This is a genomic window from Pedobacter terrae (assembly GCF_036946585.1).
GTDB lineage: Bacteria > Bacteroidota > Bacteroidia > Sphingobacteriales > Sphingobacteriaceae > Pedobacter > Pedobacter terrae_C.
Genome location: NZ_JAQIIV010000011.1, coordinates 57,672 through 115,342, shown reverse-complemented (window position 1 = coordinate 115,342; position 57,671 = coordinate 57,672). Strand labels below are relative to the sequence as shown.

Genomic DNA, 57,671 nt, shown 5'->3' with positions numbered 1-57,671 from the left:
AAAATCCAAATGATCATTTTGCTTTTATTGGGTTGATCCAGCCTTTTTCGATACCAACAATTAATAGAAGCAAGCTAAAGCCTGATACCCCACCCAGTGCTTTAAACAAAGATGATCAGAAATTTTTTAAAGAGAATGTAACCGCTATGACCGGTTTATTGGATAAAATCAAAGAAACATACAAATCTTTAGATGAATATATCAAAGCTGAAGATTGGAAAGATGATAAGGGTACTAAAGGAAAAGCTTTGGTCGATTCTATTTATGGCATGGGTAAAAAATACTATACGCACGATGACCTGGTTTTAGCTAAACTAAACCTGATTGGCGATGATGCAGAGCGGGTAATTTTGAAGACGCATCCCTTAAAGGAATACATATTTGCGCTAAAGGATGACCGCAGTGCGACTGCCGCATTTATCAAATTAATGGCAAGCAATAAAAATTATAAATCGATAGAGGGTAAAGCGAAAGCTGCTTATCAGGCGCTTGAGGAGCAGCATCAAAAACATGCTGCTATGGCTGCACCAGATGCAACCAAATATCCTGGTAAGGACGGCTATTTTAGAAATTTTAATGAAAGGTTAAATGACTATTTAATTGCAGCACGAAAAATGATGCGCGATGCTTCAGCTTCTGGTCAGTTAACTGATTATAATATTGAAGACTTGGTCCGCCACCAGGATAGTATGCGTTCTGCCTACAACAATTTTGTAGATTAGTATTAAAAACAAAAAAAAGCCGATGCTAAAAACATCGGCTTTTCAGTTATATTGAATTACTTACTCAAAATATTCTTTCATTCTTTCGAAAAAGCTTTTATCATTTTTACCTGGCTGGGGCCTAAAGTTTGGCGATTCGCGTAATTTCTCTAAAACATTTCGCTCTTCGCTACTTAAGGCTTTTGGTGTCCAGATATTGATGTGGATAATCTCATCGCCTCTATGGTAAGAATTTACCTCTGGTAAACCTTTGCCCTTTAAGCGCAATAATTTTCCGCTTTGTGTACCTGGGTCAATTTTAATTTTGGCTTTACCATCAATGGTTGGAACTTCAATGCTCATACCTAAAGCGGCATCCACAAAACTTAAATGCAAATCATAAACTACGTTATTGCCTTCGCGTTTTAAGGTTTCGTGTGGAATCTCTTCAATTAAAATAATTAAATCGCCTGGAACACCACCATTCGGCGCTGCATTTCCTTTACCGCTCATGCTTAATTGCATGCCTTCACTTACCCCTGCAGGGATATTGATGGTGATGGTTTCTTCTCCGCGCACAACACCATCGCCATGGCATACATTACATTTTGCGGTAATTTGCTGACCGCTTCCGTTACAGGTAGGGCAGGTAGATGCGGTTTGCATCTGGCCTAAAATGGTATTGGTTACCCGGCGTACCTGGCCGCTACCACCGCAGGTGCCACAGGTACTTACTGATGATTTATCTTTTGCTCCAGAACCATCACAGGTTTTACAAACAATTAGTTTATTAACCTTGATTTTCTTTTCAGCACCATGTGCAATTTCTTCAAGTGTTAATTTAACTTTTATACGAAGGTTAGTACCTTTAGCTACACGACGGCCACCACGTTGCTGGCCACCACCACCGCCGCCGAAAAAGCTTTCGAATGGGTTGTGTCCGCCAAAAATATCTCCAAAATTACTGAAGATATCGTCCATGTTCATATTGCCGCCACCATAGCCACCGGAAGCACTGCTGCCTACACCGGCATGGCCAAACTGATCGTAACGCTGTTTCTTTTCGGGGCTGCTTAAAACTTCATATGCTTCTGCAGCTTCTTTAAATTTATCCTCAGCAGCTTTATCTCCCGGGTTTTTATCCGGGTGATATTTGATCGCCATCTTACGATAAGCTTTCTTAATTTCGTCAGCACCTGCGCTTTTGGTTACGCCCAATACGTCGTAATAATCTCTTTTACTCATCTTTTTTTATAAAATGATTGAATGATTGCGTGATGGAATGAAGGAATATCAACTCAATCATTCAAAATTCAATCATTCAATAATTATTTTTACGCTCCAACAACCACTTTAGCGAAGCGGATTACATTCTCATTTAAGGTATAACCTTTTTCAACCTCGTCTATAACCTTACCCTTTAAATCTTCAGTAGGGGCCGGAATATTGGTAATAGCCTCATGGAAATCCGTATTGAAAGGCTGATTGATGCTTTCTACATCTTTTAAGCCTTTTTGTGCTAAAGTACTTTTCAGTTTATTGCTTACCAATAAAATACCTTCTTTAACCGGGGCCACTTCAGTAGCGCTTTCCATTGCTTTTAACGCACGGTCAAAATCATCTAAAACAGGTAAAAGCGAAACAATCACATCTTTACCGGCAGTTTGTAATAACTCTACTCGCTCTTTTTGTGTACGGCGTTTGTAGTTGTCAAATTCTGCATATAAACGCAGGTATTTATCGTTAAGCTGTTGAACCTCTGCCTGCAATTTCTCTTCGGCAGTTAATTCCGGTGCTTGCTCAGTCTCATTTGCAGTGGCATCAGTATTTTCTACATTTTCCGTAGCATTTTCTGACGCGTTTTCAGGATTCATTATATTTTCTTCTTTATCGTGATTTTTCTTCTTATTAAACATAATATAAGGCTGAATTTTTTTGTCTTAATCTCAACTATTTTGCCATAAACGGAAATCAGCCAAGCTGTCAGATTTATTTACGATTATCTGAACAGATTGGCTGATTAGCTGACGGATGTCAGAAATTTTATGCTATTTGTGCATCTTCGTGAACGATGCCATTTTCACATTTGATAATGCGTGATGGGAAGGTACGGATGATGTGGTAATCATGTGTGGCCATCAAAACTGCCGTTCCTGCCTGACTGATCTGCTTCAGGAGGGTTACAATTTCTTCTGAAGTTTCTGGATCTAAGTTGCCCGTTGGTTCATCTGCCAGAATAATTTCCGGATCGTTAAGTAAAGCCCTTGCAATTACAATACGCTGCTGTTCGCCCCCCGAAATTTCATGCGGCATTTTTTTGATCTTCGAGCGCAGACCTACTTTATCCAAGACATCTTTAATACGCTCGCTTATCAGCTTTTCGTCTTTCCAGCCTGTAGCCTTAAGCACAAACTCCAGGTTCTTTTCTATTGTCCGGTCAGTAAGCAATTGAAAATCCTGAAAAACAACTCCTAATTTACGGCGCAAAAACGGCACCTGACTTTCTTTAAGGTTTTTAAGGTCGAACCCCGCAATATTGCCATCGCCATTTCCAATATGCAAATCGCCGTACAAAATTTTAAGCAAGCTGCTCTTCCCAGAACCTGTTTGGCCGATCAAGAATATAAATTCATCTTTTTCGATATGTAAATTTACATTGGAGAGGACTAAATGTTTTTGTTGAAAAACATCAACATTGCTTAAATGAATTACTGAGTTGCCTGCCATATTATATTTCTAATTTTGCAATCTGCCCAAAAGGCAAATCTTTAACCATTTCCATAATGTATTCCTGCTTGTCGCCAAGTCCCAGTTTTTCCAGCGATTTATCAGGTCTGTCTACCCTAAAATAAGCTAAAAGTGTAAACTTGTCATCTCTTAACTGTACGTAATCCGGAATTTTGGCTATGCCTTTAACTTTTACGATATACATTGTGTCCAAAAATAGCATTTCCAAATGATAAGAGGAAGTTTGAACCCTTTTTTATCTGACTAACATAAGCCACCCCGTGTAGGTTTGCAATTTTTCATTTAAATAAACCGAGTAATAATATACCGCTGAAGGGAGTTCTTTTCCGTTCATTTTGCCATCCCAGGGTTTAAACGGACCGGTACTTTGATATACCACATTACCATAGCGATTGATAATTTTAACTTTAGGGTTTGGAAATAATCCTGCTGCTGGGATATTCCAGGTATCATTTACGTTGTCGCCGTTTGGAGAAAAAGTATTGGGTATAACTACTTTTGGATAAACGGTTATATTTATCTGATCGCTACTGTTGCTACAGCCTAGTTTGGAAGTGGCTTGTAAGGTGTAAGTAATATCGTGTGGTGGTGTGGCAATAGGATTCAATTTCGTCGGGTCATCCAGATAATTGGCAGGTGTCCATAAATAAGTAACATCTCCTGATACTTTCCCATTTAAAGTTATTTTTTGTCCGTTAACGATCTCTTGGTCAGCACCAGCATCTGCCGACACATTTTTATCGACATTTACGGTGATTTGTGCGGTTTTGGAGCATGCACCTTGGGTAACCTTTACCGTATAGGTAGTGGTTTCGGTAGGGGCAGCAATGGGATTAGCACTCCTATGATCTGAAAGTCCACTTGCCGGCGACCAAAAATACTCCGTTCCGCCTGATGCTGTTAATTGTACTGATTTACCCTCACAAATGCTAATTGTCTGGACATTTGTACTAATTGATATCGGGTCATCAATCTTTACATTGGTCGGTGCACTTGACGAGCAGCCATTTGAATTAACGGTTACCATATATTCACCCTCCATAGCTTTAGTTGCATTAATGATTGTTGGGTTTTGGGCTGTAGAACTATATCCGTTTGGACCGCTCCAGCTGTAACTTGTTCCTCCCGATGCATATAATTGAATGGTGTTTCCTACGCAGAAAGGGCCAGGATTATGGGCTTCTGCAACCGGTAAGGAGTTTACGTTTACCGTTATGGGATCTGACACTGCTCTGCAGTTAACTTTATCCATATTACCGTCAATGGCTGTAATTAAACGGTACTGATAAACACCTGTCGGCCGGTTTAAAAAGTTAATCGTTGCTTGTTTTGTTGTTGCCCCGGCGATATCAACCCAGCTGGTGCCTTTGTTTTCCTGCCATTGGTAAACCGGATTGATATATTCTGGCAAAATAGCAGCGTCTACCGTAAAGCTGTTGGTGTTACCCTCACACATATTTAATGAGGCATTATTGCGGTTGAAAAAAGGTTTAATACCAGGACCATACGCCTGTACCGTAATGTCATCCAAAGCAAAATCATTACCGTTGTCGGTAGATGTATCATTAACTAGTTGCAGGGTTACAGTAGAGTTGTTCCCGTTGTTAAAATCAAGTGTGTATTGGTGCCACATCCCATCTGCTGTCACATTTCCAGTTGAGGTATCGCTCAGAAAATTGCCATTGGGATCAATTACCTTTAAAATCATCTTTGGAGGAGGGGCATTTGCAGCTGGCGAATTGGTATTCAGCACCCAGATAGATAAACGTAAAATCGTATTTGGGCAAAGATTGTCCATTTTTTGTTCGAAAAAAACAGTAGGGGTAGAAATACCGTCTATTAAAAGCATTAAGCCATTGCTATCGCCAGTATGATCCGTATGATGCTGCCAGTAAATGGGATAGGGATTGTCAGGTGTAGCAGGCGTTTTAACTAACCCCGATTGATTTGGTGCTAAAGCTCTTGGATTTTGCCCTGGAGGCCCCATAAAAGTTGTAAAGGTAGTTGCACCCGGAGCATATAATGCTAAAGGGCCATACCAGTTATCCGTATTGTTGCCCTGTCCAAAAGTTTGGTTAATTAAAGGCTGTCCGAAAGTACCGGTGCTTACCTGTGCCCTAACCAAATTTGCAAAGAGCATGATATAAAGAAAGGATAGCGCTTTTATTAAATGATACATTTGATGCCTCAAGTCAACACGCTAATATCTGAATAAAATGTAATCCAATTGCTTATGGCCATCAATTTAGCGAATTTAAAAAACTTATGGTATTTACGTTATCAGCATAATCCCAAAGTTTTGGGTGCTGGCTTTGCCCAAAATCAAAACTGGCAATATTTATTGGCGATTTGGTAACCGCACACTGAATATCTGCTGCTTTATCATTCAGTTTATCTTCAACCTCTTTTAGGTTTTCGTATTCTTCGTAATAAAGTACAGCCAGTGGTGAGGCTAAACTTTTATCTTCTTTTAACAACAAAAAGCCGTTATCAAAGTGCTTGGCCGCATTCACCAAATAAATAGATTTATTATAATCGTAATTGTTCTGGTATTTGAAATGGTTAATAACGGGTTGAAAACTTTCTATACCTTCGTAGAAATTAGCCATGTCATATCCTTTTGGAAGATACAGTTTGGAAACATTTCTACAGCCCAAACCAAAGTAATCAAAAATATCGTTGCCCAGGTTTTGGATATCTTCTTTGGTTTCTGTACCATCCAGAACCGCAATACTATTTCTGTTTTTTCGGATGATGTTGGGTACTTTACTAAAATAATAATCGAAATATCTGGATGAATTATTACTTCCGGTAGCGATTACAGCATCGAAGTCTTTTAATCGCTCTACATATTCGATTTGATTTGCAAAAGCAGGTTCAATATTAATCAATTCAGTAAGGACAGTTTTAATCAATCTGTCATCTGACGAAGAAAGTTTGATTAAGGCTATGTTTCCTGTAGCTAAAACGCATAAAACATCATGTAAGCCTACCAGCGGAATGTTTCCTGCCAGGATTAAACCAACTTTTTTAGGTGCAATACTGAACTGCACGGATTGGAACCAAAATTCCAAATCGGTCTGATTCAACATTTCAGCAAATGATAGGATAGACTTTTTAATATTTTCTTCGGTAAACCATGCATTAGCGCTTCCTGCGCTGTAAAGTGTATTTCCTAGTATGTCAGTAGGGTTTGTGAGCTTTTTGCCTAGTTCATTGAATGCACTTATTGCTTTTTCTTGAGTTAATGCTGACATATTTAGAATTATTATTAATGGATTATATCTTATATTTGCAAGCGCAAAGGTAAACTAAGCAAAAGAATTAGACGAAAACATGGCAATTAAAATAACAGATGAGTGTATAAATTGTGGGGCATGTGAACCAGAATGTCCAAATAACGCAATTTACGATGCCGGAACTGCCTGGCGTTTTTCTGATGGTACCAATTTAGAAGGTATCATTGATTTTGGTAATCAACAGATAGAAGCTGATGCCGCTCAGGAAGCAGTTTCAGATGAAGTATATTATATCGTATCCGATAAATGTACGGAGTGTAAAGGTTTTCATGATGAGCCTCAATGTGCGGCAGTTTGCCCGGTTGATTGTTGTGTAGATGATGAGGATATCCGAGAAACAGAAGAAGAATTATTAGCTAAGAAAGCTTGGTTACACCAGGAAGGATAGACTTAATCAGATATAAAAAAATGAAGGTCTCACGTTAAGTGAGACTTTTTTTATTTAGGAGGTTTCGGTTTGTTGCGACAGACTCCAATGGTGTGGTCGTCCTTTCGACTGTAGCGCAGCGAAATGGAGAAATCGAATAATATAGAAATAGATCCTTCGGATAGGCTATCATTGACAGAATCTACGAGTCAGGTCGTCATCCGATAGCAATCGGATCTCACGCATGCGGTAATCTTAAAGCCCTTGCATTAAGATTAACACATGATGTTTTGCTTTTATCTGGCTGCATTCATGAGCACTTCGCGGTTTCCAGTTAAGTTGGGAATGACGATCTCTCGAGAGTTATTACCAACCTAAAATTCGCCTGTTAATCATATTGATTTTATGTAATAAATTATCCTTCAGAATAACAACTGAGTGGTAATTACTTAATGAGCTTATGCTTCTAAACTGTATTCGTAGCAAAGGTCCAAGGGTCACGAATTTTCTTTGCACCATGCTAACTAATGAACATGAACTATTGAACCAGCTAATCTAGCTCCGACTTGTTAGGGACAATCAAAACAGGACAAGCGGATTTTCTGGCAACGTGCTCCGCTACGCTTCCCATTAAAAAATGGTATAATCCAGTTCTGCCGTATGTGCCAATTACAATTAAATCAGATCCCCATTCATCTGATTGTTGGATGATGCCATGTGCCGCCGTATCAATAACGCTTAAGTAAGTGGTGGATATGCCTTTTCCATATTTAGTCTCCATTTCTTTTAGCAAAATATGGCTGTTTTCTTCACTGTTATCATAAGTTTCCAAGAAAACGGGGGCCAGCGTTAAGTCGGGATTTACATTAGCTGGTACAGGCTCAATAATGTTAACCAGCGCTACCTCTGCTCCAAATTTTTCAGCCATATCATAACCGGCTTTCGCCGCTTTTTCTGAGCAGGTACTGTTATCAACGGCAATTAATATTTTTTTAAAATTCATGTTGGGCTTATTTAAAAATGAACATCATAAAAATAACAAATTTGGAAGCAAAATGTTAGGCAATGGATGTATTTTATTAGTTTTACAATGATTTAACGAGCAAGTTTAATGGAAAATCAATACGGTATTTGTAGAGTCGCAATAGCCCCTTTAAGAGCAGATGCATCAGATAAAGCAGAAATTGTTTCGCAGCTATTATTTGGTGATCATGTTGAAATTATCCAGAAAGAAGAACGGTGGTGGCTGGTTCAGAATGGTTATGATGGTTATGAAGGCTGGATGGATTTCAGGCAACTGGCCTCCATTACCCAGGATCAGTTTGCTGCAATGCATGATTGTCATTTACTGGCGCCTTTAAGTTTCAATAATGCTTTAACCGCTAATGACGGTACTTTATATCATTTAAGTCCGGCAAGTAATCTGCCATTTTTAAAAGATGGTTATTGTTATGCGGGAGAAGAAAAGTTTAAATTGAATTTCGAAGCATACGATAATCGTGCTGTAAACTTTGTTGATAAAGTAACGGAAACCGCGAAATTTTTTCAGAACATTCCATATTTATGGGGAGGAAGGCATTTATTTGGTTTGGATTGCTCAGGTTTTACCCAAACCGTATTTAAAATGTTGGGCGTTAAATTAAACCGCGATGCTGCCCAGCAGGCTGAACAAGGTGAATTGGTTGGTTTTCTTGCTGAATGCAAGGCTGGTGATGTAGCTTTTTTTGATAATGATGAAGGCAGAATAACCCATGTTGGCATTATGTTGAGTCCAAATGAAATCATCCATTCCTCTGCAAAGGTAAAAATTGATCCGATTGATGATCAGGGGATTTTTAATAAAGAGTTAGGGAAGTATTCACATAAGCTGAGGATTATTAAACGTTTTGTAAATTGATACTTCAACTATGAAAGAACGTTTTCAGGATCTAAATTTTAGATAAGTCATTTTCAAAGTGAAGTTTGGGTCAATTGCCCTAGTTGTTTGAAAAGAGCATCAACTAAAGTAGATTATGAGGCAAAGCGCGCAAAGTTAAGTTGTCTGCATTGTGGCTGTAATAAGGAAACGTTCATAAATGATTTCCAAATGTCTGCTAATGGCTATTTTGGAGCAGAATTATGGCTGCGGGCGCCGTTTAAAAATGAAGTATTCTGGGCCTTTAATTTCGAACATTTACTTTACTTGGAAAGTTATATTTCTGCTAATCTTCGTGAGCATAAAGACCGATCACATTATACACTACTAGAAAAACTTCCGAAATTTTATCATTTAGCAAAAAATAGGGAAGCACTTTTAAAGCTAATCGAAAAGCTGAAAAACAAAATTTAGCTTTCCATCGCCCAAATCATTACCTGCCGGTCATCACCCGTAGAGATTAAATATTTACCATCACGGCTCCAGATGATTTTATTAATGGAATGGGTATGGCCGATTCCGACTTTCTCCAGACTTAGTATTTTATAGAGCTTAAAACTTTCTGCGTCCCAAAGTTTAATGCTTTTATCCTGACTGCTTGTGGCGAAATAGGGCAGGTTAGGGTGGAAAGCAATATCATAAATGGTAAACATATGGGCCGGAACAGTTCGTAGCAATTCGTAATCTGGCAACCTCCAGATTTTCAATTGTGCATCACGACTTCCTGAAATTAAATACCTATTCTTTGGATTGTATGCTAAAGCCGTAACCGGAAGCTTATGCCCTTCAAGATTTTGCTTCAGACTATAATCATGCAGGTTATAAATCTTAATCAAATGATCTTTACAACCAAATGCAATTTCCGTTTCATCAGGAGATAGGGCAATAGTACGAACGGTATCATAAGCTGCCTGAAAGCGGTAAATTTCTTCAAATTCGGTTAGCGACCAAACCGCAACAGTTCCATCTTCACCTGTGGTGATCAGCTCGTGTTTTGATTGGACTGTTTTAATGTCGAAAATTGGCTTAAGGTGTGCGTTAAAGCGTGCTATTACTTCCTGTTTCCTTAAATCGTACACACTAAAAGCGCCACTTCTTTCGCCCACAAACAGCTGATGATTATAATAATGCAGGCAATAAACAGAACTTTGCACCGGCATTTTAACCTTAACAAAAGCCATTTCAGTTAACGACCATTCTACAATACCTTTGTCATTACCCGCACTAAAAAATAATTCATTCTGATCCGAGTGGGCCAGGGCATAAACTGGGTTTTGGTGGCCAGGAAGTGTTTTGATGTGTTTGAGCATTGCCGAGGCGAGGTTTAGGGTTTAGGGTTTAGGGTATAGGCTTTAGGCCTTTAGTACGTTACACCCTCTACCTTTTCACCTTCTACCTTTATTTATGTCTTTTCTCTAAATTTTTAGCGATATCTTGAATCGACAGTCCTTTTTCTTTCAATAAAAATAAAAGGTGGAAGATCAGATCTGAAGCTTCTCCAATAAGTTCTTCTTCTGACTCCGCCAGTGCAGCGATAACGGTTTCTACACCTTCTTCACCAACTTTTTGCGCAATTTTGTTAAGTCCCTTGTTACGCATTTTGTTAATGTAAGAACCTTCTACCGGATTTTCATAACGGTCATTAATGATGTTTTCTAGTTCAAAAATAAAGTTCTGATTGAAATCTGTCTTAAAACAGCTCCGGCTACCTGTATGACAGGTTGGGCCAACAGCATCTGCTTTGATCAGAATGGTATCTTGATCGCAATCAACAAAAAGTTCTTTTACATAAAGAAAGTTATTGCTGGTTTCCCCTTTGGTCCAAAGGCGGTTTTTGGAGCGCGAGAAGAAAGTTACTTTACCCTCAGCCTGGGTTTTTTCCAAAGCGACTGCATTCATATAACCCAGCATTAAAACTTCCAAGGTTTTGTAATCCTGGATAATTACAGGTAGTAAGCCGGCAGTTTTATCCCAATCAAGGGAATTAATATCGATTGTCATTTTATTTCTTTATTTCGGAAGAGTAGACTCATTGGCGAGGACTGCTGATTCCGGACTTAATTATATTCTTACCGTAATATTGTTCCTTTTCAATTCTTGTTTTAAATCCGGAATCAGGATTTCGCCATAATGAAATACTGAAGCGGCCAGTGCGGCATCAACATTGGCTTTTTGGAAAACCTCGGTAAAATGCTCCATGCGGCCAGCGCCACCAGATGCAATTATTGGGATATTGATCATTTGGTTTATTTTGCCCAATAACCCGCAATCAAATCCCGCTTTAGTACCGTCATGATCCATAGAGGTTAGCAAAATCTCACCAGCGCCTAAATCTTCTGCCTGTTTAATCCATTTTTCGGTTTCCAGTTCGGTAATTAGCCTTCCGCCATTTAAATGAACCATGTTTTTGCCGTTTACATGTTTAGTATCAACAGCTAAAACCACAAACTGTACACCAAAAGCTTTTGCCAGTTCTTCAATCAGTTTAGGATTGCGGACTGCCGCAGAATTAATACTGATTTTATCGGCACCTGCATTTAAAAGTGCCTCGGCATCGGCAATTTCTGTTATTCCTCCGCCTATGGTAAATGGAATGTTTAACTGCCGGGCAACCGATTTTACCATTTCAATCATCGTCTTACGACGCTCGTGCGTGGCCGTAATATCCAGAAATACCAATTCGTCTGCACCTTGCTGTGCATATTGCGCAGCAAGTTCCACAGGATCACCCGCATCGCGTAAATCAACAAAGTTTACACCTTTTACCGTACGGCCGTCTTTAACGTCTAAACAAGGAATTATTCTTTTTGAAAGCATGTTTTTGTTTGATTTCATCATTGCGAGACATGAAGCAATTTTAATACTTTCGCATCGCTCGATTCGTCACCCTGAATTTATTTCAGGGTCTATTGCATGTAGATGCTGAAATAAATTCAGCATGACGATCACGTATTACAACGAGTGGAATATTAAATCTATTTTTTAAATAGAGGTCAGCGCCTTTAAATTCCACTCCTTAATCTCTTCAATAGTGATCCGGTTTTCGTAAATCGCTTTGCCCACTACTACACTTCTAATGGGATATTTAGCCAGTTCGTAAATATCTTCCATCGAACTTACACCACCAGAAGCAATTAGCTTGATCATTGGTGAGTGTTCCAGTAGTTTCTGATACAATTCAATCGCTGCGCCACCTAATTTTCCATCCTTGCTGATATCGGTGCATAAGAAACGGAAAAATCCCAATGAAAGGCACTTATCCACGTAATCCATCAGTTTAATCGGCGAACTCTCCATCCAGCCCGAATATTTGATTACTTCGTCTAAAACATCAATCGCAATAACGATACGATTAGCATAATCATCTTTTTTTGCAAAAGTCTCACTTAGTTGAGATAAAAAATCAGGATTGGTAATGGCTTGCGTACCTACAATTACGCGGTGGATGCCGGCATCAAGCAGATTGTTAACCTGCTCAATGGTTCTGATGCCGCCACCATACTGCACTTTCATATCGGTTTTTTTGATAATCTCGAAGAGTGTTTTTTGATTACTAAAATCACCTTTGGCTCCATTCAAGTCGATAATATGGATAAAATCTGTACCATTTGAACGGTATTTTTCTATCATTTCGGGAATGGAGACATCATATTCCGTTTTTTGGTTGTAATCGCCTTCACGAAGACGGACAACTTTTCCATCCAAAATATCAATAGCAGGTATTATGTACATTTTATAAGCTTAAGTTTGAAAAATTTTTTAATACTAGTTCGCCGGCTTTTCCCGATTTTTCAGGATGAAATTGAACGCCGTAAAAATTATCCTTTTGTACCGCTGCCGAGAACTTTAAACCATAATCAGCAGATGCAATATCAAAAGTAGGGTTATATTCAATAAAGTACGAATGCACGAAGTAAAATTGTGTATTATCTTCAATCCCTTTAAACAATAAATTGTTTTTTGGTTTCACTGCGTTCCAGCCCATATGTGGAATTTTGATATTCAGTGATTTGTCGAATTTTTTGGTTTTCACCGGAACGATATTCAATAATGCAGCATTTCCCTCTTCCGAATGCTCAGTAATGAGTTGCATGCCCACACAGATACCGAGCACTGGTTTAGTTAATTTTTTTATAGCTTCAACAAGGCCTGTTCCCTTTAGTTTTTCCATGGCCGCACCGGCATGACCGACACCCGGAATGATGATGTGACTGTATTTTTCGAGGTCATTTTCTGTATTTACCATGCCGTAGATTACGTTTAAGCTGTCTAATGCTGCGGTAAGAGAGAAAATATTGCCTGCTCCGTAATTTATAATTCCAATCATAGTATTGAGTATTTAGTATCGAGTATCAAGACTTGACGTTTGTTTCTTTAAAATTTGAGAACGAATGACGGTTTTTCATTAGCAATGTTCCTGCTATAAGGCGCTTTCCATCATCCATTTTACCTCTTACAATAAACCTTTCGTGCTCGGCAATACCATTTTCTCTGCATCACGTTTTATAGCCATTTTAATGGCTTTGGCAAATGCTTTAAATATAGCTTCAATTTTATGATGCTCGTTGTCGCCCTCTGCTTTTATATTTAGATTGCATTTTGCGGCATCACTAAATGACTTAAAGAAATGATAAAACATCTCTGTTGGCATATCGCCAACCTTCTCACGTTTAAATGCTGCATCCCAAACTATCCAGTTTCTTCCTCCAAAATCAATGGCTACCTGTGCTAAACAATCGTCCATTGGTAAGCAAAAACCATACCTTTCAATACCTAATTTATTGCCTAATCCTTTGGCAAAGGCCTCTCCCAGTGCAATCCCAGTATCTTCTATGGTATGGTGTTCATCAATGTGTAAATCACCTTTTGCAATTACTTCCAGATCAACACTGCCGTGTCTGGCAATCTGATCAAGCATATGATCAAAAAAGTTTAAACCGGTCTCGATTTTCGCCTTGCCTGTTCCATCCAGGTCAAGGTTAATGATTATGTCAGTTTCATTGGTTTTGCGTTCATGACGAATTTTCCTGCTTCCTGCTTTAAGCAAGTTGTAGATATCTTCCCATTTTTGAGTTTCCAGGATAATCACCTCCAGCAATGATTCACGCTTATCTAGCGCTTCTGTTGAACCTAGCGCATCATTCTGGCGAAGAAAGATTGCTTTTGCACCTAAATTTTTGGCCAATACCACATCATTTAAACGATCGCCGATGACGAAAGAGTTTTTGAGGTCATAATCTTCGCTAAAATATTTCGTCAATAAAGCTGTGCCGGGTTTGCGTGTTGGTGCATTGTCTTTGGCAAACGTTCTGTCTATCACGATCTCGCTAAAATTTACACCTTCGCCAGCAAAAGTATCCAACATGAAATTGTGGATGGGCCAGAAATTTTCTTCCGGATTTGAAAGTGTACCTAATCCATCCTGGTTGGTAACCATTACGAGTTCGTAATCCAGTTCGGCTGCAATTTTCGATAAATAATATAACGAACGCGGATAAAATTTAAGCTTTGCAAAACTGTCTACCTGTTCATCATCAGGTTCAATATTTAAAGTGCCGTCCCTATCTATAAATAATACCTTTTTCATTTTAAAATTTTTCTAAAACATTTAACAGCTTGTCGTTTTCTTCTTTTGTGCCCACGGTAATGCGTAAACAACCTTCGCATAAAGTTACTTTGGAACGGTCTCGTACAATGATACCTTGCTCTACTAAAGTATCATAAATTTTTACCGCATCTGTAACTTCTGTGAGAATAAAATTCGCGTCAGAAGGATATACTTTTTTTACGATATTTATTGCATTTAATGCGTTACTTAAACGGTCTCTTTCTGCAACAGATTCTTTAATCCATTCGTTCACTTTTGCAATATTTTTTAGCGCCTCAAAGGCTAAGTCCTGAGTGGCCTGATTGATGTTGTAAGGTGGCTTAATTTTGTTCAAAACATCGATCACTTTTGTCGAGGAAAAAGCCATGCCTAAACGTAAAGCGGCGAGTCCCCAGGCCTTCGAAAAAGTTTGCAAAACCACGAGGTTTGCGTACTCGGTAAGCTCTTGGATAAAGGTCTTCTGACGGGCGTAATTAATGTAAGCTTCATCTACTATAACGATGCCATTAAAGTTGGCTAAAATGGTTTCGATATCTTCACGATTTATCGAATTTCCAGTCGGATTATTTGGCGAACAAATGAAAATTAATTTGGTGTTTTTATCAATCGTTTCTGCGATCTTTTCCATGTCTAACTGAAAGTTCGGAAGCAGGCTCACTTTGCGTATTTCTACATCATTTATATTAGCCGAAACTTCATACATTCCGTAAGTTGGTGGCAGCACAATTACGTTGTCTTTTCCAGGATTACAAAAAGCGCGAAATAACAAATCTATTGCTTCGTCGCTACCGTTTCCTAAAAAAGTATTCTCAATCGGCACGCCTTTTATTTTACTGATCGCATCTTTCAAGTCCAGCTGTAAAGGATCTGGGTAGCGGTTATAATTGGCGGGTAAAGGTGAGCCATAACTGTTCTCATTAGCATCTAAAAAAACAGATGCCTGACCTTTAAATTCGTCCCTTGCGGTAGAGTAGGGGCGAAGGTTTTTTATATTTTCTCTTACTAAATCGTTAATGTCCATTGCTGTATTTTTATTCGTCACCCTGAATTTATTTCAGGGTCTTTTACTGTTATAGATGCTGAAATAAATTCAGCATGACGTATCATGAAGATGTTTGTCTATTTATTTTTTAATCTAATACTCACTGCATTTTTATGCGCTTCTAAACCTTCAGCGGCTGCAAGTGTTTCAACTGTAGAGCCAATATTGTTCAAACCTTGTTGAGATAAATGCTGAAAAGTTATTTTTTTCAAAAAAGCATCGGTTGATACGCCTGAATAAGCCTTTGCAAAGCCACTGGTTGGTAAGGTATGGTTGGTTCCAGAGGCATAATCGCCGACGCTTTCTGGAGTAAAGTTACCTAGGAAGACCGATCCTGCATTAATAATCGATGGAATAAGGCTTTCGAAGTTTTCAGTGGCCAATATCAAGTGTTCGGGCGCATATTCATTCGAAAACTGCATAGCCTCATTCAGGTTTTTAGCTAATACTACGTAAGAATTGGCTATAACTTTAGCTGCAATCTCTTTTCGTGGAAGAGTATTAAGCTGATAATCAATTTCTTCTAATGTTTCAGCTATGATCTGACTGGATGTGCAAACTAAAATAGCCTGACTATCAGTTCCATGCTCCGCCTGTGCAAGCAGATCTGCAGCGATAAATGACGGATTGGCAGTCTCGTCTGCAATAACCAATACTTCCGATGGCCCGGCAGGCATATCTATTGCCACTTTATTTTGAACCATGGTTTTGGCGGTGGTTACATAACGGTTGCCAGGACCAAAAATCTTATATACCTGTGGTACGCTTTCTGTTCCAAAAGCCATAGCGGCTACAGCTTGTGCACCCCCAATCAGGAATAGCTTTTCGATTCCCAATAGCACTGCGCAATAAGCCAGGTAACAATTGGTTTTGCCATCACGTTGTGGAGGTGAGCATACCACAATATCTTTACAGCCTGCAATACGAGCTGGTGTTGCCAGCATTAAAAAGGTGCTTGGTAATACTGCGGTACCTCCCGGGATATAAAGTCCAACCTTCTCAATTGACCTGCTTTCGCGCCAGCAAACTACACCTGGCATCGTCTCTACTTTATCTTCTTTTTTTAATTGAGAAAGGTGAAAATTTTTGATGTTTTCGTAAGCAATATCAATTGCTTTTTTCGCTTCATCTGGGATAGTTGCTGCAATAGCTTTTAATTCTTCGCCATCTAAAAAAAGTTTTTTCAGTTCAACTTTATCAAAGGTTTTGGCGAAATCGAAAAGGGCTTTGTCGCCATCTGCTTTTACTGATTTTATAATGTCAGCAACACGGCTTTCAACTAATTTATCATCTTCAATCTGTCTTGAATAAAGTTCTTCAATTTTTGAGTTAGATAAATCTGTATAATTATAGATTTTCAATGTTTTATATTTAAAAATTAACCAATAGTTAATATGTATTTTTCCTATTTTATTGAATTATTTTCTCAATAGGCATCACTAAAATACCTTCGGCGCCTGCAGCTTTTAAGCTGTTAATCTTGTCCCAGAAATCCTCTTCAGCAATTACCGAATGAACGGCAACCCAGTTCGGTTCGAAGAGTGGAACCACGGTTGGGCTTTTTACGCCAGGCAATAAATCAACTACTTTTTGGAGGTTGTCTTTCGAAACATTTAACACCACATATTTGTTCGATTTTGCACTAAGTACAGAGCGGATGCGTTGCAATAATTCCGCTACCTCTGGATTGTCTGCTATAGATTTATTTCCGATTAAAACAGCTTCAGACTGCATCACATCAGCAAATGGTTTTAGTCCATTACTTTTTAATGTTCCTCCCGTTGAAACGATATCAAAAATGGCATCGCTTAAGCCTAAACCCGGTCCAATTTCTACCGATCCTGAAATGGTTCTGATATCTGATGTTATACCTTTTCCCTGTAAAAATTTTTCGAGGATTACCGGGTAAGAAGTTGCAATGGCTTTGCCGCTTAACTCTTCCAGTTTTTCGATATTACTGGTAGCCTGAACAGCGATTTTTAGGGTTGCACTTTCCAAAGCCTAATTTTTGTAGATAGTCTACTTCGGCTTTGGTTTCTACAATTACATTTTCACCAACAATACCTAAATCGGCAATGCCATCCTGCACATATTCCGGAATATCATCGTCACGTAGGAAAAGAATTTCTAAAGGAAAATTGGTAACGCTTGAGATGAGTGAACTTTTGTAGTTTTCGAATGATAAACCACAGTTTTTGAGTATTTCTACAGATTTTTCGTTTAACCTACCCGACTTCTGGATAGCGATTTTAAGTGTTTTCAAAGTATTGAATATAGAGTGAACAAGAAATTATTTTACGGAAAAAAGTTTTGAAGTACAAAACAAACATATCATATCGCCTATCGGCGATGGTGTAAATGTAAGTGATGGTTCAAAGTTAAATTCATAAATTATTTCTGCCAGTATCAATACGTTAGCTGATAAGCGCTGGCAAATATAGTGTTTGATTTGGGGAAAACAAAAAATAATGGCACTTAATTTGCCATTATGCTGTTTTTATTATCATTAACTATTATTTTATATTAAAATTTTACGCTTTTGAAAAAAATCCGTTTTCTTGTTCTACCCTTTATCTTGTTTATTTCTGCTTGTGGGTGGTTTAAAAGCCCACCGGAGATTGGCAAAGTGCTGTCAGAGCATTTCAAAAATAAAATCTACAAAGATTTTGATACTGTAGCCTATGATAGTGTTTTTGTGAAAGTAATGGACAGTCTTTCGGGTAAATTTGTTAATCCGAAGGCCATAAAGGCGTTTTATTCAAATAATAATTCCCAGCCTAAATTGGTTACTCAGTTCTTTATCAACGGACAGTTAGATACGTTAGTGAGTTATTTAGATCAAAGCAAAGTGCATGGCTTTAATCCCAAGATTTTTAAAGGAGAAGAAATCAAAATCCTATTGGACGAATTAACAGCCAATAAGTTTAAGAAAGTAGATGAGAGTTACCCAATAATAGCGAAATTAGAACTGTTAGCTGCAAATGCTTACCTGAATTATAATAATTATCTTAAATATGGTTTAGTAAATCCCCGGACCATTTTTTCGCGTTATTACATTAAAGTTAAACGCCCGGATAGTTTAGGAATGGTTAATCTTTTAAATGGTGCAAGCCTTTTGGATACCCTTAGATCTGTACAGCCAAAATCATCTCAATACAAGGCTTTGCAAGCAGCTTATTTAAGTGCAGATTCGGAAAGTGAAAAGCGAATTTTATTATTGAACATGGAACGTTTCCGTTGGCAAATGCCAGAGACCGGAAGCAATTATGTGCAGGTAAATATTCCTGATTTTAGGTTGACCTGGTTTGATAAAAAAGATACTTTAATTGCGATGAAAGTTTGTGTGGGTGGTAAGCGCGAAAATGGTTATGAAGAGAAGCTTAAAGCCTTCGCAAAATCTGGGAATTTAGATGATAAACCGAAAAACCATGAGACGCCATTATTGTTTAGTAAAATTAGTTCTATTCAGGCCAATCCGGTATGGAATATTCCGGTAAGTATTGCGCAAAGCGAGATCTATTGGATGGCCAGAAAAGATCCCTTTTATTTGTCGAATAGCAACATCAAAGTATACTATAAAGATAAGCTGATTGGTGAACCTGATACCATCAATTGGCGAAGGTATTCCCGTGATAAATTACCGTTCAGATTTAAGCAAGGTTCGGGTGGGGGAAACGCTTTGGGAAAGTTTAAATTTATCTTCGACAATAGCTCAAGTATCTACCTGCACGATACCAATAATAAAAACGGATTCAAATTAACAAATAGAGCCATCAGTCATGGTTGTGTACGCATTGAAAAACCACTTGACTTCGCCAAGCTTTTGGTGAAAGATTCGTATACCTATGATAAACTTAGGGCAGAGGTTGATTTGCCTCCCATAGATAGTACCCATATAAAATGGTATAAAAAACGCATGGCGCAAAAGGCAGATACGACCAAGTCCTTTCAATTAAAACCAGCATGGTTTGGACCCAAGATACCTGTTCCATTAATCATTACTTATTTTACGGCCTGGTCACAGAATGATAAAATCGAATACCGGCCTGATATCTATGGAATGGATGAAAAACTTTGGGCTGCAATGAAGAAGTTTAGATAAGAAATTGCTTACGGAGAAATGGATGGTGTCTGTCGTGAAATATTTAAGGATCCCATTACCGATGATGGTACCAAAAAATCAGCAAAAGGTTTATTGCAGATTTTTAAAAATGCCCAGGGAGAATATGAACTGAAAGATCAATGTACCTGGGAAGAAGAAGCACAAGGTAAATTAAAAGAAGTTTTCAGAGATGGTAAACTGTTAATTGATTATTCTCTTGCCGAAATTAGAGAAAGACTTAAGAATAGTTAACTTCGCCAAGTTTTTGAGCTTGTGCAACTAATAAAAAGATCGTCATTCTTGAGCCTGTTGAAGAACAATAAAAAAAAAGCTTCGAAAGTCTCAAGTTGACATATAGGTTTCTGGGTACAACTCATTCAAGGAAAGACATCAAAAAATGCAGGAAACACCTAATTTTAACCATCAGGCCGATATCGTTAATAGCGCCATTAGATTTGTAAATGCGTGGTTTAAACAATCGAAGGCAATTACAAGTGAACTGAATGACTTTTTTATTTTGCCGGGACATAAAATAATCGGCAAAGATGTGATCATTGGGCGGTTGAAAGGTGTTTTCGGAAAATCAGATGAGTATGTAGGTGGGCGTTACGATATTATCGATGTTAACTTTGAATTATTTGATGACGGTAAAGGTATGGGCTTTGTAGAAGGCGTGGCTGGTTACCGGGAGGTGATTCAAAAACAATCTAAAATTGTAAGCGGACCTTTTAAATTGTATTTTGCATTAACCAACCGCAGTTGGAAAATTGTAAATATTGAATTTCCTGGGTTTAGTTATTAGGTCTAGGCCGTCACCCTGACCTGTAGCGCAGCGGAAAGCTACGCAGTAAATTCATTTCAGGGTCTTTTATACTAAAAAGATGCTGAAACACCCGTCCAACCGGCCGGGCGGAAGTTCAGCATGACGAATCGGCCAGGGATGGGTCGTTTATAAGGCAGTATTTTAATTAAATAATTATCGAGTTCAGGTTATCAGAACTCATTGAACATCCTACCACGGGAACCGGAAAGCAAGAATTAAAAAAATAAATCATCAGGCTTATATTCTAAAAGGATAACAAAAAAGCATAGACTGGTTTATCAAATAAATGGTGAAACGATAAGCGTACTGGTTTTATCGGCTGCTGGCCACTATGGAGATAAATGATCGTGTCTATTTATCTTAATTAGTATCTGCCTTCCTTTACATTTGATATACATTGATAATAATTAGTAAGGAATATTATCCCCTATTCCATAATTTTTCTATCTTTGGTTTTTAATGAATTTTCTTTATCCGGGCTTTCTTTTTGCACTCATATCGGTTGCCATCCCGGTTATCATTCATTTATTCAATTTCAGGAAATTTAAAAAAGTTTATTTCTCTAATGTTCAGCTTTTAAAGGAAATAGAACAGCAAAATTCGTCAAAAGAAAAACTTAAAAACCTGCTTATTCTTTTATCGCGGATTCTGGCAATCCTCTTTTTAGTGTTGGCATTTGCCCAACCCTACATTTCTGCCCACGACCAAGAAACTACAGCTTTAAATAATATCGTTAGTATTTATATCGATAACTCTTACAGTATGGAGGCTGTTAATAAAGATGGCAGTTTGCTAGATGAGGCGAAACGTAGGGCAAAGGAACTGGTTAAAGGTTTCGGCATTAACGACCGTTTTCAGTTGTTAACGAACGATTTCGAAGGTAAACACCAGCGTTTGCTAAATGAAGAAGCATTTCTAAAAGCACTGGATGATGTAAAAATATCAGCGGCAAACCGAAATCTCCAGCAAATTTTAAACAGGCAGGGAAATGTTTTATCGGGAACCGAAAATAAATACAGCTTCCTCATCTCCGATTTTCAAAAAAACATCTCCTCCACAAAAAAACTCCAAACCAAAGCCGATATCCAATATTCATTTTTGAAATTGAATGCCAATAACTTACCAAATGTTGCGGTAGATAGCGTTTGGACACTTTCACCAAATCATCAGCCTGATGCAAATGAACGTTTAGTGGTGCAGCTAACAAATTATTCGGAAGAACCAGCAAAAAATATCCCTTTAAAATTGACCCTCAACAACCAGCAAAAAGGGTTAGGTGCTGTAAGCATTCCAGCAGGTAAAACAGTGAAAGATACCCTGAATTTCTCGGGACTTAAAGCTGGTTGGCAAAAAGGTATGATGAGCATTAAAGATTTTCCGGTGACCTTTGATGATACCCTTTCCTTTAGTTTTAAAGTAGATAAGAATTTCCCGGTTTTAAGTATTAACGGGCCAAATGCTGGTCATTACATTAAAGCCTTATTTGCGGCCGACGCATACTATCAATTGGCTGAAAATGCCGAAAGCAACGTAAACTACAATAATTTTAGTAATTATGGCTTGATTGTTTTGAATGGATTGAAAAGTCCTTCAAGCGGATTGGCACAACAGCTAAAAACCTATTTGCATGCAGGCGGTACAGTAGTGCTTTTTCCTGATTTGGATGCCGATATTCAAACTTATAATTCATTTTTAAGTGGAATGTCGCTTCCCTCTATTCAAGCATTAATTACTACACCAAGCAAGGTTGATCAGATTGACCTGCAAAACCCGATTTTCAAAACTGTTTTTGAAGAAATTCCTAAAAATCTGGATCTGCCAAGTGTTTCCCGTTATTATTCTTTCGTGGAGAAAAATACAGCTAACAAAGAAGATGTCATGATGTTGCCAGGCAGAAAGGCATTTTTCTCTAAATATGGGGTAGGGAACGGTCAGGTTTATTTATCAGCCACAGGCTTGAATGCTAATGATGGAAATCTGGCACGTCATCCGGTTTTCGTTCCGTTACTTTATCGCTTAGCCCTAAGTGGAGGAAATGAAGTGCCGCTTTATTATCATATTGGCAATGATAACACATTAGCTAGTAAAAAAATCGCTATAGGTAAAAACCAAAGTTTAAAAATTACAGCCGATCATCTCGAAGTCATACCTGAAATACGACAGGCGGAAGGAAAAACATTGATATATGTTGCCGATCAGATTAAAAATGCGGGTTTTTATAACCTAAAACTTGCAGATTCGCTGCTTGCGGTTCATAGCTTTAACAACGGCCGTGCCGAATCTGATCTACATTACTTAAGTAAAACAGAACTGGAGCAATTAGCCGATAAAAGTAACCTGAAAATATTCGATACCGATAAAGATGCCGTTAAATTAATTGCCGGTGGCAATAAAATCGGTCAAACTTTATGGAAACTTTGTCTAATTTTGTCGCTGATTTTTATTGCAGCAGAAATTTTGCTCATCCGATTTTTTAACAACACAAAAAAAACAATATGAATCTCCTGGTTAAAAATGTAACCATTGCCGATCCGCAAAGTAAGTTCAACAATCAACAATGCGATGTCAGGGTAGAAAATGGGAAAATTAAAAATATAGGTAACTTAACTGCCGATAAAAATGAAACCATTTTTGATGCTCAGGGTGCTTTTTTAACACCAGGTTTTTTCGATTTAAACTGTGTAGCTGGCGATCCGGGTTTCGAAACGAAGGAAGACATTGAATCGTTAACCCAAACTGCGAAAGCTGGTGGTTTTACAGGATTGGCTTTGTTGCCGCAAACCAGCCCGGTTGTACAGTCAAAATCCCAGATAGAATATATTGTAAACAAGGCCAAAAATGACCTGGTTGATGTTTTGCCTGTTGGCGCTATCAGTCAGAACCGTGAGGCCAAAGAATTGGCCGAATTGTTTGATATGCAACAAGCCGGTGCTGTAGCATTCTCTGATGGCGATAAAGCTTTGCAGGATGATGGTTTCATGAGCAGAGCCCTACAATATGCCAAAGGATTTGATGCATTGTTAATGGTTTATCCCGAAAATAAATCCATCGCAGGTAAATCGCAGATTAATGAAAGCAAGAATTCAGTGCTTCTGGGCATGAAGGGCCTACCGGCATTAGCAGAAGAAATGCACATTGCCCGCGATATTTTTTTAGCAGGCTATAACGAGACTAAAATCCATATCAGCAATATTTCTACCGCTGGTGCAGTAGCTTTAATCCGTAAGGCAAAGAAAGATGGCGTTCAGGTTTCATGTGATGTAACGGCACATCACCTCGTATTTACAGAAGAACTTTTAAGCGATTTTGATAGCAATTATAAGGTTAAGCCACCGTTGCGTGGAAAATCTGATGTAAAAGCGTTAATTGCTGGTTTAAGAGATGGAACCATTGATGCAATTACTTCCCAGCACCGTCCGGAGGAAATTGAATTTAAAAACGTAGAGTTCGAAATTGCTCACTATGGTATTATCGCTTTGCAAACCGTATTGCCGCTGTTGTTAAAAGCCGGATTGGATATTGCTTTAATTGCAGAGAAATTGGCTATTAATCCACGTAAATTGTTAAATTTAACTGTTCCAGTAATTGAAGAAGGTGCAGAGGCTAACTTTACGATAGTGAATACAAGCGAAAAATGGTTGTATAATTCGACCAACAACTATTCTAAATCTGCAAACAGTCCGTTGTTGGGTACCGAACTTATGGGTAAGGTAAAATTGGTATATAATAATGACCAATACTGGGAGAGTTAATTGAAAAGAGCTTAACTGCTATTGTATATATAGATGCTGAAATAAATTCAGCATGACGGATCGATTTAATGATCTTAAAATCCTATAATCTTAAAAATCTTAATCATGGATAATAGAGTAAAACAAGCGCTAAGCGCTTCCATTAATAAATATGCCGAGGTTTCTGCAGTTAATGTCGAAAGTTTTGAAACAGAATTACTGGCTGCTTTTGAGCTTGATGTTAACTTTTTAGATAAGGCAGAAGCTTTTGATGCGGTTTTCGACTCCCATCCTAAATTTGAAGAATTACGCGAAGTATTTTTCGATTTATTGATGGTGAATTTTTTCAGTAGCGATGTGCAAAAACTGGAAGATGATTATCTGGAGAGCGATGAGTGGGCGAATATTGAGGAGGAAACCATCGATAGGGGAACCGAACTTTTAAATCTTTTACTATACATTAAAGAGTGCAAGGATGAAGATTTGGATCCTGAATTGGGCGATTTCCTAAAAGAATTTTTGTTGGTAGAAGACGATGAGTTTCAGGATGAGTTTGAAATTTACGAAGAACTGATCAGCAACCAGCAACTGGCAGAAAGCAGTGTAGAAGAAATTTGTAAAACGGCTGCAAAATTAAATATCAGCGAAGAAATGCAGGAATTGTTTGTGCCTTTTATGGTTTTCTTCCTGGATGTTGAAGGTAGTAAAGAAACCGAAAAAGAATTAATTCAGTTTAGCCGTAACAAAGCTTTCGATGCTGCATCTTATACATTAATCACAACAATCAATAACTAAAAAATAACAAAATGGACAAGAGTGCTCTTATTTCTAAACTCGCTTTGAAAAATGGATTAATGCTAGCTGCGGTTTCAATCGTTTTATCTTTGACGCTGCATTTTATTGATCCTGTATTAATTTACACCAGTTTTATGGCGCAAATATTAATATTTGTTTTATTTATCGTTTTATTGGTAGTGGTAGGAATTAACATTCGTAAAGAAATTGGTGGTTTTTGGACATTTGGAGAAGCTTTCAAAGCTTTTTTAATTGTCTCACTAATACTGGCATTAACGGCTACACTTTACAACGTAGTATTGATGAAATTTATTGATCCAGATCTTCCGGCCAAGGCTGCAGATGCTATTGAAACTGCGCAAAGGGCGATGATGGAGAAATTTGGAATGGCCAGCGAACAAATCGACGAAGCTATTGCTAAAGCGGGTAATATGCAGGAAAAACTGGAGCCGACTTTCAAAAATATATTTACCAGTTTTGGTGTTTCACTTGCACTGTATGGTGTACTTTCACTCATACTGGCTGCTATTTTAAAAAGAAAAGAGCCAGTTACATTTAATTCCTTTCCAAAAGAAGACTAATTTCTTCTATAAAATTTTGAACGTGCAGGTTTTATCATTTGATGAAGTCTGCACTTTTTAGTTTAAATCCCCACTTGTGATGCATCAGCTATATATTATTTCGGGTTGTAATGGAGCCGGTAAAACAACGGCATCATTTACTGTTCTGCCTGAAATCCTGAATTGCAGAGAATTTGTAAATGCCGATGAGATCGCCCGCGGCATTTCTCCGTTTAAGCCCGAAAGTGTCGCCATTCAGGCTGGAAAGATTATGTTGAACCGGATTGATGAACTGTTATTGCAAAAAGCAAATTTTGCTATTGAAACTACACTTACTACTAAATCTTACTTGAATACCATTAAAAGAGCAAAGGCTTTAGGTTATCAGGTAACGCTTTTATTCTTTTGGTTAAATGAGGTAGAGCTTGCTATCGAAAGGGTTAAAATGAGGGTATCTGAAGGTGGACACGATATCCCTGAAGATGTAATCAGAAGAAGGTATTATAAAGGAATACAAAATTTACAGCAGTTTATCAAAACTGTTGATTTTTGGTTTGTGCTAAATAATTCAAAAAAATCACTTCAGTTTATAGCAGAGGGTAATAAATCTGAAATGACTATCTTTGAAAAAGAAAATTGGAAAAAATTAAGTTAAATATCATGGATGATAAGCAGATTACGCTTCAATTATTACATAGAAAAATAAGTGAGGGTATGGAACTAACTTTTAAAAAACTTGTCGCATACAAAACAAAAAACGATGGTGTTTTAGTTTTTTCCGATCAGGGGAAAATTGTAAAAGTAAAAGCTAAGGACATTAAATTATAATTAAATCAAAAATTTCGAACGTGCAGGTTTTATCATTTAATTTGATGAAATTTGCACGTTTTAATTTAAAAAACCTCGCAGGTTTCCAAACGGCGTAGCCCTCAATGAGACTGTTGAAAACAACATACAAAACGAATTAAACCTGCGAGGTTTATGCTTAAAAAATGGATATATCAGTTGTAGTACCCTTATTTAATGAAGATGAATCACTGCCAGAGTTAACGGCCTGGATTGATAAAGTGATGACTGAAAATAATTTCAGCTATGAGATTATTTTGGTTGATGATGGTAGCACCGATCGTTCATGGGCAGTAATTGAAGATTTAAGACATCAAAACCCTGCCATAAAGGGCATTAAATTTAGGCGTAACTATGGTAAATCTGCCGCTTTAAACGTTGGTTTCGAAGCTACGCAAGGCGATGTGGTAATTACGATGGATGCCGACCTACAGGATAGCCCGGACGAAATTCCGGAGTTGTACCGCCGTATTAAAGAGGAGAAACTGGACCTGATTTCAGGCTGGAAAAAGAAACGTTATGATCCCATTACGAAAACCATACCGACTAAACTCTTTAATGCTGCTACCCGCAAAATGAGCGGTATAGAACTGAACGACTTTAACTGTGGCCTAAAAGCTTACCGTAGCGATGTGATTAAAACCATCGAAGTTTATGGTGAAATGCACCGTTATATCCCGGTAATTGCCAAATGGGCCGGATTTGGTAAAATTGCCGAGCAGGTGGTAGAACACCGTGCACGTAAATATGGTACCACTAAATTTGGTTTCAGCAGGTTTATCAATGGCTTTTTAGACTTACTTTCCATCTTTTTTGTGGGTAAATTCGGCAAGCGACCGATGCACTTTTTTGGGTCGTTGGGAGTGTTGAGCTTTCTTATTGGTACTTTTATGGCGCTATGGATGATCGGCGAAAAGCTCTATCATCTTGCTGCGCATATTCCTTACAAAAGAGAAATTACCGACCAACCTTTATTTTATATTGCATTGGTTGCTATTATAGTTGGCTCGCAAATGTTCTTAACAGGTTTTGTAGCCGAGCTGGTAACCCGCAATGCACCAGAAAGAAACCAATATTTGATAGAAAAGAGGGTATAAGGCAAAAGGTCTAAGGCGTAAGGTTTTTTATACGCCCTAAAACTTAAACCCTCAACCTTCTACCTTTTACCTCTGTAAACATGTTTTTCTCCATCATTATCCCCCTTTACAACCGTCCGCAGGAAATCGACGAACTTTTATACACTTTAACCAGGCAGACATATTTACAGTTTGAGGTTTTGGTGATTGAAGATGGTTCTAAAAACGATGCCAGGGAGATCGTGGCTTCTTACGCAGATCGACTGGATGTTAAATATTATTTCAAGGAAAATGCCGGACAAGGTTTTGCCCGTAATTTTGGTTTTGAGCGGGCCAAAGGCGATTACTTTGTTATTTTTGATTCCGACATTCTCGTTCCGGCCAATTACCTGGAGATTGTTAAAAATTACCTCTATGAACATCATTTAGATGCTTATGGTGGCCCTGATGCGGCGCATGATAGTTTTACGCCTGTGCAAAAGGCAATCAGTTATGCCATGACCTCACCTTTCACTACCGGTGGCATCCGAGGAAACAAACAGCACGTAGGACAGTTTCATCCCCGTAGTTTTAATATGGGTGTTTCCCGTCAGGCCTGGGAAAAGGTTGGTGGTTTTATTTTAACCCGTTTGGGAGAAGATATCGAATACAGTATCCGCATTCATGAGAACGGTTTTAAAATCGGTTTGATTCCCGATGCCAAGGTTTATCATAAGCGCCGTACCAGCTTTAGTCAGTTTTATAAACAATTACACTTTTTCGGCAGGGCCAGGATCAATATCTATAAACATTTTCCAAAAGAGTTAAAACTCGTTCATTTTTTTCCTGCCTTATTTACTTTAGGTTTTGGTTTCACTATTTTATGTAACTTTATCTATCCGCCATTGGCATATGTTTGTAACTTCTTCTTATTGATTTACTTTATGTTGATATTTTTCCATTCATGGTCTGTAAATAAATCGTTAAAAGTTGCATTTTTGAGCATTATATCCTCATTTATCCAATTAACTGCTTATGGTTTAGGATTTATACAGGATTTATTTAAACGTGTGGTATTCAAATAACAATGATCAATTATTTAAAAGAAAGTACTTTTGCCGTTAACGATGTGATACAAAAGGCATGGGGCATCACCAGAAAACACTATTTTTCTATCGCTACATTATGTTTTTTGATGTTTATCACCGCCAGTGCATCAAGCTTAATGGCCTTTTTTATCAAGGATGTAAGCAAAGCTTTAAGTGTGATCATGGTCATTATATTCGTTCTGCTTTATTTTACCATTAATCTTTCGCTTTTTAAATATATCTTCCATTTAATGGACGATGAAGAAAATGATGTGAAAATTGTAGATACGCTTCCAACCAGACAACAGATTATCAGGTTCCTGGTAGCTACACTTTATTTTGTAGGCTGTATTCTTGGTGTTTATTTGATCGTAATTTTGGTTGCTTTTCCATTTATCTACACCGGAATTAATTTATCAATAGTTAAAAATGTGGCCATCTCGGTAGGGATTATTGCCATTTTTATCACCTGGTTAAGGATTTCATTTTTTCCATTTTTCATTATCGATAAAGGTGCAACGCCATTTGATTCTATCAAATTGAGTTTAGCAACTACCAGGGGTAACTTCACTAAAATATTACTGCTATTGGTTGTTCTTGGCGGCGGATATTTAATTTACCTATTGTTAAATTACCTGCAATGGCCTTTAATTGCCTTTATTGTTAATATTTTAAGTTCTTTTATTATCGTTCCGCTATCGAGTGTGGCTTTAACCGTTGCATACCGCAAAATTTCAAACGAGTATAAAGGCGATCATCATCCTGATATTTTACATAATATTGTTTAACCCCGGCCCCTGCAGGGGAGTTGAGAAGTCAGATTAAAATTTATGGAAAACGAAAATAACGGTAGCAGGGAAAAGTCCCCTTCAGGCGGTTGGGGACTTAAAGCAGCGTTAAGTAAACCCTTTGCGGCATTTGCAGTCTGGCAGATCAACAAATGGAAGTATAATGCCGTTGATGCTCAAAATAAAATATTAAAACGACTCGTTAAAGAGGCTGAAAATACTGCATTTGGGAAAGATCATCATTTTGTTGATATCAAAACTTATACTGATTTTAAAAAAAACGTGCCTATTCAGGATTATGAAGGATTAAAGCCTTATGTAGACCGGGTTGTAGCCGGAGAGGCCGACGTACTTTGGAAAGGTAAACCACTTTATTTCGCTAAAACATCAGGCACAACCTCTGGCGTCAAATATATTCCGCTTTCAAAAGAATCGATGCCCGAACACATAAAAGCGGCAAGGAATGCCATTTTAACTTATATCAATGAAACAGGAAAGGCAGATTTTGTAAACGGAAAAATGATTTTCCTGCAAGGAAGTCCGGTTTTAAGCATGAAAAACGGAATCAATGTAGGACGTTTATCGGGTATTGTGGCTCACCACGTGCCTGCTTATCTTCAAAAGAACCGATTACCCTCTTATGAAACCAATATCATAGAAGATTGGGAACAAAAAGTAGATGCCATTGTGGAGGAAACCATCAATGAAAACATGACCTTGATTTCTGGTATTCCGCCTTGGGTACAGATGTATTTCGATAAACTTTCAGAAAAATCCGGAGGAAAGAAAATTGCAGAAATATTCAGGAATTTTAGTCTATTTATTTACGGTGGTGTAAATTTTGAACCCTATCGGGCGAAAATTGAGCAAAGCATCGGTAGAAAAGTTGATGCAATCGAAACCTATCCCGCATCTGAGGGATTCATCGCTTATCAGGATTCGCAAAAAGACAAAGGTTTATTATTATTGGCGGATGCAGGTATTTTTTATGAATTTGTACCTGCAGATGAATATTACAACGATCAGGCAACAAGGTTATCGCTTGGTGAGGTAGAACTGGATATCAACTATGCTTTGATATTGAATACCAATGCTGGGTTATGGGGCTACAGTATTGGTGATACCATTAAATTTGTTTCAAAAAATCCCTACAAAATTGTGGTAACGGGGCGGATAAAACATTTTATTTCTGCTTTTGGCGAACATGTAATTGGAGAAGAGGTAGAACAGGCCATTTTGAGTGTTGCCAATGATGAACAGGTAGAAATCACAGAATTTACTGTAGCGCCACAGGTTAATCCGGAAGAAGGCCAACTGCCTTACCATGAATGGTTTGTGGAGTTTTCATCTCCGCCGAGAGATCTGGCTGCTTTTAGTAAAAAGGTTGATGAGGCTTTGCAAAAGAAAAATATTTATTACTTTGACCTGATTGAAGGCAATATCTTACAGCCGTTGATTATACGGACTTTGCAAAAAGATGCCTTTGTAAGTTATATGAAAAGTGAGGGGAAATTAGGCGGACAAAATAAAGTGCCACGTTTGAGTAACGATAGGAAGTTGGCAGAGGAGCTGAAGCGGTATATTATTTAAAGAATCCGTCATTGCGAGGAGGAACGACGAAGCCTGCCGGCAACAGGCTGGCAATCTTTTTTGTAATAATAGCTTACAATAGAGTGTCATTTCGAATGCAATGCAACGCAATATAGAACCCGAAGGCTCAGCGAAGCTAAATCTGTTTAAAAAGATTTAGGTATCTGTTCATGTTTTGATGAAACGAAACGCGAGAATGGTTCGTGAAGACACGAACCATGGCTATTAAGTGGGTTGGTTAAAGATTCTTCACTGCGTTCAGAATGACAGAAATAGGCGTTTGATAAAATGAATAAATACCGCCTCGGTTCGTGTCCTCACGAAACGAAACTATAATGGTTCGTGAGGACACAAACCATGGCGGGAATAAAATAAAGCTTAATTGATTTAAGCAGGTATTAAATAAGTTGAAAAGAATAACTAATCGCCTCGGTTCGTGTCCTCACGAAACGAAACTAAATGGTCCGCGAAAGATAGGAACCATGGCGACTATAACAATATTAAAACGATTTGAAAAGAATAACCATATTAGGTTCTACAGGGAGCATCGGTACACAAGCACTTGAAGTTGTCAGGGACCATCCTGAAGTTTTTAAAGTGGCGGTGTTATCCGCACTGAAGAATTCGGTATTACTCATTCAACAAGCGAAGGAATTTAAACCGGAAATTGTTGTGATCTGTGATGAAAGCAAATACAGTGAGGTTAACGATGCCCTGTTCGGCCTTGATATAAAAGTTATGGCAGGCGAAACCGCTTTATCAGAAGTTGCGGCCTACACAGATAGCGATGTGGTTCTTACGGCGTTAATGGGTTCAGTAGGACTAAAACCTACTATTTCAGCTATAGAAGCAGGAAAAAATATTGCTTTAGCCAATAAAGAAACTTTGGTGGTTGCAGGCGAGCTGATTACGCAACTGGCAAACGAACATCAGGTAAAAATTTTACCGGTTGATTCTGAGCATTCTGCCATATTCCAATGTTTGGTGGGCGAGAAGCAAAATGAAATTGAGAAAATTTATTTAACTGCATCCGGAGGACCATTCTTAGGTAAAACAAGAAATTTTCTTTCTACCGTAAAAAAAGAGCAGGCCTTAAAACATCCCAATTGGGTAATGGGCGCAAAAATTACGATCGATTCGGCATCGTTAATGAATAAAGGTTTGGAGGTAATCGAGGCAAAATGGTTGTTTAACCTCGATGTAGATCAGATTGATGTGATTGTTCACCCTCAATCAATCATTCACTCCATTGTTCAGTTTACCGATGGTTCCATGAAAGCCCAGATGGGCGTTCCTGACATGAAATTGCCTATCCAGTACGCATTAAATTATCCCGATAGGCTAAAAAACAATTTTAAGCGTTTTAACTTCCTGGATTATCCGAGTTTCAGTTTTGAAAAAGCGGATCTGGAGACATTCAGGAATCTGGACCTGGCATTTGCTTCCTTGAGAAAGGGAGGAAATATGCCCTGTATTTTAAACGCGGCTAACGAAATTGTGGTAGCGGCGTTTTTGGAAGATAGAATTGGTTTCCTGCAGATGAGTGAGGTGATTGAACGGTGTATGGACGAAATCGGTTTTATTGAAAAACCACAATTGAATGATTTTTTAGAAACTGACAAACATAGCCGTATCTTAGCCGGCAGATTAGTAACAAAAAGTAAAGTTTAACATCTAACATAAAATTTTATAAGCGAATATGAACGGATTGATTATGGCGGGGCAACTGCTGCTCGGATTGTCTTTATTGGTAATATTACACGAATTAGGACATTTTTTGGCAGCCAGGGCATTTGGTATTAAAGTAGAAAAGTTTTATTTATTTTTTGATGCATGGGGGTTCAAACTTTTCAGTTTCAAAAAAGGCGATGTTGAATATGGGGTGGGGTGGCTGCCACTTGGCGGTTATGTGAAAATTGCAGGGATGATTGATGAAAGTATGGATACCGAGCAAATGGCACAGCCTGCACAACCCTGGGAATTCCGGTCTAAACCAGCCTGGCAACGTTTAATCGTCATGCTAGGTGGGATTATAGTAAACGTAATTGTAGGTATTTTCATCTTCTGGATGTTAACCTTTAACATCGGGCAAAATTATACCGTTAACAGTAAACTCAATGATGGTATTTCTGTAGGTACAATTGGTAAGGAAATTGGTTTGAAAAATGGAGACAAGATTTTGGCCATCAATGGCAACAAGTTGATCCGTTTTGAAGATGCGATATCAAGCAAAGTATTATTTGATGGCGCACAATTAACTGTTTTACGAGAAAATAAAACGCTTTATATCTCTGTACCCGATACCATTCTAAACAAAATATCGAAAAATGACAAGGAGAATTTTATCTCTCCACGATACATTATGGAGCGTGTGGAAAAGGTAAGTGCACCTGATGAGAAAGCTGATAAACCATCGTTTTTTGATAATCTATTTGGTAAAAAGTTTGAGAAACCGGTATATCCGGCTTATTCGGCTGGTATTAAACCAGGCGATAGTATTTTATCGGTTAATGGAAAACAGATTACTTTTTTCGATCAGTTTAAAGAAGAGGTCTCTGCAAATAAATCAAAACCCATTACCGTTAAGGCCTTGCGCAAGGGGAAAGAGATCACATTCGATCTTAAAGTAAGTAAAGAGGGTACGATCGGAATTATTCCTAACCTTAAAATGCCCGAAACTGCACATGTAGACTTTGGCTTTATAGAGTCGCTTCCTGTAGGCGCCAATATGGCCTGGAGTACTTTTGTAGATAATGCTAAAGGTATTGGAAAAATGATTACCGGTAAATTGAGCGCGCGTAACATCAGCAGTCCGATTGGTATCGCAAAAGTATATGGAAGCACTTTTGATTGGGTTAAATTCTGGACATTGACGGGATTGATCTCAATGGCTTTGGCATTTATGAATTTATTGCCTATCCCAGGTTTAGATGGTGGCCATGTTGTATTTCTTTTAATCGAAATGATACAACGCAAACCCGTAAGCGAAAAAGTACTGGAAAGGGCACAGATTGTAGGTTTTGTTATTCTAATCTGTTTAATGGTGTTTGCTTTTGGTAATGATATTTTAAAATCTTTCGGTAAGTAAAACCAAATCTATATTATTGCCGCAGATGCGCAGATTCAATCAGTTGATCTGTTTATCTGCGGCTTTTTAATTCATATACATCATGAGCATTGCAGCATCAGCTACTAATTATTTCGATTTTTACGAGTTACCGGTTCAATTTTATCCAGATCAAAATGCGGTAAAGGCAAAGTTTTATGCTTTAAGCAAACAGTTTCACCCAGATTTTTATGCTAATGAAAGCGAAGAGAAGCAGCAGGAAGTACTGGATTTATCTACATTGAATAACAAGGCTTATCAAACATTAAGCAATGCTAAAAAGCGCTTAAAATACATACTCGAATTGAAAGGAATTGTAGAAGCCGATGAAGCTTACCAACTGCCGCAATCTTTCTTAATGGAGATGATGGATATTAATGAGGCCCTAATGGATTTGGAATTTGAGCCAGATGCAGAAAAACGCATGAAGGTAAAACTTGATGTTGAGGCGATAGAAAAAGATTTAACCAACGAATTACATGAGCTGACGAAGCAGTTCGACAACAATCCCATCGAATCAGCAGCACTGTTGCTTCTTATCAAAGATAATTTTTACAGGCAAAAATACATCGATAGGATGAGAGAGAAATTGGTTTAATCATAACTATAGCTAAAGAGAAGATTAGTTTGAAGTCAGGGGTCAGAAGTCTGAAGATATGTTGGCATTAAATGAATAACCTGCTCTGTTTTCTTTGTGCTTCCGCTCAATGCGCTCCGCAGTTAATGAAAGTTAAGGTTTGGTATAATGAAGTTGTTTAAACCTTAAGCCCTAAAGCTTACACCCTCTACCATTTAAAACACTCTAATGTAAAATCATTTTTTAGTTTTTGTGAGGCAAAAGCTTTGTTTTACTTTCGGAGAAAACAATCAGATCAATGAACAGCTCCCTTTCTATTTTTCGTAAAGTGGCCGTAGCAGAAGGAATATCGTACCTGCTTTTATTATTTGTTGCCATGCCTTTAAAATACTTTGCCAACCTTCCTTTGTATGTAAAATATACAGGATGGGCCCATGGCTTATTATTTGTGTTGTATGCGGCTACATTAGTTTTAGCTTGGCAAGAGCAGAAATGGAAGTTCGGTAAAACTGTTTTGATTTTTTTAGCATCACTTTTGCCATTTATGCCTTTCGTGGTTGATCGAAAATTAAAAGACGAAAGGCCAAAATAATTGTTGTTCAGTCAATTAAAAATAAATTGAAAATAATTTTGTGATTTAGGCTTTCGTTATCTACATTTGCAACCCCGTCCAACACGAATGCCCAGCTGGCGGAATTGGTAGACGCGCTGGTCTCAAACACCTGTGGGAAACCGTGCCGGTTCGACTCCGGCGCTGGGTACACAAGCCAAATGGCGCCAATTGAAGACAATTGGTGCCATTTATTTTTTATATACTTGATAATCAGTAATATATCAATATTATAAAGTTTTAACTATTTAGTATATCTTTTCTACTTCATAGGCTATTTGTAGAATGATCGAATCGTACAAAACAATTGTATATCAATAACTTAATATGAAAAACTCTTTATTTAAAGGAAAAACGGATCGAGATTCTGCCAAGGTGACCACACCGGAATCGAACCATATATATCTTATTGATTTTAAGAAAATTAAATCTTATTTTCACTAGAAATCTGGTAAAATCAAATTTTCAATATCACATTAACTAATACTCTCATTCAATTCCGTAAAATTGAAATCACGCCTTAGAAAAATAAGTTCTTTTATAAAATCATTAATTTTCTGATTATACGCTTGATCGTTTTGTTTAAACTCGGATATACCCAGAATAAACTTAATTTGATCAGATAATAATTCTTCAATTTGATTCGAAACGAGTATTACCTTTTCCGGAAAAAATAGTCTGATAATCTTTTGTTTCGTAATGATATCAGCAGATTCATAGAGATCCGCTAAATTATTAATTATCAAATCACAATGTTTATCGGTTTGTTTTTTAGATATAAGCTTTATAGCTTCAGTTTGTAATTGTTCTGTATAGTTTTCTAAAGATGTTCTACAATTATTTTTAATCAGATTATAATCATCATAATCAATTTCTCCTCTGGTAAAAAGTTGCTGAGCATTTAAGTTTCTATTGACAACTTTTTCCACTGCTCTCGCAATTTCACTTTTCTTGTAATTATAAGTTTCTTGTTCATTAGTGTTTATATCATTTGATATTTTACGAACTGATTCTCGGAAAACATCATCGACATTAAGATTTTTGAGAAACTTCAAAAAATTAATATTAAGAAGAGCTGCGCTTAATCTATATGGGCATCCTTTTGTACAGTGATAGTAGTAATATTTTTTCCTTCTGCCTTTAGAACCGCTGCCCGTAAGTGTTTTCCCGCAGTTAGGGCACTCAAATATACCCCTTAATACAAGATTTTCATTTATAGATTTTCTAATGATGGAATTTAGGTGCTTTGGCTTTTTTAATTTCAGTTGTACTTGCTCAAACAATAGTAAAGAAATCACACCATCATGATTACCTTTAATCGTTTTAGTTTCCGCATCATCTTTATTTGGGATTCTGATTCTTCCGCAATAGACGGGGTTTCGCAACATTTCATAAAAAGTAGTGAGACTACACTTTAGTCCTTTCGATACTGCTTGTTTATATACATCAGATAAAGGTAAATTCTTTTCTTGAACTATAATTTTAAACACGTCCCTAATAATGATGGCCTCGGGCCCATGTGGTGCAATATATTTATGACCATCAGCTGTAACTTTATTTCTGTATCCAATAGGGGCTTTACCTATATATCGACCTTCCAACCTTGCTTTTTGCATCCCCAAGCTTACATTGCGGCTTCTCTTGTCATTTTCAACTTCAGACGTTGCAAGGTATATAGCAAGCATAATTTTACTTTCCGGTATGGAAAAATCAATAGGTTGCTCAATAGCCTGAATCGAAACATTCTTTATTTTAAGCTGTTCCAGCATACTGTAGGCATCTGTAATATTTCGGCTAAACCGATCCCAATAAGTAAATAATATGAGCGAAGGTTGATTCTTTACGAACTTAAGTTTTGTGATTAATCTCTTCCATTCAGGCCGATTAAAGGTTTTTGCAGAGTAATCTTCGAAAATAACTTCGGTAATAATTATGTTGTTATACTCACAGTAATTTTTTATTCGTTCTAGCTGGCTTCGCTGTGAATATCCTTTGATGGCCTGTTCATCTGTACTGACTTTTATGTAGGCATATACAGGCTGCATAATTTAATGGTTTTTAAGAATTAATATCAATATTTCATATTAATGGAACGGGAAAACCATGCAATTTATTTGAAAAGTAGGTGCTGATGATTTTAAAATCAGTCATCAATTATAGAAGATAATTCATATAAAAATATATTACGTGACCTTACTGTTTTCCGTAAACCTACATCATCTTATATCAGTAATTTTGAACGAATACAATGAGAAGCATAAAGATATTTTTCATTGACACATAAATTGTTTTTCAAATATATTGCTGATTTTAAATTAATTATTAAATTGCATCAACTAATAACGCCTCATCATGAAAAGACCAAATAGACTATTCTCCTTTTCTTCCATTGCAAGTTTTAATGAAGGTGTCACTTGATTTGACCTGATCATGCATCGGCAATCCTGATTGCAGATGTCTTGATTTTTTTTGAATTCAAAGTTAATCGTCCTTAATCCCTATTATGAAATTTCTACACACTGCAGACTGGCATATTGGTCAGCTGTTTCACGAATATGACCGCAGCTACGAACATCAGCAATTTCTGAATTGGCTGGTAGAAACATTGGTCGCTGAAAAAATTGAGGTGCTGCTGATCAGTGGTGATATCTTCGATAGCTCCAATCCATCGGCAGCCTCTGTGAGGATGTTCTACCGTTTCCTGAACGAGGCAACCACAGCACTGCCTGATCTGCAAATTATCATTACGGCGGGGAACCATGACTCAGCAGCGCGTTTGGAAGCACCCAAACCATTGCTTGAGTCTTCTAATGTTCACATCATCGGCATGGTAGAAAAAGATGCCGCGGGAAATATCGATTTCGAAAAATTGTTGATCAAAATACACGATGCTTCCGGGGCCATCAAAGCTTTGTGTTTGGCCATTCCTTTCCTGCGTATGGGCGACTATCCGGCCATTGCCGACTGTGCCAATCCTTATACTGAAGGCGTGACGGCTTTATATCAGGACGCTTTTGATTATGCTCAACAATATAACACGGATAATCAACCCATTATTGCTATGGGACATTTGCACACCCTGCAAGCAGAGATTACTGATCTGGATAAAACCGAAAGGCTGATCATGGGCGGTGTGGAATGCATTTCGGCCACAGCTTTTCATCCCGACATTAAATATGTGGCTTTGGGACACATTCACAAAGCACAAAAAATTGGTGGAAAAGAACACATCCGTTATTCCGGCAGTCCTTTGCCAATGTCTTTTTCCGAAATTCATTACAAACATCAGGTCATTGTTTTTGATCTCGATCAGGAAATCAGCGATCTGAAAGCGATTGAAATTCCGGTATCTGTGCCATTGCAAAGAATTCCGCATCAACATCAGCCTTTGCATGAAGTCATTTACTTGTTGGAACAACTACCAGTAGTCGATTCCAACCCGGAAAACCTGCCTTATCTGCAGGTGCGTGTGTTGCTCGATGGACCCGAGCCCGCTTTACGGCATAAAATAGAAACGGTCTTGGCCGGTAAACCCGTACGGCTAGCCAAAATCGATGCGCAGTATCCGGCTTCCACCAAAGAGGCGCAGGAGCTCATTACCGCTGAAAAGCTGAATGAACTACAGCCGATCGATGTTTTCGGTAAAGTCTACCAATCCCGATACCATAGCGAAGTACCATCGGAAATCATGCAATTATTTCAACAGGTTGCAGAGGAAGTAAACCAAACCGCCGGATAACATGAAGATACTAGCCATACGCATCAAAAATTTAGCGTCTCTGGAAGGCACTACCGAAATTGATTTTACGGCAGAACCCTTATGTTCGGCGGGTATTTTTGCCATTACCGGCGCTACCGGCGCGGGAAAATCGACCATACTGGATGCCTTATGCCTGGCCTTATATGGTAAAACACCGCGATATCTGCAAGCGAGGGAAACAGGTATAGAGATTAAAGACGTTCAGGGCAGCACCCTGAGCCAGGGCGATGTACGCGGTATTTTACGTGACGGTACAGCAGACGGATTTGCAGAGGTGGATTTCAGGGGAATCGACGGGCAAAACTATCGGGCAACCTGGAGTGTACGGCGGGCTCGGAACCGCGCCGACGGAAGCATGCAGTCGGATGCCGTGACCTTAAAGAACATCTCTAACCATGTTGATCTTCCGGGAAGAAAAGCAGAAACCTATAGTGAAATCGCAAGATTGGTCGGCTTGAATTTCGAACAGTTTACCCGGTCGGTATTGCTGGCGCAGGGTGATTTTACCGCTTTTATGAAAGCCAATCGGGATGAGAAATCGTCCCTGCTTGAAAAACTGACCGGAACCCACATTTATTCCGAAATCTCCAGGAAGATCTTTGAAAAATACAAGGGAGAAGAATTACAACTGCGTGATCTCCATGTCCGTAAAGAAGGCATCGTGACCCTGAGCGATGAGGAACTGCAAGCCTTAACCGCAGATCAGGCACTTCTGGAAAAGCAGATCACAGACCTGGACAAAGAAATAGAAAGGTTAAATGCAGGAATCACCTGGCACGAGCAGCTGGCCAAATACCGGCAAGGCCATGATGAAGCCGTTATGTCTTTACAGCTGGCGTCTGAAAACAAAAATACTGCTTTGCCAAGAAGCCAGCACCTGCGTATGGTTGAACACGCACAACAAACCCGAAGCTGGGCAGATGCTTTAGCGCAGTCACAAGAACAACATGCCGCTAAAACAACTGCTTTGGCAACCGTAAAAGAAACCCTCACTTCTTTACAACAACAAAAAGAAACCCTGGAAACGCAGCTTCAACAGGTTGAACATCAGCTTTCCCTTCAAAGCCAGAAACTGGCCGATGCCCTGCCATTATTGGAACAAGCCCGCAAACTGGATACCTTACTGGGAGAGAAAAAAGAACAGTTGGAGGTGCTGAAAGCAGATGCTGAAAAAGCGGGCGTACAAAACCAGCAGCATCAGGACACTTTAAAAGAGAAACAGCAAACCTTTAGCGATCTGGTTTCACAGATTGAAAGTATTACGCAGTGGCAAAACGAGCAGGCTCACCGCAAATCGGTTGCTGAACATACAGACCTCATCCTCGCCAAACTTGAAGATGCTCAAAAATTCCTGGTGAACCTGGAAGCTTCCTCGGCAAAATTGGTCGAGGTAAAAAATAAAATCCAGACGACAGAAGTACAGCAGAAAACCCTTGAGAACAGCTGGAAACAACAACTTCAATTGCTGGACGATACCCGGAAAACGTATGAAGCAAAGTCCGAAACGTTACGCTCCATTCCGGTTGACACTTTAACCCTCGATAAAACCGAAACTGACCAAAAATTAGAGGAAAGCATCAGGGCACAGGCGCAATGGCAGCTCTTGCATTATGCACAAACGGAGTGGGAAAACCTGGGGCAGCAACAAGTGCAGGACGAAGCCGATCATCAGGGCAAACAAACAATTTTACAACAACTGAAGCAGGAAATCCCTTTAGCAAAAGCGGAAAGCGATACCGCAGATCAGCTCCTGCAACAGGCCCGTCTGGCATCGGCAGAAAATGTACAAACGCTGAGGGAAGCCCTGGTGGATGATAAACCTTGTCCGGTATGTGGCAGCACCCATCATCCTTATGCTATTCAAAATCCGCAGCTGGAAAAAGTATTGGCCCAGCTGGAAAAATCCTGTCAGGAGAAAACACAACATCATCTGAGCCTCCAGAGCCGTCATGATGCCCTGGAACAGGAATGTACAACCCTACAGGAAAATATCCGGCGTCGAAAGGAAGAAATACAGTCTAAAGCATCAGCCTTAAATCAACAAAGACAAAACTGGACGCGCTTTGATATCGCCAAAAATAGCCATGACATCGCCGATCACGAAAAAGCAGGCTGGATAGCAGCACAATTAGAAGCCCTTAAAACGAGACAAATCAGTTTATCTACTCAATTAAAAGCCTATGCCGAGCAGAAGCTGGAACTCGAAACTGCTAAAACAGGGATCGATCAGCTTAAAGAAAGTACCGATGCGCTTTCCGGAAAACTCAAAGATCTTCAAAACAGCTTGTCGCTTTATAACGAACAGCAAAGCCAGTCTGAACGCGAACAGGAACTCGCCACCGTCTACCTAAATGAAATTAAACAGCTTCTTACGCCCTATTTTACAGCATCCGGCTGGATAGACGAGTGGAAAGAAGACCCTGAAACATTTGTGGAAAGCATCACCAACTTTGCCCGGCAATGGAAAGAACATCTCGAAAAACTGGAAGTTCATACCCGGGAAAAAACAGCCTTGGAAGCTACGCTAAAAGAACTTAAAAGCCAGGCCGAAAATATGGCAACGGAAGCCGGCAGGAAAGCAGAAATCCACCAGACGCAACAGCAATCGTATCTGGATCTGGTTCAACAACGTAAAGCGCTCTTCGACGGTCAGCCTGCTGATGAGACGGAACGTCAATTCAAACAGGCAGTTACCCAGGCACAGGCGGATCTGGAACAGGTGAAAGCCAGGCAGCAAGAGCTGGCCATCGAACATACTAAAGTCCTGACCCGGCAGCAGGAACTCACGAATGCCCTAAACACATTGGAGACGGCCATGCGGAAAACTTCCGGGCAAATGGAGGACTGGCTGGAAGATTATAACCAAAAGAACGGTCAATCCTTAAACCTGGACGACCTTAACCGTTTGCTGGCTTCAGGAAATGACTGGATTGAAAATGAACGGATGGCATTGCAGGCCATTGACGAGGAGCTGACCAAAGCCAACAGCATTCTGACCGAACGGAAACAGGCTCTGGACCGTCATCAGGAAAACGGTAAGTCGGAAACAGCACTCGAAGAACTGATGACTTTGCAAACGATGACCCGGTTGGAAGTGGAAGAAAAGAAGCATAAAAAAGGAGAAAACAGCTTCCGGTTGCAACAGGATGAAGCCAACAAAAACCGGATCGGCGACCTGCTGCAAAGTATCGCAACACAGGCAGCCATCACCGAAAACTGGGCCAAGCTCAACGAGATCATTGGTTCGGCCGATGGGAAGAAATTCCGCCAGATTGCCCAGGAATATACGCTGGATGTATTGCTCGGTTATGCGAATATCCATTTGCAGGCCTTGACCAACCGCTACCGGATTGAACGCATTCCCGCATCGCTGGGCCTCCAGGTGGTCGATCAGGACATGGGCGATGAAGTACGTACGGTTTACTCGCTTTCGGGTGGAGAATCTTTCCTCGTGTCGCTGGCTCTGGCCTTAGGTTTGGCCTCGCTCTCGTCCAGCCGCATGAAAGTGGAATCTTTATTTATTGATGAAGGTTTCGGCTCGCTGGATCCCACCACCCTCAATATCGCTATGGATGCCCTGGAACGGCTGCACAATCAGGGCCGTAAAGTGGGCGTGATCTCGCACGTGCAGGAAATGACCGAACGGATTCCGGTGCAGATTAAAGTAAGTAAGCAGCAGAGCGGGAGAAGTAAGGTGGAAGTGATGGGAGTTTAAAAATAAAACTATGTAATATGAAAATAAAAAAAATTGAAGTTGAGAATTTTCGCTTGTTAAAGAATTTCTCAATGGACTTGGAGGATAACCTATCGTTAGTAATTGGAAAAAATAACGTAGGAAAAACTTCAATTCTTTCTGTCCTCGATAAATTCTTAAATGAAAAAAGTAAGTTTTCTTATGATGATTTGAATATAGATTTTAAGAATGATTTGGAAAACCTGATAACATCAGAGAATGCTAGCGAAGAATTTTCTCCCAAAGGTATCAAGCTAAAATTATTTATTGAATACAATGAACAAGATGATTTATCAAATGTAAGTAGGATATTGATGGATCTTGATCCAAATAATAATAAGATCATTTTAGGGTTCGAATATATTTTAACGTATACAAAGTTTTTGGAATTAAGAGCCGATTATAGAGCGTTTGATAAAAAAGAAAAACAAAAAGTTCAGGAAGAAAAAAAGACGAAAGTAAGAGAAGTCAATGAATTTTTAAAACAACAGTTGGGTAAATATTTCAATACTCAAAAGTTGTCTTTCGAGTATGATATAACCACTCAAAAAGTCAATGAATCAAATTTTATCAATTTAGATGCGGATAAAATAAGTATTAAAGACATCATTTCTTTCAAACATATTCCAGCAAGAAGAGATGTTACTAACAAGGATAAAGACAATACGTTATCTGGGCAAACATCTACATTGTATAAAAAAAATGAAGACAGTGAAGAAAAAGCCGTGGCAACAGAAGAATTCATAGATCAACTTTCTGAAACCGACATTAAGTTAAGTGATATATATTCTGGCCTGTTTGAAGGTGTAGTTAAAAATGTTAGTCTTTTTGGAGGAATAAAACTAAATGAAACATCTATAGAAATAATATCAACTCTACAACATCGAAATTTGCTCGAGGGTAATACAACTGTTGTTTATACTCATGATACAAATAAATTACCTGAGCAATACAATGGCCTTGGCTACATGAATTTGATAAGTATGATTTTTGAAATTGAAATACTTAGACAAGAGTTCAAAAGGAAAAAAGATGAAAAGCCTGCAGATATAAATCTACTTATTATAGAAGAACCTGAAGCGCATACGCACCCTCAAATGCAATATGTGTTCATTAAAAATATAAAGAAATTACTGGCCGAAGGTGTGAAGAGAGATGATGGAATAACTAGGCCACTTCAATATATTATTACAACACATTCTTCTCATATTGTGGCGGATAGTGATTTTGATGATATTAAATATCTGAAAACTGAAAACAAAAATAATGTTGTTGCAAAAAATCTTTCGGATTTAAGGGAGCAATATGATGCTGATCCAAAGCAATACCAATTTCTAAAGCAATATTTAACGATAAGCAGAGCTGAAGTTTTCTTCGCTGATAAAGCAATCCTAATCGAGGGAGATACAGAAAGAATATTGATACCAACCTTTATGCGCAAGGTTGATATTGAAGAGATAGCTCGTTTAAAAGCAGAAGGCAAAGAAGATACTTTTCTTCCATTATTATCTCAAAACATATCTATCATCGAAGTTGGTGCTTACTCACAAATCTTCGAGAAATTTATAGAGTTTTTGGGTATTAAGTCGTTGATTTTAACGGATATCGACGCTATAAAAGTTGTGAAACAGGATGACAAAGGCCAAGACGTTTGGGGAGCTTGTTCTGTTAATGAAGGTACAAATACAAGTAATTCAGCGATTAATCATTTTTTGAAAGAAGTTAGTTGGAATGATTTAAAAATACTTCCTGTTGAAAGCAGAACGATTGCTGTTGGAAGTTCAATGGTTTGTATTTGCTATCAACAGGAAGAAGACACTTACCATGCGAGGAGTTTTGAAGACGCTTTCATACATATTAATCGAGCTTTTGTAAACAATAAAAAAGATAGCTTTCATGGATTGCAAAATAGAAAGTTATTTGATAACGGAGCAAATAATGCCTATATCTTAGCTGCTTCCTGTGTTAAAAAGAAAACACACTTCGCATTAGATATATTATTTCACAGCAATGAAGATTTTAGTAACTGGAATATCCCTGCATACATAAAAAACGGTTTATTATGGTTGAAGCAAGATTAAATTTAGAACCTGAAGTACAGCAAATCTTCCAATCAATCGACGAAGGAAGAAATTTTCTATTGAGTGGAGGCGCTGGAAGTGGCAAAACCTATTCCTTGGTAAGTGTTATTCGTCAGGTAATTACTGAAAACCCAACTTCAAAAGTAGCTTGTATGACATATACGAATGCTGCAGTTAAAGAGATTGAAGAAAGAGTAAATCATAAGAACCTTAATGTTTCTACAATACACGATTTTTTGTGGGATAGTATAAAGCATTTTCAAAAGGAACTTAAAGAAGCTATTATTTCGTTAGCTAATAATGATGATGTAAGTATAATTTCAATTGATGAGACAAGTCCTATTCCAGAAAATTATTTTGAAATTTTACCTGAGGGAATACAATATAAAGAGTTTGTACGGTTACGTGAAGGGATAATTTCTCACGATGAGTTACTCATAGTTGCAAATTATCTTTTTGAGAAATACCCAAAACTTAGCAGTATTGTAAAAGACAAATACAAATTTATCTTTATCGACGAATATCAAGATACCAGTAAGACTGTTGTAGATATATTTCTTACTCACTTCAAGCAAAGTGAAAGAAAAAATATTATTGGTTTCTTTGGTGATGCAATGCAATCAATTTATGAAGATGGTATTGGCAATTTAGATGGATATACCGGAAATGACATAGACAAAGTGAATGAAATTCAAAAAAAACAAAATAGGAGAAACCCCCAACTTGTTATTGATTTAGCTAACAAACTTCGTTCAGACGGAATAACGCAGGAACCATCTGATGATCCCAATGCACCTAATATGTTTAAAGGTGTAGTTAAGCAAGGTACAATACTATTTTTGCATTCTACTGATGGTGATATTAATAACGTTGAAAAATTCTTGGAAGAAAATTATAACTGGAATATCAACAATTCAAAAGAGACAAAGCAGCTCAACCTTACTCATAATTTAATAGCGGACAAAGCTGGGTTTAGAACACTTATGGATATTTATGACCGAGACTATATTTTAAGCTTTAGGGATAGAATTAAAAAGTATATTAAAGATAACGGTATTACTACCGATTTTTCTGAAAATACATTTGGCGAAGTCATTCAAATATTACAGCAAGGTAAAAATGGCCGTGAATTGAATTCAGTTAGTCCAACAAATACAATGCAGACTTTTATTGATGGTAATATAGACTTGTATAATTATTCTAAATCATTAAACTATTTTGAATTCTCGAAAATGTATGTTGACAAAGACCAATTGCTTGATGATAAAAAACAAGATGAAGAAGATCAGAATAAAAAAGGTTCAAAGAGAGATACCCTAATTAAGCATCTTTTCAAAATTCAAACAAATATTTATTTATATGTGAATGGAAAGTACAATGAGTTTCTACGAGCAACGGATTTTCGCTTTATGGTAACAAGCATTGCAAAAAAAAGAGAATTGAAGGAAAACATCGAAAGTCTTACAAACACAGGAGATAAATCCATTGAAGAAGTTATTAGTGAAGCTGATAAATTAGGAATTTGTCTAATTGACGATAAGCTAATTGATTTTAAGGAGAAAAAAGAATATCTATATAATCGTGTAAAGGATGTAAAGTTCAGTGAATTTCAAAAATTATATGAATACTTAGAAGGTCAAACACCCTTTTCAACACAACATAAAACTAAGGGTACTGAATTTGATAATGTTTTAGTTATTCTTGATAACGGAGGTTGGAATAATTATAATTTCAGAAATCTATTTTTAGAAACAGGTACAGTAACGGTATTGGATAGAACACAAAAAATATTCTATGTCTGCTGTACAAGAGCTAAAGAAAATTTAGCAGTATTTTTTCATGATCCAGGTGCAGAGGTTATAGCAAAAGCAAAATTATGGTTTGGAAATAATGCCGTTATTAGCATCTAAAAAATAACCTAATTAAATTTTTAATGATAAAAGTCGGAAACCTTGAAGGATCGCTTCGATCTATTCACCTAAATTATTTTTTTCTTATTATCAACATAGCTCAGGCGATCCGGTGTAAGTCCGGCCTATCTTCGGTTTCCGACGTGTGTCGCAGCGACCTGGGTTTTTTGACCATTAAAAATTTACAAGTATTAGCCTTTTATCTCCTGACTAATTAAAATAAAATAGCAATCCAGTTAAAAAATATTAAAAATATCCAGGCGAGCAGTTGAAAGTACTGTGCATTTCCGGTCTCCCGCGACGTTAGCAGCGACCTGGTGATTTGATCATAAAAAAATGCAAATTTTAGCCATTTATCTCCTGACCAATAGAAAAAATATTAACAATATCCAGGCGAGCAGTTGAAAGTACTGCATATTTCCGGTTTCCGGCGACTTTCGCAGCGACCTGGTGTTTTTGACTATAAAAAAATTGCACGTTTTAGCCATTTATCTTTAACCAATTAAAATAAAATTCATATCTTTATCATGCAATCTACGTTGGAGCAATTCAACAAATTTTCTTAATTACGATAAACCCAGGCAAACTGGTGGAAGTCCAGCATCATTTCGGTTATCCGACGTAGATTGCGGTGACCTGGGTGTGCGTCAAACTTTTTATAAAATGCAATCTACGAAAAGTCAAAAAAGCGCTTCTATGAGGAAGCTAAAAGTAATCCAGGAATTACAACCGAACAAAACCTGTAGGTGCGGAGCCTGTGAACCCAGAAAACCAAAACTTCCAAACGGAATGAGAAGGTTAAAAATTCAACCAAAATGTAGGGATTATGCCTGGAACAGATCAATTGTTCCACAAATCATGTTACAAGGAAAATGGTTGGAGCAAATAGGTTTCGAATGCAATGCCCATGTAATCATTACCACATTACAGGGTAAAATGGTCATTGAGATTGACAAAGAATAAAATCCAGTAGCCTATCGGCAACATCGTTGGTAGGCTGCTTTAATATTTTGCAGACATGGAATGTTGGGCATAAGGGCTAGAGGTATCAGCTGCATAAAATAAATAATAAGACTGAATCTGATAGAACTAGAATCAACCTTAACCATGAACTACGAAAAAGCGCTCTCCCTCTACAAAAATGATAAAACCCTGCAACTTCTGCGGGCAGAACACTTCCCGTTGCTGTTGAGTTTTTTCCACCTCGTCTTCAAACAGCAGGACAGGATTTCATACCTCCAAACCGAATTGCAGAGCATCCTGGGTAATTACTTCTTTTCCTTCCAACGACTGTGCATTTACGATGATCTGTATATCAATAAATATAAAATGTAGTAATACTTTTATGAAAGAACAATCTGAGCTGTATAAAGAATTATATAATCAATTTCACCTTCTGCTTCCTGCAAAATACGACGGCGGTTATCTCATTATAGCTATAGATGAGAAAATAAAAGCAGGTGATCTGGAAGAGCATTTTACACTTAAAGAAATAGAGGATATCCTACTGGAAATTAGTAAGCGATTTGACCAGTCATCCGTAAGACAATGGTACCACATAAAAGACAACTTATTGCATTACTTTATAAGAAATCATTTTGATGAACCTGGCAAATACTTCCTGACAGAATATGCCAAAGGCGTATTAGATATGATGAAGAACAAACTGGAAAACCCCTACAAAAATCAGCCCTTAAAGAAAAGCTTTGAAGAATTTTTTACACTACGTTTTAATGAAATTGAAGGGATAATAGATCTGGAGAGAAAGTTTGGAAGAATGGCAACATCCCTGGCTAAGAAAATAGTAATGGACCATCTGGAAGGTCTTGAAGATGAGTTGAGAGAGGCATATAGTACATTGAATACGCTTTTAGATAATGATGTACAAGAAGCTGTAACTCTAGTAAAGGCATTTGCACTAACATTCAGGAAATTTGGAGAAAGAGCCGAAGATATTACGGAGGCAGTCAGAAGTAAAGATAAATTCCTCAAAGATCTTCAGATTGTAGTAGATCAATTTTATACAAAGATGTATAGTACTAAATTTTCGTCTGATGAAATTGTAAATAATAAAGCGGTTGAAGACTGGAAAAAATCTCGCGAGATCTATAGAGATATGGAGTCATTTTTTGCTAGCATTGATGATAAAATTAATGCAGCAAGGAGGCAGATTTATAATGCCAGTGAAAAACTAAGCGAGTTACAGGAGTATTTTTCTACCCGTGCCCACTACAGGCTACAAATACAAAAACTATTGGGTTATATGTTGCAAACGGCTAATTACGGCGAAAATGGTATTGTGTTACCAGAAAATTTTCCTTTGAAACCCTTAGTTTATGAGCAAGGGAAAATGTTATACCTTAAGCATCATGAGTTTACAAAACAGAAAGACAATATTCTCATTGAGACACCGCCAGATGAAAGGTATGAAAAAGAAGAACGAAATAAGATAGAAATAGAAATCCAACGACAACAAATAATCAACGAATGGGTGAAGAAGACCAAAACACTACTTGCAGCGCAAAAGTACGTTATTCTTGACGAATTGATGAATACTATTTTAACGGAAGAACAAGATTTGTCAATTGCTTACGGTGTCGTGTCAGAAATGGTTGCAATGGCCTCTCAAAACCCGGAAATTAATATTGAGATTAAACGACAATTAATTGCTACTCAACAAAATGAAATTGCATTATGGAAAACGAAATTAACGATATAGCATCTTTTGGATTCCTATGGGACGATCAGGTGCAAAAGTATTTTGCGGATATTAACATCATGCTTCTATCCGGAAAGCACATCGATGAAAAATATTATATGGCATTCTCATTATTGGAAGATCGATCAGAACAGTGGACCCTATTCTATAAAAGTCTGTATAATCTTAATCTGGTAGCTGATAAGTTTGATGGAAAATCTTATTTCTATCTGGATTTTTTTGATACCGGAAAAGGAAAATTCACCGATCATTCTCGTCATAGAGAACTTACAGAGACACAAACACTGATCGGGTTAATGTTGCTTGATATTTATTATAAACGATTTTTTGATGATCGTAAAATCATACAGTGGGTTGAATTAAGAAATATTATTATGGAAGGTGAACAGCAAGATGCATACAAAAGAATCCTCTTCAATGAAGTACGCACATCCAATACCTATGATGCCCGCGAATGGGGCAATGTACATAGAAAAATAAATGCTGCCATTGATCTGTTTGACAAAATTGGTTGGTTAGAAAAACAATCCTCTTCATCAGAGGAAGTACCCGATTTTGAGATAAAGCCGGCCATTAACCGATTGGCTAAAATGTATGAATATGAACTCCTGAATTTCGAAACATTTGTATTAGCGTTAAAAAAAGAAGACCCGCAATGATGTATCCTATAATCTATTCTCTTTCTACGGTAGGGATAATTAAACATTATAATCATGATTATTTATTTCATGAGAAGCGAACTGATTTCATTGGTCCGAATGGCGTAGGCAAATCTATTTTAGCCGATCTTTTACAAGTCTTATTTATATATGATAAGGAACTTATAAAATTCGGTACTGAAGATGTTAAAGAAACACGATATATCCATACACTTCCACACGAGACTACCTGCGCCTACTGTTTTTTAAACATCATGGTTCAGCAAGATAAATTTATTACAATAGGTGTTCAGATACACAGCCAGGATAGAAAACGACTTGTTCCATTCGTTATTACGAAGAGTACTGAACTTAATAGCGATCTATCACAATTGACTATGGACAAAGATGAAGTGTTGTTTTCAAAGAATTTCATTAAAAATAACACTATACCAGATATTGAAGATTTGGCCGAATGGTTAAATGATGAACGAAGGTTAAAATTAATCTTTTTCAAAAACAGAGAAGAAGTTCAAGGCTATTACAACTTTTTAAGTAGCAAAGATCTACTACCTATTAACCTTTCGAAAGAAAATAACCTAAAGGCCTTTGCGAAAGTTATACAATCTTTTTCTAAAGCAAAGACGCTTAAATTATCGGGGAAGGATGCATCTAAAAATTTAAAAGAATTTTTACTGGAAGAAACTGAAGATGACATCAGAGCAGATTTTGAAAAAAAGAAGTTAGAGCTTGAAAAAGTATTAAAAGATTATAAGCGTTTGGATGAACATACAAAGCAGCTAAGCAAAAAGCAAAAATATTTGGATGTTATAGATCTACAATATCAATCTTACACCAAGTTACTAACGGAATATAGAGGGGCTGAAATAAGCAATTGTATGCTAGAACTGGATATTCAAAAAAGAGCAGAGACAGAAGGACATTTAAAATTGGAGCAACGAAATAAGGATTTTAAAAAGCTCCAGATACTAATCAACAAAATACCCCGACTGGAGAGTGAAATACAAAATCGGCATAAAGCAGCCGAAGAAAATTATGAACAGGCATATCGTTATAAGCAGTTAATAGAAAACATAGAAGCGTTGAATGATCAGATCAACGAACTAACAATGCTTGTATTGCCAGAAATAGATCATAGTTGGAAAACATCTTTTGATAAAGTTGATATGAGCCTACGTACTGTAGCTGAAATAAAAAGATACATTAGCTTTTCCCTGCCTTATTTAGAAAAATATTCAACACTTGAAAATATAGAGAAAAAAAGAGAACAAGAGCTGATTGAACTGGATAGATTAAAGATCAAATTAATTTCTGAACAAAAGCAGAAGAAAAAGCTGTTGAACATGCTTAGAAATCATGAAGAAGGTAGTGTGTTGTATTGGTACATCAAAAATCTGCCACCATTAAGTATCGATGCGATGCAGGCTGTTTTATACTTTGCTACCTTATCCACTACTGAAGTTCCATCTCCGAAGAATAGTGATCGCTATATCAACACGGAAGAATTAGTCAATCTTCAAATCAATAAAACAAAAGAAGGCATCTGGATAAAATTGGGTACATTATCAGAGTTTATAACTTATAATCCCGATGCTGAATTATTAATAAGTAATTCTGGATTTAATCTACGTGTACAGCAACTCATCGATAAACTCGGAACCGAACTTATCGTAATAGAAAAGAAGCTATCTGCATTAGATAATATAAGAGATGGTCTGGACTATGATAGAAATTTATTCCAACACATATTTTCACCAGAGGTATGTGATGCTTCAAAAATAAGACAGCTAGAAACTGCTGTGCGATGTATACTTCAAATAGATGAAAAACTGGCAACACTTCAGGTTGAGAAGATACATAATGAAGAAGAATTACAAAATCTAAAAAAACAATTCAGTCTTGAATACGATGAGCCTGAAGTTATTGAACGTACCTTGAAAGATATAAAAAATCATTGGCTAGGGCGTATAACTAAAATTTCAAAGTATTCAGGAAAGAAAGAAGGCGAGTTAAAATCTTTAGAAAAAGATATTGAAACGATAAATAAAGATCTGGAAACTATTACAAGAAATATCTTAACGAGACAACAGGAGCTTGAACAACTAAATATCGATTATTATACTGACTTCAACGAAAATATATTGCAGTTTAATACTGAAGAAAAACAACTATCTGCCTTGAAAGAAAAATCTGATAAAGCATATGATATTTACAAAAGAAAATATATAGAAGCTGTTTCTGAATTTGAAGAAACGAAAGGAGAAAAGAACAGCGAAATTAATTATGAGCTCCATAAAAACACCTATTCTTTTAGGGTATTAGAAAGAGCTTTACTGGGTGCAAATTTAAAAACAAGAGATGAAATTGTACCAGCCTTACAGGATGCAAACAACGAACGGACACGGATTGCAGATGGTATAAGAGATCGAATGGTAGAAATTTTCTCAAAAACGACCAAGGCTTACAATATTTATAAATCACAGGTTCAGACCATTAGCGCCTTTTTTGTAAACAGAAAAAGGATAAGCGATAAATACCTCTTCAACGTAGAATTCAAACCAAATCTTACCATTAAGATTGAAGACATTGAAAAGATGGCTTACGACATACGATATGCCGCAATAAGTGGAGAATTGGCATTTTCTGATCAGTCTGTTACGGATTTTCTTGAAGACTTTTTTAAAAAATTAGCAGGATTAAATGAAAAGATACCCATTGCTCAACTTTTAGATCCTAAGACCTATTTTCATATTAATGCGAACTTGGAGGATGAGTTTGGTAATGACGTTTCCGGTAGTACTGGAGAAAGCTATTCCGCAATCGCATTGCTTGCCGTCGCAAGATTATCTACCCAAAAAGACAAACCGAAAGGAATCAGGTTTATTATTTTGGAAGAGTTAGGAAGTCTGGATGACACTAATTTTAACATCTTCCCCGAAATTGCTGAAGAGTTTCATTATCAAATTATCACCATGGCACCACGCACCTTCAACATTGGCCTTTCGGATGAGTGGTATGCCCACCATTTAATAAAAGGAAAATTTAGCGATAAAATTAATTATTATCCCTCATCATCATATTTCAAGACAAGAGATTTTAAAGAACAACTAAATATTTATTTGAATAACATTACGGAATGAATTGGATAGAATTAAAAGCATTAAATAAGCTTTACATTGACAAGGAGGTAAAATTAAGCAATACGTTAGATAATAGTAAAGAAATTAGTTACCTAATTAACTCCCTTAGAAAACTGGATAAATCACATAAAAAGATATTAGCCTTACCTGGATTTGTTGATATTTATAAACGTGATTATTTAGCCAAATATAAACGTTATGATACCTTTCTGGCAGAAACCAAATTATTAAAATCTCAACTCCGTTTTGAAGAGAAAGATATAGAGATACTCATCAGCATAAAAGAGGACATGGATAATGGCAATCTGGAACCCTTACGGCAACAGATTATAAAAAATGAAGCCACCGTGAGAATTGTGTCCCTCATGTTTTTCAAAAATGAAAAGTATTTATTAGGAAAAGACGCTTTGATCAATGCTGTAAAAATACTTTTAGACATTGAAGAGCTAGCAGATGATAAAGACCTGCAATACAAATATGTACTTGAATGTAACTCTCCAAAATGCATTGTATTATGTGAAAATATTGATTTTTTAAAACGCCCTACCTTTGCCCGAGCAAATCATATCGAACTTTGGTATGCCGGTGGTAAAAATATTGCCAAACTGGATTTCGCAGATACCAGAGGCTTACCTATTTATTATTCATGTGATTGGGATTATGATGGCCTATTTATAATTTATCCTCTTGTAAAAGAAAAAATACCAAATATTACCCTGCTCACTCCAAATGCTGCTCCTAAAACAATTAAAGAAACAGAACATCTTAGTAGATGGGAAAATATTAGAGATAGAAATATTGACTCATTGCTTACTACTAAGCAAAAAATAATATTAGATAATTTAATTCAGCATGATGAGTGGATTATTGAAGAGGCTAATCTGCTATCAGAAATGTTAAAAGGTTATGAATTTAATTAGATTTTCTATTGATTGCTTACGATTTACTTATGCATGTTACAGCTTTCTAAAGCTTCCAAAATCGCTGTCATATCTAAGCAAAATTGGTTCGATGAAAGTTCGGGAAGGGGTACTAACCGGAATCGAACACATCGATTCCGGTTTTTTTATGCCTTTTAATATGGTAGAGGTATTAAATGGTATTCAAAGTATTTCTTTGGCCCAATAACAGTCCTATTTCGCCAGGCTATCAGCATCTGATCGCGAAGCAGGTTGGCTTATTTTCACTTCGAGCTCTGCGTGGCTTTTTTTATGGATATAACTAATTGCCAAGCTGATTTAAGTTGTTTATGCAGCTTATAGTAAATTACATGTCGTATTTCAAGGCAGATTAGTCAATAATTATTCTTATTTAGAATTAATATAAATAATATTCCTATATTTGTGTGTCTATGATTAAATTATAACTAACCGGAAATGATTGTAAAGGCAAGAATAGAGCATCAAAAAGATTTTCTGTTTATGGAAGAAATTCCAGATCAATATGTGCCCGATCATCGACTGTCAGAAAAATCAATAGCCATCAAGAATGCTCCTGTAGCCCTCAAAAATTATCAGCTTTCTACCAATGGTCTGTTTCTGGTACACGCCGAGATGAAGTTTGACGGTCCTGCACGGATTCTCACCGAAGTAGAGGGAGAGGCCATCACCTGTCAGTTTATTTTTAGCCAGAAAAATGCTTCAGCAATAGGTAATCCATCATTTAGATATGGACTGAGCAGGCACAATATCAGATATATCCCTTCAGCAAAGGAGGCGTATGATGTGAAACCTGATGCAGAATTTGTCTATTTTTTGATTGTTCTTTCTAAAGATTATTACCTCCGCCTGGTTGATCTGTATTCTCCATTGCATGAACAGTTTGTACAGGAAATGGACAAAGGAATATCCACTTCTTTTGCGGAGCAAGATCTTTTGATGACTCCTGAAATGCACAGGGCAATTGATGCCATTATTACCTGCAAGCAGGATGGAGAATTGAAGCGTCTATTTACCGATGCGCGTATCACCGAGTTGATTATGTACCAGCTGGAACAGTTTAGTCAGCACCTGCAGGGAGGTAGAGAACCGTTGCTCGATCGCGATATTCCAAAACTGGAAGAAGCCAGAGAAATTTTGGAACGGGATTATATCGATCCTCCAACTCATAAACAGCTTTCGAAAATGATACTGCTGAATGAATTTAAATTAAGAACAGGCTTTAAAAAATATTTCGGCAGTACCATTTACGACTTTATCACCCGCTTAAGAATGGAAGAAGCCAAACGGTTAATTTTAGAGGAAGGAAAAAATATGTACGAAGTTGGTGTAAATATAGGTTTTAAACATCAAGCCAGTTTCACCAATGCCTTTAAAAAATACTATGGCATTTTACCTAGTGATCTGCGGCTCTGATTTTATATAAAATCGATCTTGAACCGGTGTTTTGTGCTTCGGCAATGCCAGCGGCTTCCATCAGTTTTAAATTGGTATATACGCAACCTATACTTATGGGCGTATTATCTTCTTTAAGCATTAACCAAAGTGATTCGGGATGGATAAAATCACTTATTTCCAACAGTTTAAACGCAATCCATAATCTCTTTTCGGAGAACAATAACCGCTTTAACCGACAGTAATCGTTTATTGTTTTTAAAATGGATTCTTTAAAAGGATCAGTACAGGGCGATTGAGGCATCTGGCCGATGCTTTGAGCTGTGTTAAATAGTTTTTGTATGTTTTTCATCGGTAGCGTTAATTTAAATCTGGGCAGATTGGAGTGTAACTAATTCATCGGTTTCGGTGGGCTTTAATTTATAAACAGGTGGATTTGGTGTTCGGAGGTTGGAATTGAACTTTGCAGCATCAAGTTTGATTTCTTTAGGAACGATAACCGTTTTTAAACTGCTTTGGTCGGTATATGTCTGGGCGTGAATGCCAAAAGCTGAATAAATATGCTGTGGAGTAAGTACCTGCGCCGGAGTTCCATCCCACCATTTCCGGCCATCTTTTAAAATGATAATCCGGTTAGCATATTGGGCAGCCAAGTTAACATCGTGTAACACCACAATAATCATATAACCTTTTTTAGCCATCGCAGCGGCAATGGCCAGGCTTTGGTGCTGAAACTGTAAGTCCATATTGTTGGTAGGTTCGTCCAGCAGCAGTACCGCATTTTCGTTGTCCCAAAGTTGAGTCAAAACCCTCGCCAAGTGTACCCGTTGCTGCTCGCCGCCTGAAAGGCTAAGCATCGATCGGTCTGTCAAATCAGTTAGTCCGCAGAGTTCCATTGTTTCAAATATCGCAGTTTGGTCGTTTTTTGCTGATGGGAGGCCTTTGAAACCATACCTGCCCATCATCACTACTTCCTTTACCGTAAAAGCCATAGTAATGGGATTGTGTTGTTGCAAGTAAGCCCTTTTGGTGGCCAGTACTTTTCTATTATAGTCCTTAAGGTCTTCTCCGTATAATACAATGCGCCCGCTATCGGGCTTTCGCTCACCAGAAAGTAAGCGCATCAAAGTAGACTTTCCAGCACCGTTTGATCCTAAAAGCGCAACCATTTCGCCCGTTCTGATGCTGAAAGATATGTCTTTTAAGAGCGGTCGTTGGTTTAATTTATAGCTGATGGATTCTATTCTAAGCATAAACTGATTGTTAATTAACTAATTTCTTCTTGTCTTTAATGAGGATGTATAAAAAAACGGGGCTTCCCATTAAGGCTGTAACCACACCTATTGGTAATTCAATCGGTTGTACAATTAATCTCGAAACCAGATCTGCCAAGGTAAGAACCAATGCACCCATCAATGCTGAAACAGGAAGTACAAAACGGTGATCTACGCCGCCAATTAAGCGCGTAAGGTGGGGGATGAGCAAACCGATAAACCCGATAATGCCCGAAACGGCGACAGAAGCGCCCACGGCCATGGTGGCCAATACCACCACCATTATTTTAATACGGTTGGGGTTTAAGCCGATCAGTTCCACCTGGTTTTCGCCAATGGCAAACAAATTTAAACCTTTAGCTAAAAATGGTAGTCCGGCTATCGCCACCAGTACAAAAGGGAATAAACAGCTTACATTTTGCCATGTGGCACCACCCAAGCTGCCCATCATCCAGAAAGTAATGCTCCTGAGTTTCTGCTCATCGGCCAGGTAGGTAACCAATCCGGTCAACGCACCAGCCATGGCATTAATCGAGATACCAGCCAGCAGCATGGTTGACACATTGGCCTGTCCGTTTACCTTCGAAAGGTTATACACCAGCATGGCCGTAATACCTGCTCCGGCAAAAGCTCCAAATGCCAATAGGTAATAACCTAAAAGCTGGGTCAAACTGGAAAACAGTAAGGTTTCAAAAGCAATAATCAGTACCG

At 37.8% G+C, this 57,671-nt stretch carries 51 protein-coding genes, 1 tRNA gene and 2 pseudogenes (2 of these 54 cut by a window edge); 34 read left to right on the top strand and 20 right to left on the bottom strand.

Annotated features, from left to right (window positions below; translation table 11 throughout):
- Positions 1-722 carry the 3' portion of a hypothetical protein gene (locus PGN18_RS15230; RefSeq protein ID WP_335320425.1) on the top strand. The gene continues 229 nt to the left of window position 1, outside the view, so only the last 722 of its 951 coding nucleotides appear in the window; the start codon falls outside the window, past its left edge; the stop codon is at positions 720-722.
- 60 nt (positions 723-782) lie between these two features.
- Here PGN18_RS15230 and dnaJ read toward each other — a convergent pair whose 3' ends face one another.
- From dnaJ to PGN18_RS15200, 6 genes are all read right to left on the bottom strand, one after another.
- Positions 783-1,946 (bottom strand): molecular chaperone DnaJ, encoded by a 1,164-nt coding sequence (gene dnaJ, locus PGN18_RS15225; RefSeq protein ID WP_335320424.1) that lies wholly within the window; start codon positions 1,944-1,946, stop codon positions 783-785.
- 89 nt (positions 1,947-2,035) lie between these two features.
- Positions 2,036-2,617, bottom strand: a complete 582-nt coding sequence (locus PGN18_RS15220; RefSeq protein WP_335320423.1) for a nucleotide exchange factor GrpE — start codon at positions 2,615-2,617, stop codon at positions 2,036-2,038.
- Between the two features lie 127 nt (positions 2,618-2,744).
- Complete coding sequence (locus PGN18_RS15215) at positions 2,745-3,428, bottom strand: cell division ATP-binding protein FtsE (RefSeq protein ID WP_335320422.1); 684 nt, start codon at positions 3,426-3,428, stop codon at positions 2,745-2,747.
- Position 3,429: 1 nt separating this feature from the next.
- Complete coding sequence (locus PGN18_RS15210; protein WP_057932355.1) at positions 3,430-3,633, bottom strand: hypothetical protein; 204 nt, start codon at positions 3,631-3,633, stop codon at positions 3,430-3,432.
- Positions 3,634-3,684: 51 nt separating this feature from the next.
- Positions 3,685-5,589 (bottom strand): gliding motility-associated C-terminal domain-containing protein, encoded by a 1,905-nt coding sequence (locus tag PGN18_RS15205; protein WP_335320419.1) that lies wholly within the window; start codon positions 5,587-5,589, stop codon positions 3,685-3,687.
- A gap of 100 nt (positions 5,590-5,689) precedes the next feature.
- Positions 5,690-6,706: an acyl-CoA reductase gene (locus PGN18_RS15200; RefSeq protein ID WP_335320418.1), complete on the bottom strand. Its 1,017-nt coding sequence runs from the start codon at positions 6,704-6,706 to the stop codon at positions 5,690-5,692.
- Between the two features lie 79 nt (positions 6,707-6,785).
- On the opposite strand from PGN18_RS15200, the gene PGN18_RS15195 reads away from it, so the two are divergent.
- Positions 6,786-7,136 (top strand): 4Fe-4S dicluster domain-containing protein, encoded by a 351-nt coding sequence (locus tag PGN18_RS15195; protein WP_205058424.1) that lies wholly within the window; start codon positions 6,786-6,788, stop codon positions 7,134-7,136.
- A 529-nt stretch (positions 7,137-7,665) separates the two neighbouring features.
- On the opposite strand, the gene PGN18_RS15190 is transcribed toward PGN18_RS15195, so the two are convergent.
- The gene (locus PGN18_RS15190; RefSeq protein WP_335320416.1) at positions 7,666-8,118 is read right to left on the bottom strand and encodes a universal stress protein; all 453 of its coding nucleotides are present in this window, start codon (positions 8,116-8,118) and stop codon (positions 7,666-7,668) included.
- A 108-nt stretch (positions 8,119-8,226) separates the two neighbouring features.
- On the opposite strand from PGN18_RS15190, the gene PGN18_RS15185 reads away from it, so the two are divergent.
- On the top strand, positions 8,227-9,012 hold the full coding sequence (locus PGN18_RS15185) for a C40 family peptidase (RefSeq protein ID WP_335320415.1): 786 nt from the start codon (positions 8,227-8,229) through the stop codon (positions 9,010-9,012).
- A 189-nt stretch (positions 9,013-9,201) separates the two neighbouring features.
- Positions 9,202-9,444 carry a hypothetical protein gene (locus PGN18_RS15180; RefSeq protein ID WP_335320414.1) on the top strand — a complete coding sequence of 81 codons (243 nt, stop codon included), beginning with the start codon at positions 9,202-9,204 and terminating at the stop codon, positions 9,442-9,444.
- On the opposite strand, the gene PGN18_RS15175 is transcribed toward PGN18_RS15180, so the two are convergent.
- The 9 genes and pseudogenes from PGN18_RS15175 to hisG form a co-directional block, all read right to left on the bottom strand.
- Positions 9,441-10,340 carry a WD40 repeat domain-containing protein gene (locus tag PGN18_RS15175; protein WP_335320413.1) on the bottom strand — a complete coding sequence of 300 codons (900 nt, stop codon included), beginning with the start codon at positions 10,338-10,340 and terminating at the stop codon, positions 9,441-9,443. The two genes, PGN18_RS15180 and PGN18_RS15175, sit on opposite strands and share 4 nt — an antisense overlap.
- Before the next feature lie 88 nt (positions 10,341-10,428).
- Entirely contained in the window at positions 10,429-11,031 is a 603-nt protein-coding gene (hisIE, locus tag PGN18_RS15170) for a bifunctional phosphoribosyl-AMP cyclohydrolase/phosphoribosyl-ATP diphosphatase HisIE (RefSeq protein ID WP_335320412.1), read from the bottom strand.
- Between the two features lie 60 nt (positions 11,032-11,091).
- Positions 11,092-11,847: an imidazole glycerol phosphate synthase subunit HisF gene (gene hisF, locus PGN18_RS15165; protein WP_335320470.1), complete on the bottom strand. Its 756-nt coding sequence runs from the start codon at positions 11,845-11,847 to the stop codon at positions 11,092-11,094.
- Positions 11,848-12,012: 165 nt separating this feature from the next.
- On the bottom strand, positions 12,013-12,762 hold the full coding sequence (hisA, locus tag PGN18_RS15160; protein ID WP_335320411.1) for a 1-(5-phosphoribosyl)-5-[(5-phosphoribosylamino)methylideneamino]imidazole-4-carboxamide isomerase: 750 nt from the start codon (positions 12,760-12,762) through the stop codon (positions 12,013-12,015).
- 1 nt (position 12,763) lies between these two features.
- Positions 12,764-13,357 (bottom strand): imidazole glycerol phosphate synthase subunit HisH, encoded by a 594-nt coding sequence (gene hisH, locus PGN18_RS15155; RefSeq protein ID WP_335320410.1) that lies wholly within the window; start codon positions 13,355-13,357, stop codon positions 12,764-12,766.
- Between the two features lie 126 nt (positions 13,358-13,483).
- Positions 13,484-14,617: a bifunctional histidinol-phosphatase/imidazoleglycerol-phosphate dehydratase HisB gene (hisB, locus tag PGN18_RS15150; protein ID WP_335320409.1), complete on the bottom strand. Its 1,134-nt coding sequence runs from the start codon at positions 14,615-14,617 to the stop codon at positions 13,484-13,486.
- 1 nt (position 14,618) lies between these two features.
- Positions 14,619-15,659 carry a histidinol-phosphate transaminase gene (gene hisC, locus PGN18_RS15145; protein WP_335320408.1) on the bottom strand — a complete coding sequence of 347 codons (1,041 nt, stop codon included), beginning with the start codon at positions 15,657-15,659 and terminating at the stop codon, positions 14,619-14,621.
- A gap of 98 nt (positions 15,660-15,757) precedes the next feature.
- Positions 15,758-17,041 (bottom strand): histidinol dehydrogenase, encoded by a 1,284-nt coding sequence (hisD, locus tag PGN18_RS15140; protein ID WP_335320407.1) that lies wholly within the window; start codon positions 17,039-17,041, stop codon positions 15,758-15,760.
- Between the two features lie 49 nt (positions 17,042-17,090).
- Positions 17,091-17,943, bottom strand: a pseudogene (gene hisG / locus PGN18_RS15135) (ATP phosphoribosyltransferase).
- A gap of 276 nt (positions 17,944-18,219) precedes the next feature.
- Here hisG and PGN18_RS15130 point away from each other — a divergent pair.
- From PGN18_RS15130 to PGN18_RS15045, 19 genes and pseudogenes are all read left to right on the top strand, one after another.
- On the top strand, positions 18,220-19,782 hold the full coding sequence (locus PGN18_RS15130; RefSeq protein WP_335320406.1) for a L,D-transpeptidase family protein: 1,563 nt from the start codon (positions 18,220-18,222) through the stop codon (positions 19,780-19,782).
- Positions 19,783-19,800: 18 nt separating this feature from the next.
- The gene (locus PGN18_RS15125; RefSeq protein ID WP_335320405.1) at positions 19,801-20,034 is read left to right on the top strand and encodes a hypothetical protein; all 234 of its coding nucleotides are present in this window, start codon (positions 19,801-19,803) and stop codon (positions 20,032-20,034) included.
- A 145-nt stretch (positions 20,035-20,179) separates the two neighbouring features.
- A complete protein-coding gene (locus PGN18_RS15120) occupies positions 20,180-20,584 on the top strand; it encodes a hypothetical protein (RefSeq protein WP_335320404.1) in 405 nt (134 codons plus the stop codon).
- 252 nt (positions 20,585-20,836) lie between these two features.
- Positions 20,837-20,950 (top strand): annotated as a pseudogene (locus tag PGN18_RS22455) (type II toxin-antitoxin system YoeB family toxin); the annotation flags it as partial.
- A gap of 114 nt (positions 20,951-21,064) precedes the next feature.
- On the top strand, positions 21,065-23,104 hold the full coding sequence (locus PGN18_RS15115) for a BatA domain-containing protein (protein ID WP_335320403.1): 2,040 nt from the start codon (positions 21,065-21,067) through the stop codon (positions 23,102-23,104).
- On the top strand, positions 23,101-24,357 hold the full coding sequence (locus PGN18_RS15110; protein WP_335320402.1) for a dihydroorotase: 1,257 nt from the start codon (positions 23,101-23,103) through the stop codon (positions 24,355-24,357). The genes PGN18_RS15115 and PGN18_RS15110 overlap by 4 nt, the downstream gene beginning before the upstream one ends.
- 105 nt (positions 24,358-24,462) lie before the next feature.
- A complete protein-coding gene (locus PGN18_RS15105; protein WP_335320401.1) occupies positions 24,463-25,131 on the top strand; it encodes a hypothetical protein in 669 nt (222 codons plus the stop codon).
- Between the two features lie 11 nt (positions 25,132-25,142).
- Positions 25,143-25,712 (top strand): DUF4199 domain-containing protein, encoded by a 570-nt coding sequence (locus PGN18_RS15100; protein ID WP_335320399.1) that lies wholly within the window; start codon positions 25,143-25,145, stop codon positions 25,710-25,712.
- A 79-nt stretch (positions 25,713-25,791) separates the two neighbouring features.
- Positions 25,792-26,346, top strand: a complete 555-nt coding sequence (locus PGN18_RS15095) for a zeta toxin family protein (protein ID WP_335320398.1) — start codon at positions 25,792-25,794, stop codon at positions 26,344-26,346.
- A gap of 5 nt (positions 26,347-26,351) precedes the next feature.
- The gene (locus PGN18_RS15090) at positions 26,352-26,519 is read left to right on the top strand and encodes a hypothetical protein (RefSeq protein WP_335320397.1); all 168 of its coding nucleotides are present in this window, start codon (positions 26,352-26,354) and stop codon (positions 26,517-26,519) included.
- 164 nt (positions 26,520-26,683) lie between these two features.
- Positions 26,684-27,634, top strand: coding sequence for a glycosyltransferase family 2 protein (locus tag PGN18_RS15085; protein ID WP_335320396.1), 951 nt, complete (start codon positions 26,684-26,686; stop codon positions 27,632-27,634).
- Positions 27,635-27,714: 80 nt separating this feature from the next.
- Positions 27,715-28,677, top strand: coding sequence for a glycosyltransferase (locus tag PGN18_RS15080; RefSeq protein ID WP_335320395.1), 963 nt, complete (start codon positions 27,715-27,717; stop codon positions 28,675-28,677).
- A gap of 2 nt (positions 28,678-28,679) precedes the next feature.
- Positions 28,680-29,468, top strand: coding sequence for a hypothetical protein (locus tag PGN18_RS15075; protein ID WP_335320394.1), 789 nt, complete (start codon positions 28,680-28,682; stop codon positions 29,466-29,468).
- A 42-nt stretch (positions 29,469-29,510) separates the two neighbouring features.
- Positions 29,511-31,058 (top strand): GH3 auxin-responsive promoter family protein, encoded by a 1,548-nt coding sequence (locus PGN18_RS15070; RefSeq protein WP_335320393.1) that lies wholly within the window; start codon positions 29,511-29,513, stop codon positions 31,056-31,058.
- 510 nt (positions 31,059-31,568) lie between these two features.
- Complete coding sequence (locus tag PGN18_RS15065) at positions 31,569-32,729, top strand: 1-deoxy-D-xylulose-5-phosphate reductoisomerase (RefSeq protein WP_335320391.1); 1,161 nt, start codon at positions 31,569-31,571, stop codon at positions 32,727-32,729.
- A gap of 28 nt (positions 32,730-32,757) precedes the next feature.
- Positions 32,758-34,146 (top strand): RIP metalloprotease RseP, encoded by a 1,389-nt coding sequence (rseP, locus tag PGN18_RS15060; RefSeq protein WP_335320390.1) that lies wholly within the window; start codon positions 32,758-32,760, stop codon positions 34,144-34,146.
- 82 nt (positions 34,147-34,228) lie between these two features.
- Positions 34,229-34,762 (top strand): Fe-S protein assembly co-chaperone HscB, encoded by a 534-nt coding sequence (gene hscB / locus PGN18_RS15055; RefSeq protein ID WP_335320389.1) that lies wholly within the window; start codon positions 34,229-34,231, stop codon positions 34,760-34,762.
- 277 nt (positions 34,763-35,039) lie between these two features.
- Positions 35,040-35,333, top strand: a complete 294-nt coding sequence (locus tag PGN18_RS15050; RefSeq protein ID WP_335320388.1) for a DUF3817 domain-containing protein — start codon at positions 35,040-35,042, stop codon at positions 35,331-35,333.
- Between the two features lie 89 nt (positions 35,334-35,422).
- Positions 35,423-35,502 (top strand) — tRNA-Leu (locus tag PGN18_RS15045).
- A 325-nt stretch (positions 35,503-35,827) separates the two neighbouring features.
- On the opposite strand, the gene PGN18_RS15040 is transcribed toward PGN18_RS15045, so the two are convergent.
- Entirely contained in the window at positions 35,828-37,396 is a 1,569-nt protein-coding gene (locus PGN18_RS15040; RefSeq protein ID WP_335320387.1) for a recombinase family protein, read from the bottom strand.
- A 458-nt stretch (positions 37,397-37,854) separates the two neighbouring features.
- Between PGN18_RS15040 and PGN18_RS15035 the strand changes: the two genes are divergently transcribed.
- The 11 genes from PGN18_RS15035 (at position 37,855) to PGN18_RS14985 (ending at position 55,707) form a co-directional block, all read left to right on the top strand.
- Positions 37,855-39,090: an exonuclease SbcCD subunit D gene (locus PGN18_RS15035; protein WP_335320386.1), complete on the top strand. Its 1,236-nt coding sequence runs from the start codon at positions 37,855-37,857 to the stop codon at positions 39,088-39,090.
- 1 nt (position 39,091) lies between these two features.
- Positions 39,092-42,826, top strand: a complete 3,735-nt coding sequence (locus PGN18_RS15030) for an AAA family ATPase (protein WP_335320385.1) — start codon at positions 39,092-39,094, stop codon at positions 42,824-42,826.
- A 17-nt stretch (positions 42,827-42,843) separates the two neighbouring features.
- Positions 42,844-44,925, top strand: coding sequence for an ATP-dependent endonuclease (locus PGN18_RS15025; RefSeq protein WP_335320384.1), 2,082 nt, complete (start codon positions 42,844-42,846; stop codon positions 44,923-44,925).
- Positions 44,907-46,835, top strand: coding sequence for a UvrD-helicase domain-containing protein (locus PGN18_RS15020; protein ID WP_335320382.1), 1,929 nt, complete (start codon positions 44,907-44,909; stop codon positions 46,833-46,835). The genes PGN18_RS15025 and PGN18_RS15020 overlap by 19 nt, the downstream gene beginning before the upstream one ends.
- A 696-nt stretch (positions 46,836-47,531) precedes the next feature.
- Complete coding sequence (locus PGN18_RS15015) at positions 47,532-47,798, top strand: SymE family type I addiction module toxin (protein WP_335320380.1); 267 nt, start codon at positions 47,532-47,534, stop codon at positions 47,796-47,798.
- Positions 47,799-47,942: 144 nt separating this feature from the next.
- Positions 47,943-48,170, top strand: a complete 228-nt coding sequence (locus PGN18_RS15010; RefSeq protein WP_335320379.1) for a hypothetical protein — start codon at positions 47,943-47,945, stop codon at positions 48,168-48,170.
- A 10-nt stretch (positions 48,171-48,180) separates the two neighbouring features.
- Complete coding sequence (locus tag PGN18_RS15005) at positions 48,181-49,554, top strand: hypothetical protein (protein ID WP_335320377.1); 1,374 nt, start codon at positions 48,181-48,183, stop codon at positions 49,552-49,554.
- A complete protein-coding gene (locus PGN18_RS15000) occupies positions 49,530-50,213 on the top strand; it encodes a condensin complex protein MksE (RefSeq protein WP_335320376.1) in 684 nt (227 codons plus the stop codon). The genes PGN18_RS15005 and PGN18_RS15000 overlap by 25 nt, the downstream gene beginning before the upstream one ends.
- Complete coding sequence (locus PGN18_RS14995; RefSeq protein ID WP_335320375.1) at positions 50,210-53,353, top strand: hypothetical protein; 3,144 nt, start codon at positions 50,210-50,212, stop codon at positions 53,351-53,353. Before PGN18_RS15000 ends, PGN18_RS14995 begins: the two co-directional genes overlap by 4 nt.
- Positions 53,350-54,273, top strand: coding sequence for a hypothetical protein (locus PGN18_RS14990; RefSeq protein WP_335320373.1), 924 nt, complete (start codon positions 53,350-53,352; stop codon positions 54,271-54,273). Before PGN18_RS14995 ends, PGN18_RS14990 begins: the two co-directional genes overlap by 4 nt.
- Positions 54,274-54,729: 456 nt before the next feature.
- Positions 54,730-55,707, top strand: a complete 978-nt coding sequence (locus PGN18_RS14985) for a helix-turn-helix transcriptional regulator (RefSeq protein ID WP_335320372.1) — start codon at positions 54,730-54,732, stop codon at positions 55,705-55,707.
- On the opposite strand, the gene PGN18_RS14980 is transcribed toward PGN18_RS14985, so the two are convergent.
- The 3 genes in view from PGN18_RS14980 to PGN18_RS14970 are tightly spaced (at most 13 nt apart) and all read right to left on the bottom strand, a layout consistent with a single transcriptional unit that may run on beyond the window.
- Positions 55,688-56,038 carry a transcriptional repressor gene (locus PGN18_RS14980; protein ID WP_335320371.1) on the bottom strand — a complete coding sequence of 117 codons (351 nt, stop codon included), beginning with the start codon at positions 56,036-56,038 and terminating at the stop codon, positions 55,688-55,690. The genes PGN18_RS14985 and PGN18_RS14980 overlap by 20 nt on opposite strands.
- Before the next feature lie 13 nt (positions 56,039-56,051).
- Complete coding sequence (locus tag PGN18_RS14975; protein ID WP_335320370.1) at positions 56,052-56,939, bottom strand: heme ABC transporter ATP-binding protein; 888 nt, start codon at positions 56,937-56,939, stop codon at positions 56,052-56,054.
- Between the two features lie 10 nt (positions 56,940-56,949).
- On the bottom strand, positions 56,950-57,671 hold the 3' portion of the coding sequence (locus tag PGN18_RS14970) for a FecCD family ABC transporter permease (protein WP_335320369.1). Its footprint extends 322 nt past the window's final position; 722 of the gene's 1,044 nt are visible here — the last part of the coding sequence; the start codon falls outside the window, past its right edge — the gene reads right to left on this strand; its stop codon occupies positions 56,950-56,952.

Excerpts from the sequence above, each read along its gene's own strand:
- PGN18_RS15005 (WP_335320377.1), top strand. The coding sequence starts at position 48,181 with ATGAAAGAACAATCTGAGCTGTATAAAGAATTATATAATCAATTTCAC.
- PGN18_RS15025 (WP_335320384.1), top strand. The coding sequence starts at position 42,844 with ATGAAAATAAAAAAAATTGAAGTTGAGAATTTTCGCTTGTTAAAGAAT.
- hisIE (WP_335320412.1), bottom strand. The coding sequence starts at position 11,031 with ATGACAATCGATATTAATTCCCTTGATTGGGATAAAACTGCCGGCTTA.
- PGN18_RS15100 (WP_335320399.1), top strand. The coding sequence starts at position 25,143 with ATGGACAAGAGTGCTCTTATTTCTAAACTCGCTTTGAAAAATGGATTA.
- hisA (WP_335320411.1), bottom strand. The coding sequence starts at position 12,762 with ATGTACATAATACCTGCTATTGATATTTTGGATGGAAAAGTTGTCCGT.
- PGN18_RS15205 (WP_335320419.1), bottom strand. The coding sequence starts at position 5,589 with ATGCTCTTTGCAAATTTGGTTAGGGCACAGGTAAGCACCGGTACTTTC.
- PGN18_RS15075 (WP_335320394.1), top strand. The coding sequence starts at position 28,680 with ATGATCAATTATTTAAAAGAAAGTACTTTTGCCGTTAACGATGTGATA.
- PGN18_RS14990 (WP_335320373.1), top strand. The coding sequence starts at position 53,350 with ATGAATTGGATAGAATTAAAAGCATTAAATAAGCTTTACATTGACAAG.
- PGN18_RS15105 (WP_335320401.1), top strand. The coding sequence starts at position 24,463 with ATGGATAATAGAGTAAAACAAGCGCTAAGCGCTTCCATTAATAAATAT.
- PGN18_RS15210 (WP_057932355.1), bottom strand. The coding sequence starts at position 3,633 with ATGTATATCGTAAAAGTTAAAGGCATAGCCAAAATTCCGGATTACGTA.
- hisH (WP_335320410.1), bottom strand. The coding sequence starts at position 13,357 with ATGATTGGAATTATAAATTACGGAGCAGGCAATATTTTCTCTCTTACC.
- PGN18_RS15020 (WP_335320382.1), top strand. The coding sequence starts at position 44,907 with ATGGTTGAAGCAAGATTAAATTTAGAACCTGAAGTACAGCAAATCTTC.
- dnaJ (WP_335320424.1), bottom strand. The coding sequence starts at position 1,946 with ATGAGTAAAAGAGATTATTACGACGTATTGGGCGTAACCAAAAGCGCA.
- PGN18_RS15110 (WP_335320402.1), top strand. The coding sequence starts at position 23,101 with ATGAATCTCCTGGTTAAAAATGTAACCATTGCCGATCCGCAAAGTAAG.
- PGN18_RS15000 (WP_335320376.1), top strand. The coding sequence starts at position 49,530 with ATGGAAAACGAAATTAACGATATAGCATCTTTTGGATTCCTATGGGAC.
- PGN18_RS15080 (WP_335320395.1), top strand. The coding sequence starts at position 27,715 with ATGTTTTTCTCCATCATTATCCCCCTTTACAACCGTCCGCAGGAAATC.
- rseP (WP_335320390.1), top strand. The coding sequence starts at position 32,758 with ATGAACGGATTGATTATGGCGGGGCAACTGCTGCTCGGATTGTCTTTA.
- hisC (WP_335320408.1), bottom strand. The coding sequence starts at position 15,659 with ATGGACATTAACGATTTAGTAAGAGAAAATATAAAAAACCTTCGCCCC.
- PGN18_RS15010 (WP_335320379.1), top strand. The coding sequence starts at position 47,943 with ATGAACTACGAAAAAGCGCTCTCCCTCTACAAAAATGATAAAACCCTG.
- PGN18_RS15125 (WP_335320405.1), top strand. The coding sequence starts at position 19,801 with ATGGATGGTGTCTGTCGTGAAATATTTAAGGATCCCATTACCGATGAT.
- hisB (WP_335320409.1), bottom strand. The coding sequence starts at position 14,617 with ATGAAAAAGGTATTATTTATAGATAGGGACGGCACTTTAAATATTGAA.
- PGN18_RS15090 (WP_335320397.1), top strand. The coding sequence starts at position 26,352 with ATGGATGATAAGCAGATTACGCTTCAATTATTACATAGAAAAATAAGT.
- PGN18_RS15175 (WP_335320413.1), bottom strand. The coding sequence starts at position 10,340 with ATGCTCAAACACATCAAAACACTTCCTGGCCACCAAAACCCAGTTTAT.
- PGN18_RS14985 (WP_335320372.1), top strand. The coding sequence starts at position 54,730 with ATGATTGTAAAGGCAAGAATAGAGCATCAAAAAGATTTTCTGTTTATG.
- PGN18_RS15035 (WP_335320386.1), top strand. The coding sequence starts at position 37,855 with ATGAAATTTCTACACACTGCAGACTGGCATATTGGTCAGCTGTTTCAC.
- PGN18_RS15200 (WP_335320418.1), bottom strand. The coding sequence starts at position 6,706 with ATGTCAGCATTAACTCAAGAAAAAGCAATAAGTGCATTCAATGAACTA.
- PGN18_RS15050 (WP_335320388.1), top strand. The coding sequence starts at position 35,040 with ATGAACAGCTCCCTTTCTATTTTTCGTAAAGTGGCCGTAGCAGAAGGA.
- hscB (WP_335320389.1), top strand. The coding sequence starts at position 34,229 with ATGAGCATTGCAGCATCAGCTACTAATTATTTCGATTTTTACGAGTTA.
- PGN18_RS15220 (WP_335320423.1), bottom strand. The coding sequence starts at position 2,617 with ATGTTTAATAAGAAGAAAAATCACGATAAAGAAGAAAATATAATGAAT.
- PGN18_RS14995 (WP_335320375.1), top strand. The coding sequence starts at position 50,210 with ATGATGTATCCTATAATCTATTCTCTTTCTACGGTAGGGATAATTAAA.
- PGN18_RS15185 (WP_335320415.1), top strand. The coding sequence starts at position 8,227 with ATGGAAAATCAATACGGTATTTGTAGAGTCGCAATAGCCCCTTTAAGA.
- PGN18_RS15215 (WP_335320422.1), bottom strand. The coding sequence starts at position 3,428 with ATGGCAGGCAACTCAGTAATTCATTTAAGCAATGTTGATGTTTTTCAA.
- PGN18_RS15070 (WP_335320393.1), top strand. The coding sequence starts at position 29,511 with ATGGAAAACGAAAATAACGGTAGCAGGGAAAAGTCCCCTTCAGGCGGT.
- PGN18_RS15120 (WP_335320404.1), top strand. The coding sequence starts at position 20,180 with ATGCAGGAAACACCTAATTTTAACCATCAGGCCGATATCGTTAATAGC.
- PGN18_RS14980 (WP_335320371.1), bottom strand. The coding sequence starts at position 56,038 with ATGAAAAACATACAAAAACTATTTAACACAGCTCAAAGCATCGGCCAG.
- PGN18_RS15095 (WP_335320398.1), top strand. The coding sequence starts at position 25,792 with ATGCATCAGCTATATATTATTTCGGGTTGTAATGGAGCCGGTAAAACA.
- PGN18_RS15040 (WP_335320387.1), bottom strand. The coding sequence starts at position 37,396 with ATGCAGCCTGTATATGCCTACATAAAAGTCAGTACAGATGAACAGGCC.
- hisF (WP_335320470.1), bottom strand. The coding sequence starts at position 11,847 with ATGCTTTCAAAAAGAATAATTCCTTGTTTAGACGTTAAAGACGGCCGT.
- PGN18_RS14975 (WP_335320370.1), bottom strand. The coding sequence starts at position 56,939 with ATGCTTAGAATAGAATCCATCAGCTATAAATTAAACCAACGACCGCTC.
- PGN18_RS15015 (WP_335320380.1), top strand. The coding sequence starts at position 47,532 with ATGAGGAAGCTAAAAGTAATCCAGGAATTACAACCGAACAAAACCTGT.
- PGN18_RS15030 (WP_335320385.1), top strand. The coding sequence starts at position 39,092 with ATGAAGATACTAGCCATACGCATCAAAAATTTAGCGTCTCTGGAAGGC.
- PGN18_RS15195 (WP_205058424.1), top strand. The coding sequence starts at position 6,786 with ATGGCAATTAAAATAACAGATGAGTGTATAAATTGTGGGGCATGTGAA.
- PGN18_RS15115 (WP_335320403.1), top strand. The coding sequence starts at position 21,065 with ATGAATTTTCTTTATCCGGGCTTTCTTTTTGCACTCATATCGGTTGCC.
- PGN18_RS15180 (WP_335320414.1), top strand. The coding sequence starts at position 9,202 with ATGTCTGCTAATGGCTATTTTGGAGCAGAATTATGGCTGCGGGCGCCG.
- PGN18_RS15085 (WP_335320396.1), top strand. The coding sequence starts at position 26,684 with ATGGATATATCAGTTGTAGTACCCTTATTTAATGAAGATGAATCACTG.
- PGN18_RS15190 (WP_335320416.1), bottom strand. The coding sequence starts at position 8,118 with ATGAATTTTAAAAAAATATTAATTGCCGTTGATAACAGTACCTGCTCA.